This is a genomic window from Streptomyces sp. ISL-87 (assembly GCF_018614095.1).
Taxonomy (GTDB): Bacteria; Actinomycetota; Actinomycetes; order Streptomycetales; family Streptomycetaceae; genus Streptomyces.
Genome location: NZ_JAGGOY010000019.1, coordinates 1 through 43,360 on the forward strand (window position 1 = coordinate 1; position 43,360 = coordinate 43,360).

Annotated in this window: 42 protein-coding genes and 5 pseudogenes; 15 read left to right on the forward strand and 32 right to left on the reverse strand. The window is 68.1% G+C overall.

The features are described 5' to 3' along the window. Nucleotides 1-60: 60 nt before the first annotated feature. Both J7I97_RS07325 and J7I97_RS07330 read right to left on the reverse strand, forming a co-directional pair. The gene (locus tag J7I97_RS07325) at nt 61-963 is read right to left on the reverse strand and encodes a transposase (RefSeq protein ID WP_251058570.1); all 903 of its coding nucleotides are present in this window, start codon (nt 961-963) and stop codon (nt 61-63) included. A gap of 191 nt (nt 964-1,154) precedes the next feature. Next, nucleotides 1,155-1,307 (reverse strand): hypothetical protein, encoded by a 153-nt coding sequence (locus tag J7I97_RS07330; protein ID WP_214931867.1) that lies wholly within the window; start codon nt 1,305-1,307, stop codon nt 1,155-1,157. 371 nt (nt 1,308-1,678) lie between these two features. Here J7I97_RS07330 and J7I97_RS07335 point away from each other — a divergent pair, with 371 nt between their 5' ends. Next, entirely contained in the window at nt 1,679-2,806 is a 1,128-nt protein-coding gene (locus J7I97_RS07335; RefSeq protein WP_214931869.1) for a hypothetical protein, read from the forward strand. A gap of 531 nt (nt 2,807-3,337) precedes the next feature. On the opposite strand, the gene J7I97_RS07340 is transcribed toward J7I97_RS07335, so the two are convergent. Both J7I97_RS07340 and J7I97_RS07345 read right to left on the reverse strand, forming a co-directional pair. After that, entirely contained in the window at nt 3,338-3,877 is a 540-nt protein-coding gene (locus J7I97_RS07340) for a hypothetical protein (RefSeq protein ID WP_214931871.1), read from the reverse strand. 5 nt (nt 3,878-3,882) lie between these two features. Further along, nucleotides 3,883-4,386: a hypothetical protein gene (locus J7I97_RS07345; RefSeq protein ID WP_214931873.1), complete on the reverse strand. Its 504-nt coding sequence runs from the start codon at nt 4,384-4,386 to the stop codon at nt 3,883-3,885. Between the two features lie 251 nt (nt 4,387-4,637). Here J7I97_RS07345 and J7I97_RS07350 point away from each other — a divergent pair, with 251 nt between their 5' ends. The 5 genes from J7I97_RS07350 (at nt 4,638) to J7I97_RS07370 (ending at nt 9,367) form a co-directional block, all read left to right on the forward strand. Next, nucleotides 4,638-4,916 (forward strand): zinc-ribbon domain-containing protein, encoded by a 279-nt coding sequence (locus tag J7I97_RS07350; RefSeq protein ID WP_214931875.1) that lies wholly within the window; start codon nt 4,638-4,640, stop codon nt 4,914-4,916. Nucleotides 4,917-5,573: 657 nt separating this feature from the next. Then, nucleotides 5,574-6,203: a class I SAM-dependent methyltransferase gene (locus J7I97_RS07355; RefSeq protein WP_214931876.1), complete on the forward strand. Its 630-nt coding sequence runs from the start codon at nt 5,574-5,576 to the stop codon at nt 6,201-6,203. 31 nt (nt 6,204-6,234) lie between these two features. Next, nucleotides 6,235-6,663, forward strand: coding sequence for an IS5 family transposase (locus J7I97_RS07360; protein ID WP_214931878.1), 429 nt, complete (start codon nt 6,235-6,237; stop codon nt 6,661-6,663). Beyond that, on the forward strand, nt 6,660-7,487 hold the full coding sequence (locus J7I97_RS40180) for a transposase (RefSeq protein ID WP_214931880.1): 828 nt from the start codon (nt 6,660-6,662) through the stop codon (nt 7,485-7,487). Before J7I97_RS07360 ends, J7I97_RS40180 begins: the two co-directional genes overlap by 4 nt. A 101-nt stretch (nt 7,488-7,588) precedes the next feature. Then, nucleotides 7,589-9,367, forward strand: coding sequence for a reverse transcriptase/maturase family protein (locus tag J7I97_RS07370; protein WP_214931882.1), 1,779 nt, complete (start codon nt 7,589-7,591; stop codon nt 9,365-9,367). Between the two features lie 377 nt (nt 9,368-9,744). Here J7I97_RS07370 and J7I97_RS07375 read toward each other — a convergent pair whose 3' ends face one another. Continuing rightward, on the reverse strand, nt 9,745-10,374 hold the full coding sequence (locus J7I97_RS07375) for a hypothetical protein (protein ID WP_251058572.1): 630 nt from the start codon (nt 10,372-10,374) through the stop codon (nt 9,745-9,747). A gap of 821 nt (nt 10,375-11,195) precedes the next feature. On the opposite strand from J7I97_RS07375, the gene J7I97_RS07380 reads away from it, so the two are divergent. Beyond that, nucleotides 11,196-12,581, forward strand: coding sequence for a chloride channel protein (locus J7I97_RS07380; RefSeq protein WP_374195444.1), 1,386 nt, complete (start codon nt 11,196-11,198; stop codon nt 12,579-12,581). A gap of 791 nt (nt 12,582-13,372) precedes the next feature. On the opposite strand, the gene J7I97_RS07385 is transcribed toward J7I97_RS07380, so the two are convergent. The 3 genes from J7I97_RS07385 to J7I97_RS07395 form a co-directional block, all read right to left on the reverse strand. Next, complete coding sequence (locus tag J7I97_RS07385; protein ID WP_214931887.1) at nt 13,373-13,876, reverse strand: NUDIX hydrolase; 504 nt, start codon at nt 13,874-13,876, stop codon at nt 13,373-13,375. Between the two features lie 420 nt (nt 13,877-14,296). Further along, on the reverse strand, nt 14,297-15,175 hold the full coding sequence (locus tag J7I97_RS07390; protein WP_214931889.1) for a glycosyltransferase family 2 protein: 879 nt from the start codon (nt 15,173-15,175) through the stop codon (nt 14,297-14,299). Between the two features lie 40 nt (nt 15,176-15,215). Further along, nucleotides 15,216-15,371: a hypothetical protein gene (locus tag J7I97_RS07395; RefSeq protein ID WP_214931891.1), complete on the reverse strand. Its 156-nt coding sequence runs from the start codon at nt 15,369-15,371 to the stop codon at nt 15,216-15,218. 679 nt (nt 15,372-16,050) lie between these two features. Between J7I97_RS07395 and J7I97_RS07400 the strand changes: the two are divergent. Next, a pseudogene (locus J7I97_RS07400) lies at nt 16,051-16,479 on the forward strand (DUF4232 domain-containing protein); the annotation flags it as partial. 253 nt (nt 16,480-16,732) lie between these two features. Here the strand turns inward: J7I97_RS07400 and J7I97_RS07405 are convergent. Next, complete coding sequence (locus tag J7I97_RS07405; RefSeq protein ID WP_308369366.1) at nt 16,733-17,986, reverse strand: serine hydrolase domain-containing protein; 1,254 nt, start codon at nt 17,984-17,986, stop codon at nt 16,733-16,735. Between the two features lie 101 nt (nt 17,987-18,087). Further along, entirely contained in the window at nt 18,088-18,984 is an 897-nt protein-coding gene (locus J7I97_RS07410) for an alpha/beta hydrolase (RefSeq protein WP_214931893.1), read from the reverse strand. A 108-nt stretch (nt 18,985-19,092) separates the two neighbouring features. Here J7I97_RS07410 and J7I97_RS07415 point away from each other — a divergent pair, with 108 nt between their 5' ends. Further along, nucleotides 19,093-20,148: a CdaR family transcriptional regulator gene (locus J7I97_RS07415; RefSeq protein WP_214931895.1), complete on the forward strand. Its 1,056-nt coding sequence runs from the start codon at nt 19,093-19,095 to the stop codon at nt 20,146-20,148. 426 nt (nt 20,149-20,574) lie between these two features. Here the strand turns inward: J7I97_RS07415 and J7I97_RS07420 are convergent, their stop codons facing one another. From J7I97_RS07420 to J7I97_RS07440, 6 genes and pseudogenes are all read right to left on the reverse strand, one after another. Next, nucleotides 20,575-20,907: a hypothetical protein gene (locus J7I97_RS07420; protein ID WP_214931897.1), complete on the reverse strand. Its 333-nt coding sequence runs from the start codon at nt 20,905-20,907 to the stop codon at nt 20,575-20,577. A 60-nt stretch (nt 20,908-20,967) separates the two neighbouring features. Next, nucleotides 20,968-21,144, reverse strand: a complete 177-nt coding sequence (locus J7I97_RS07425; protein ID WP_214931899.1) for a hypothetical protein — start codon at nt 21,142-21,144, stop codon at nt 20,968-20,970. A 155-nt stretch (nt 21,145-21,299) separates the two neighbouring features. Beyond that, nucleotides 21,300-21,515 (reverse strand): hypothetical protein, encoded by a 216-nt coding sequence (locus tag J7I97_RS39835; RefSeq protein WP_308369365.1) that lies wholly within the window; start codon nt 21,513-21,515, stop codon nt 21,300-21,302. A gap of 131 nt (nt 21,516-21,646) precedes the next feature. Then, a pseudogene (locus J7I97_RS39840) lies at nt 21,647-22,066 on the reverse strand (type IV secretion protein Rhs); the annotation flags it as partial. Nucleotides 22,067-22,087: 21 nt separating this feature from the next. Next, nucleotides 22,088-22,225, reverse strand: a pseudogene (locus J7I97_RS07435) (IS701 family transposase); the annotation flags it as partial. 837 nt (nt 22,226-23,062) lie between these two features. Next, a complete protein-coding gene (locus tag J7I97_RS07440) occupies nt 23,063-23,365 on the reverse strand; it encodes a hypothetical protein (protein WP_214931901.1) in 303 nt (100 codons plus the stop codon). 119 nt (nt 23,366-23,484) lie between these two features. On the opposite strand from J7I97_RS07440, the gene J7I97_RS07445 reads away from it, so the two are divergent. The 3 genes from J7I97_RS07445 to J7I97_RS07455 all read left to right on the forward strand — a co-directional run bounded on the left by J7I97_RS07445 (nt 23,485) and on the right by J7I97_RS07455 (nt 26,357). Continuing rightward, nucleotides 23,485-24,024 (forward strand): hypothetical protein, encoded by a 540-nt coding sequence (locus J7I97_RS07445; protein ID WP_214931903.1) that lies wholly within the window; start codon nt 23,485-23,487, stop codon nt 24,022-24,024. Between the two features lie 96 nt (nt 24,025-24,120). Continuing rightward, complete coding sequence (locus J7I97_RS07450) at nt 24,121-25,185, forward strand: gluconolaconase (RefSeq protein ID WP_214931905.1); 1,065 nt, start codon at nt 24,121-24,123, stop codon at nt 25,183-25,185. A gap of 11 nt (nt 25,186-25,196) precedes the next feature. Beyond that, nucleotides 25,197-26,357, forward strand: coding sequence for a hypothetical protein (locus J7I97_RS07455; RefSeq protein ID WP_214931907.1), 1,161 nt, complete (start codon nt 25,197-25,199; stop codon nt 26,355-26,357). On the opposite strand, the gene J7I97_RS07460 is transcribed toward J7I97_RS07455, so the two are convergent. Beyond that, nucleotides 26,270-26,731, reverse strand: a complete 462-nt coding sequence (locus tag J7I97_RS07460; RefSeq protein ID WP_214931909.1) for a hypothetical protein — start codon at nt 26,729-26,731, stop codon at nt 26,270-26,272. The genes J7I97_RS07455 and J7I97_RS07460 overlap by 88 nt on opposite strands. A 158-nt stretch (nt 26,732-26,889) precedes the next feature. Here J7I97_RS07460 and J7I97_RS07465 point away from each other — a divergent pair, with 158 nt between their 5' ends. Beyond that, complete coding sequence (locus J7I97_RS07465) at nt 26,890-27,105, forward strand: hypothetical protein (RefSeq protein WP_214931911.1); 216 nt, start codon at nt 26,890-26,892, stop codon at nt 27,103-27,105. Between the two features lie 226 nt (nt 27,106-27,331). On the opposite strand, the gene J7I97_RS07470 is transcribed toward J7I97_RS07465, so the two are convergent. The 9 genes and pseudogenes from J7I97_RS07470 to J7I97_RS07510 form a co-directional block, all read right to left on the reverse strand. Beyond that, nucleotides 27,332-27,769 carry a hypothetical protein gene (locus tag J7I97_RS07470; protein WP_214931913.1) on the reverse strand — a complete coding sequence of 146 codons (438 nt, stop codon included), beginning with the start codon at nt 27,767-27,769 and terminating at the stop codon, nt 27,332-27,334. Beyond that, a complete protein-coding gene (locus tag J7I97_RS07475) occupies nt 27,769-27,924 on the reverse strand; it encodes a hypothetical protein (RefSeq protein ID WP_214931916.1) in 156 nt (51 codons plus the stop codon). Before J7I97_RS07475 ends, J7I97_RS07470 begins: the two co-directional genes overlap by 1 nt. Continuing rightward, nucleotides 27,909-28,820, reverse strand: coding sequence for a hypothetical protein (locus tag J7I97_RS07480; protein WP_214931917.1), 912 nt, complete (start codon nt 28,818-28,820; stop codon nt 27,909-27,911). The genes J7I97_RS07475 and J7I97_RS07480 overlap by 16 nt, the downstream gene beginning before the upstream one ends. A 3-nt stretch (nt 28,821-28,823) precedes the next feature. Next, nucleotides 28,824-29,147, reverse strand: coding sequence for a type VII secretion target (locus J7I97_RS07485; RefSeq protein WP_214931919.1), 324 nt, complete (start codon nt 29,145-29,147; stop codon nt 28,824-28,826). A gap of 274 nt (nt 29,148-29,421) precedes the next feature. Continuing rightward, nucleotides 29,422-29,553 (reverse strand): annotated as a pseudogene (locus J7I97_RS07490) (transposase); the annotation flags it as partial. A 39-nt stretch (nt 29,554-29,592) separates the two neighbouring features. Continuing rightward, the gene (locus J7I97_RS07495; protein ID WP_251058573.1) at nt 29,593-30,744 is read right to left on the reverse strand and encodes an ISAs1 family transposase; all 1,152 of its coding nucleotides are present in this window, start codon (nt 30,742-30,744) and stop codon (nt 29,593-29,595) included. A 159-nt stretch (nt 30,745-30,903) separates the two neighbouring features. Continuing rightward, nucleotides 30,904-31,339 (reverse strand): annotated as a pseudogene (locus J7I97_RS07500) (transposase); the annotation flags it as partial. Between the two features lie 44 nt (nt 31,340-31,383). Beyond that, a complete protein-coding gene (locus J7I97_RS07505; protein WP_214931920.1) occupies nt 31,384-32,550 on the reverse strand; it encodes an alpha/beta hydrolase in 1,167 nt (388 codons plus the stop codon). 75 nt (nt 32,551-32,625) lie between these two features. Continuing rightward, entirely contained in the window at nt 32,626-33,273 is a 648-nt protein-coding gene (locus tag J7I97_RS07510) for a TetR/AcrR family transcriptional regulator (protein WP_214931922.1), read from the reverse strand. Nucleotides 33,274-33,326: 53 nt separating this feature from the next. Between J7I97_RS07510 and J7I97_RS07515 the strand changes: the two genes are divergently transcribed. Continuing rightward, nucleotides 33,327-34,304: a GNAT family N-acetyltransferase gene (locus J7I97_RS07515; protein WP_214931924.1), complete on the forward strand. Its 978-nt coding sequence runs from the start codon at nt 33,327-33,329 to the stop codon at nt 34,302-34,304. Between the two features lie 1,092 nt (nt 34,305-35,396). After that, nucleotides 35,397-36,161 (forward strand): cyclopropane-fatty-acyl-phospholipid synthase family protein, encoded by a 765-nt coding sequence (locus J7I97_RS07525; RefSeq protein ID WP_214931926.1) that lies wholly within the window; start codon nt 35,397-35,399, stop codon nt 36,159-36,161. A 448-nt stretch (nt 36,162-36,609) separates the two neighbouring features. On the opposite strand, the gene J7I97_RS07530 is transcribed toward J7I97_RS07525, so the two are convergent. The 6 genes from J7I97_RS07530 to J7I97_RS07555 all read right to left on the reverse strand — a co-directional run. Continuing rightward, nucleotides 36,610-38,469, reverse strand: a complete 1,860-nt coding sequence (locus tag J7I97_RS07530) for a peroxidase family protein (protein WP_214931927.1) — start codon at nt 38,467-38,469, stop codon at nt 36,610-36,612. A 49-nt stretch (nt 38,470-38,518) separates the two neighbouring features. Then, nucleotides 38,519-38,908 (reverse strand): hypothetical protein, encoded by a 390-nt coding sequence (locus tag J7I97_RS07535; protein WP_214931929.1) that lies wholly within the window; start codon nt 38,906-38,908, stop codon nt 38,519-38,521. Nucleotides 38,909-39,009: 101 nt separating this feature from the next. Further along, nucleotides 39,010-40,173 carry a catalase family protein gene (locus tag J7I97_RS07540; RefSeq protein WP_214931931.1) on the reverse strand — a complete coding sequence of 388 codons (1,164 nt, stop codon included), beginning with the start codon at nt 40,171-40,173 and terminating at the stop codon, nt 39,010-39,012. Next, nucleotides 40,170-41,591, reverse strand: coding sequence for a peroxidase (locus J7I97_RS07545; protein WP_214931933.1), 1,422 nt, complete (start codon nt 41,589-41,591; stop codon nt 40,170-40,172). Before J7I97_RS07545 ends, J7I97_RS07540 begins: the two co-directional genes overlap by 4 nt. Before the next feature lie 16 nt (nt 41,592-41,607). Further along, nucleotides 41,608-42,876, reverse strand: coding sequence for a hypothetical protein (locus J7I97_RS07550; RefSeq protein ID WP_214931935.1), 1,269 nt, complete (start codon nt 42,874-42,876; stop codon nt 41,608-41,610). A gap of 44 nt (nt 42,877-42,920) precedes the next feature. Next, on the reverse strand, nt 42,921-43,360 hold a 440-nt coding region (locus J7I97_RS07555; RefSeq protein WP_214931938.1), incomplete at its 5' end, for a hypothetical protein.

Consider the following 43,360-nt stretch of genomic DNA (forward strand, 5'->3'; position numbering starts at 1 on the left):
ACGACCTTGGGGGCAATTGAGGTCGGGACGTGTTGGCCTGGCGGTTCGGCTGGTGGGTGATCAGCAGGTCGTCGTGCGGACGAGGACCAGTTCGGTGCTCGTCCGGCGGCGGGTTGGCCTGCGGGCGGAGCGGTCCGAGACGAGGGACGCGATCGCCCGGTGGGTCTCGTCGTAGTCCTCGCGACGCCCGGTGTATCGCTGGAGCGGATGCCACTGCTTGTACTCGGCGTTCGTGTGCTCTACGCAGATCCGCGCCGAGGACTGCCGGCGGCGAAGCTCGCGCCAGGCACGCTTGTCGCCCTCGCACGCGTCGTCGCCTGGCTTCTTCGGCGGGGCGCTGACCTGGTCAGGAAACTCTTTGGCCAGGCCCTGATATCCGGAGTCGACCTCGGCTTTCACCGTGGGGTGCAGGCGGAACTGCTCGGCGATACCTTCGGTGCGCACGGCGGTCTGGTCGTGCATCCGCCCGGGCCGCACCACACCGGAGAACAGGGTGCGGCCCTGGTGGTCGCTGAATGTGGTCGTCTTGATCGTGTTCTGTCTCTTCTTGCCGGAGATGAACGCTTTGCGTCCAGGGCGTCCCGCGTGAGGGCGTCTGACCTGGACTTCTGTGCCGTCGAGACGGATCTCGACCGCTTCGGCCTGGGCGTAGGCAAACAGATCTTCCAGGGTGCGGATACGCAGTCCGGGGCGGTCGGGGACAGCAAAGCCGCGGGCCGCGAGCAAGCGCCGGACCTCGCGAATCGCGGTGGAGACGGTCGAGCGGTCGACCTCGAACAGCTCGGCCAGGGCCGCGTGGGGCAGCCCGAGGCGCAGATGGACCAGGGTGGCCAGCAGCCGGTCAGTGAAGACCAGTCGCTGCTTACGCCCCGCACCCGCCGCCCGCTGACGATCCCCTCCGCGCCGCTCGCGCAGCGCGGACTCACGGAGAGCCGCCCATCGGGGTGCGAGTTCTTCGAGCAACTCGCCGAAATGTGCGCGAGAGACCCCGGACAGGGCAGGATGGGAGCAGGCCGTGCGGGCCCAGGTCAGCTTCACAACTCACCCAACCCGTACGGCCCTTCTCATGTCACGGCCGGACCCGCCCCGCATTGCCCCCAAGGTCGTTAGTATGCAGCGAGCGGCTGATCGGTGGGCGCTTTATCGTCTTACGCCTATTCGCCGAACGGAAACGGTTCACCGGCGCGGCGCTGGTCGCCGGACTTGGCGACCTTTGCGATCTGGCGCTGGCGCTCGGGGCCGACGGCCTCGGCGAACTGCTTGAGGCTGGCCAGACCGACCGGACACCTTCTCTGCGCTCTGCTCATCGTATTGGGCCCTCGGTCATCCCCGGCATATCGAAGCCCGCGACGAATTGGCATGCTGAGCTCCCTTTCAGAGGGTACGGAGTCCGGCCCAGTAGCGATCTCGACGAGCCGCACGCGCGTTCACCTGAGCCGAGCGGGGCACTCCCAGTGCCTGACGACGCAGCGCCAACTCCGGACGCCCGTCAGCGGAGCGAACCATGACGACACCTGCATCGCCAAGACCGGACTCGACCTCAGACCTCGAAACCCCCGCCGTTAAAGATCTCTAGCTGCGGCCATGCCTTCTCTCTCCCCCTAAGGGCCGTCGCCCGGGCTGAGCCCGCAACGCGGGCTATGACCGCCGCCCCCTGATCGCCCCCTAAGCTGCGCCAATGGATACACGACAGTACGCGGACAAGGACACCGGCGACTGGGCCGCGCCGTTCGAGGGCCTGGACGTCATCCCGCGTCTGGCCGAGGAGTGGCTGCGGGGGCTGGGCCTCAACCGGGCTGCCCCGACGGAGGTGTTGCTCGCCATCATCGCCGCCGGCCGGGCCGACTTCCTGTTCCGCAACGATCTGCCCGCAGGTGTTCTCGACGCGGCGGTCGTCCACCCGGCCAAGCGTGTGTGGGGAGCGGCTGCAGACAGTGGACGCCTCTCGCCCGCGCAGTGGGACCGGCTCTTGGCCGCCACCGCGGATCTGCCGCTCCATGGAGCCCTGACGGAGATCGCGGCGGAAGACCTCGCGCGTCGGGGGAGCATCGGACGGGGGCGGCGCAGGGGTGTTCACGAGGCGCCGCACGCCGACGCCCGGCCCCCAGCGACGCCGGATGAGATCGCCGCACTGGCCAGCACGGTCCCGGAGATCGATCCGGGTCACCGCACGATGGCCCTGTGGTGGGTGGGTGCCCTGCACGACAACCCGGACGCCATGCGGCAGCTTGCCTCGTCGCCGAACCTGTGGATCCGCCGCAGCGTGGCCCGCGCACCGCGTCTTCCGGCGGACGTCGCGGAGATCCTCGCCCGCGACGAGGACCGCGTCGTTCACCTCTTCCTTGCTGAGTCTTGCGACGATGCCCCGCCGGAGCTCCTGCTCAGCGTGTGGAGCTGGTGGCCCGGCAGCCTTTCGTTCCCCGGCCGCCCCCGCAACCACCCCCGTTTCCCGAGCGAGGGCCTGCTCCGCTTCGCGGGCGACGGCCGGCCTCGTATGCGGCTCCTCGCGCTCGACGATCCGGAATCGACGCCGGCCCTCGTGGAGCAGTTCAGCCACGACCCGGAGTTCGCCGTCCGTGCGCGTGCCGCTGAGGACCCACGCCTGTCGCCTGGGGCCGCCGCCCGGCTGGTGGGCGACGGCCACTGGAAGGTCCACCGTCCGGCCCGGCAACACCCGAACCTGCCGGTGGCCGTGCTGGTGTCCTTGCTCCGCGACGCCGACACGGCCCGGGACGCCGCACGCAACCCGGCCGTCCCTGTGGCCGTCATGCACCAGATGGTCTCGCTCGCCGCACCACATTGCTGACGGCCCCGAGCGCCGGGCCGGCGGCCCCTGCGCCCGGCGTTGCGTCGGCACCGCCGCCTCGGCCGGAGCCGTCCCGGCTGGCGCGGCAGAGGACGGCGGGCGCCGTCGGGGTGGTGGAGCGGGAGAGGGAAGCCGCCGGGGAAACGCGCGGGCTGGGCGGCAGCGGTGCGAAGGTCTCGCCGCTCGCCCGGGTCACCGACGGGCTTCGGCCGTCGAAGCTGATCCGGTTCGAAACGGGCGTTGCGAGGTTAATCGTCAAGCTGAGTGCCGAGCAGGCCGCGGCCGCCCCCGGCCTGAACGAGGACGCCGCGCGTGAGCAGATGGCGCGCTTCGGCCGCTGGAGCCGTACTACAGCTGAACGCCGTCTCGGTCCCAGAGGTCTTCGAACCCGCTGCACGCGGGGCGAGGCAGACTCGCCGTGTGGTTGCCTCGCAGGGTGAGGGTCCGGACGGTCGGCCGATCGGCCATAGGTGAGCGGCCTGACCCGCGAGAGTTCTAGATTCGGGCCCCTCATTGGAAAGCCCGAACCGGTCAGTGTCCGATCTGCCGGGCCACGGCCTGTGCCCACCGGTCGCCCTGGTTGGCCGGTGCTGCCTCGCGCAGGGACGCATTGTGCTCGCCCTGCCGGGAGTCCACGGCGTCCAGCGACGGCGTTTCCACGTGGACACTGCCCGGCAGCATCCAGCGCTCCCCGTCCTCCGTGCCACGCGCTACCGCGATCACGTAGGACCGGTCTTTGGCCATCCGCGTCCGGTCCCCGTCCCCGTACACGACGCTCACCGTCACCGAGGCCGGCGGCGACCCCTTGAACGCCTTCCGCACCTCAGCTCGGTACTCGACACGGACCGGTCCGCCGCCGAACAGCGGGGCGTGCTCGCTGCTGCCCGTGATCTGCGCCCACACCAGCTCATCGGCGTGGCCGGCGACCTCGCGGTCGTCGGTGGCCCGGTAGCCGACATCCGCCGACGACGTCGGCGGAAGGCCCGGCTCCAGTGCGACCTTCGCGGCCCCCAGCCCGACGGCGGCCAGGACGAGCGCGGCCCCGGCCAGCGCCCACGTCTTCTTCTTCACGGTCATCATCCCCACAGCAGCGTGTAATTCTTCTTGTCCTTGGCCGTCGGTGCCGACGCCATGTCGCCGGTGTGCGGTGCCATCAGCGTGGCGTACTCCGACGGGTCCTTGTGGCAGAAACCGAGGGCGTGTCCCAGCTCGTGCGCGGCCGTCTTCCGCTTGGCCTCGGTCGTCGTCAGATTCGCCAGGTTCAGCCAGATCACGTCGGTCCCCGGACCGTGCTCCCAGTAGCCGTACAGGTCGCGCCACTGCCCGTCCGTGCGGTTCGTGTCCTTGAACTCGACGTCGGCGTAGCTCGTCGCGTCGTCCTTGCGGATTTTGATCGTGCCGAGGTTCCACGACTTCACCGCATGCGACAGGGCGTCGTCGAGGTTCGTCGAGTCGTCGTAGGTGATCTCCCCGCCGTCGACGGAGGAGTTGCCGCGGGAGTCGGTAGTCTGCGCGCCCGAGTATTTCGTCCAGCACGCCGCGTACGCCGCAGCGGCGGCCGGGGCGTACTCCCAGCCCACCCCCGCCCCTGGCGGAGCTGCCTGACCCGCTGGCCCAACTCGATCCGAACGCAAACGACGGCATTGACGCCGCCCGGATCCTGACCAACGACAAGCCCAAACTCCACGGGAATTGCCCCGCGGCCACCGATGGCAGACACAGGTGCGCCATGGGGCCGTCCCCGGGCCCTCTCCGGCAGCGGCTGCCCCCGGTGCGCCCGGCGCCGGACCGTTCCCCGCCTCCAGCATGCCCACGCCGCACTCGCCTTGGAATGGCACCCGTCCCGCAACCCGGACTGGACCCCGCGAAGCTCACCGCCGGATCCCACTGCATCGTGTGGTGGCAGTCCGCAGGATGCCGCAGCGACTACCGCGCCCGGATCCACCACCGCGTGCGGGAGACGACCAGGTGCCTGGACTACTGCTCCCGGCGCGTCCAGTACGCCGACCTCGCCACCGAGAGCCCCGACCTAGCCGCGCAGTGGCATACCGGTCCCGGGCCAGGCAGCCACGGCCATCGCGGCCGTCGCCCCCGACTGCCCGCCCGGTGAACACGACCGTGCAGTCGCGAAGTTGCGTGGAACGGCCGAATTTACGGATTCCCTCCTGGCGGCGAAATCCTGTACGAACTCACGGGCGAGCCACGAGCGGGTTTTCTCGACCAGGAGCTACACGGCGGGGGCCGAGCACTCAGGGACGCCGCCGGACGCAGCGGCCACGCTCGGACCCCGGGGCGCGGCCCTGGCACCGGTCCAGCGCGAGGCGCTCGCCGGGTCGGAGGGCAGCACGGTCACGCCCGCCCTGGACACGGACACCGCTCTCGCTGAGGCCCTGTGGAGCGGCACGGGCGACGCCGGCACATGGCGATCGTGGCCAATCACTCAATGAGCTTGACCAGGTCTCAGCGACATTGAGCGCGATCAAGCGCGCCGATGGGGGAGCGGGCCCAGTAAGGCCCTGCTCCCGGGCCTGGTCACGGAGGCGCTCAGGATCCCTGCGGCGCTTGCCGGTCGGAGCGCTCCGACCGGCAAGCGGCGCGAGCCTTGACGGCAGTGCCGCTGGGCCTGGCGCCGGTGCCGGCCAGGAAGTGGGGCGTGGGCTAGTCTAGGGCCTTCCCCGTGGCATATGACGGGAAGTCAGTCCCGGGTGGGGGTCGGCACGGGGCCGGAGAACGGCTGCGAACGTGCGCGGATGTTAGCTTCTTTCCCGTGGTGGAGCACCAGGACGAGACCAGGGCGGCCTACGACGGGATTGTCGAGCTGTATGCGTCGATGTTCGCTGATCGGCTGGAGACGCAGCCGTTCGCGCGGGCCATGGTCAGCACCTTCGCCGAGCTGGTGCGCGGGACGGGGAACCCGCGGGCAGCCGACGTCGGGTGCGGGCCCGGACATCTGACGGCCATGCTGCACGACCTGGGGCTGGACGCCTTCGGACTCGACCTCTCCCCGGCCATGGTTGACCACGCCCGGCGGGCCCATCCGGCGCTGCGGTTCGACGAGGCGCGGATGGAGGCCCTGCCGGTCGAGGACTGCGCGCTCGGCGGCGTGCTGGCCCACTACTCGATGATCCATACCGCGCCTGGGGAATTGCCCGCGCTGCTCGCCGAGCAGGTGCGTGTCCTGGCACCAGGGGGCCTGCTCCTGGTCTCGTTCTTCGCGACCGACGGACCGGAGCCGGTCCGCTTCGACCACAAGGTGACGCCCGCCTATAGCTGGCCGGTGGACCGGTTCGCCGAGTTGCTGGCCGGGGCCGGGCTCGTCACGTTCGCCCGGCTGATCCACGACCCAGCCTCCCAGCGGGGCTTCCTCTACGCCCACTTGCTGGCCCGTCTCCACTAGAGCGTGCCCCGTGGTCTTTGGGGGCGGGTTGGTGTGGATCATCCTTGTGGATGAAGATCGCCTGAAGCGACATGTTCTGACCGATCGGGAGTGGGTGCTGCTGGAGCCGCTGCTGCCGGTGAACGCGGTGCAGGGCGCGCGATGGAACGACCATCGGAGGGCGATCAACGGGGTGCTCTTCCGGACGCGGACGCGGACGTCGTGTGCGTGGCGTGACCTGCCTGCGTGTTATGGGAAGTGGAAGACGGTCTACAACCGGCATCGGCGCTGGTCACTGGACGGGACCTGGGAGCGGATCCTGGACGGATTGCGCGCTGGCTGCGATGAGGCCGAGGGCGGGGACTGGACGGTCAGCGTCGATTCCACGGTGGTGCGCGCTCACCAGCACGCGGCTGGGGCGCATCACTCCCCGGCCGCCGACAGTCCTTCAAAGGGGACCGCGTTGATCACGAACGGGTGACGTGCCGTGAGGCGCTCGGCCGGTCCCGGGGCGGCCTGTCGACCAAGCTGCACCTGGTCGCCGACCGGCGGTGCCGACCGATCGCCCGGATCCTCACACCGGGCCAGTGGGGTGATTCCCTGCAGTTCGTGCCGTTGCTGGAGTTCATCCGCGTCCGCCGCCGGGGCGTCGGCCGCCCCCGCAAACGACCCGCCCGCGTCCTGGCCGACAAGGCACACTCCTCCCGCCGCAACCGCCGCAACCGCCGCTACCTGCGCCGACACGACGTCAAGGCCGTCATCCCCGTCAAGAAGGACCAGGCCGCCCACCGGCGCAACCGCGGCTCCCAAGGAGGACGCCCCCAGGTCTTCGACCGGGATGCCTACAAGGACCGCAACACCGTCGAACGCTGCGTGTGCGCCACGAGGCGCCTTGTTGTATCCCCGGCTCAGCCGGGAGGAATTGGAGGGATATTCCTGGGCCTGATGGCTCACCTGGATCCGAAAGGTGATGGGGACCAGAGCATGCCAGAGAATCAGCGACCGGGCTCAGTTGCCAGGGACGGTGCGCTGAGGGGCCCGCGTGATAAGGCGAAAGCTGGATTGCCTGAACCCCAATCTCCAGTCGATGAAAGTTCGCATCCATCGGAAAGGCTACTGAAACCGATGCCATGTCCTGTGACGGCTTTGATGCATGGCCGACATACCTTCCGAGACATGGGGCGATGTCCAGTGAGGACATTGAAGGAGATGAGTGGGGCGCCTACGTCACGCTATGACGTACAACAAGGACGAACGTGGGATCGCCTACGGGGTGCGAACCCTAAGGTGACGGAGTGCCCGTAGTAGTCGTAGGAGTAACGAACTACCAAGGAGAGCAGGAAAGCCGCTCGCAGGGCGAAGGGGCACAGGTGACTGGATGCGAAAAAGACCGGGAGGTATGCGAAATGCAGAGTGCCGACACGGTGTTAGGCATCCTTCGTGAGCGCGGCAGACGTGGTCTGCCGTGCAGTGAGCTGTATCGGCAAATGTTCAATCCGCAGTTGTACCTGGTGGCTTACGGTCGCATCTACTCCAACAAAGGGGCGATGACGTCGGGAGTCACGCAAGAAACCGTGGACGGCATGTCACTGGGCAAGATCGGTCGCATCATCGATGCGATGCGTCACGAGCGCTACCGGTTCAGCCCAGTCAAGCGAGTCAACATTCCCAAGAAGAATGGGAAGACACGGCCGCTTGGACTGCCAACCTGGTCGGACAAGCTCGTCGGCGAGGTGATGCGCCTCCTTCTGGAGGCATACTTCGAGCCGCAGTTCTCCGACCGCTCCCACGGGTTCCGGCCCAAAAGGGGCTGTCACACCGCCTTGACGGAGGTGGGCAATACCTGGACGGGTACGACCTGGTTCATCGAAGGCGATATCTCTGACTGCTTCGGTTCGATCGACCATCGAGTCGTCATCGAGACGCTGGCAGAACGGATTCACGATGGCCGGTTTCTTCGGCTCGTGCGCAACATGCTTGAGGCCGGGTACATGGAGGACTGGACCTGGGGTGCCACGCTCAGCGGGGCACCTCAAGGCGGAGTGCTCTCTCCGCTGCTGTCCAATATCTACCTGCACCGACTGGACAGATTTGTCGAGAAGGTTCTGATTCCGCACTACACCCGAGGGCGAAGCAGGGCGCGCAACCCTGCCTACCTGGAGGTGGTCAACGCGATCGCACGCGCCCGCAGGCGCGGAGACCGGGCCGAAGTCCGGTCACTTCGCAAGCAGCAGCGCAGTATCCCCAGCGTGGATCCGAACGATCCAGGATTCCGGAGACTGCGCTATGTGCGATACGCCGATGACACCCTTCTTGGGTTCATCGGGCCGAGATCTGAGGCCGAGGAGATCAAACAGCGTCTCGCGGTATTCCTTCGTGAAGACCTCAAGTTGGAATTATCACCAGAGAAGACACTGATCACCCATGCCCGTAAGGGTGCGGCATCGTTCCTCGGATACGAGATCACCGTGCAACACAACGACAGGCAGGCAACCCGAGGCCGCAGGACGGCTAACGGTTCGATTGCTTTACGTGTGCCAGCAAAGGTGATCCGAGAGAAGGCAGCCCTATACCTTAGCCGCGGAAAACCCGCGCACCGGCCCCAACTCCTGAACCACGACGACTACACAATCGTCAACGTCTACGGGGCCGAATACCGGGGCATCGTCCAGTACTACCTCCTAGCCGGCAACGTATGCCGATTGCATCGGCTGCGTTGGGCCATGGAAACCTCGTTGCTCAAGACACTGGCAGCGAAGCATCGCTCGACGGTGTCCAAGATGGCGGCCCGCTACAAGGCCAAGATCGAGACACCACATGGGCCCCGCACATGCTTCGAGGCCAGCGTCCCCCGCAGCGCAGGTAGGAAGCCACTGGTCGCACGATTCGGCGGAATCTCACTGACGCGACAGAAGGCAGCGGTCCTCACGGACCGTCAAGTGGCCAACCTCCACCCCAGAAAAGAGCTGATTACCCGGCTCTTGAAGGGGAAGTGCGAGCTATGCGGGACATCGGAAGACGTGCGGGTGCACCACATCCGTAAACTCGCTGACCTCGACATGGGTGAGCCGCCTACTGAATGGCGTCAGGCCATGGTGAAGAAACGGCGCAAGACTCTGGTTGTCTGCATCGGTTGCCATGACACGATCCACTCAGGAAAGCCAACCAGCAGCGTCACGAAATAGGTCACTGGAGAGCCCGTTACGGGGAAACTCGTACGGCGGGTTCGGAGGGGGGCCGCGCGGAAAAGGGCCTGCACATGGCAGGCACCTCGTCGCGCGGCCTACCCAACCAACCGCCTGCGCCAGCACCGCGCCGTCGCTACCCGCTATGACAAACGCCAGCTCACCTACCAGGGCACCGTTGACGTCGTCTCGATCCGCATCTGGCTCCAAGACCCCGTCACATGATCACGGGACAGTCCCTAGGAGACCCGGTCCTGAACTTCCACACGATCGCGTTCAGGACCCGTCCGTTCATCCAGGTGTGGCCACCCAAGCACTGGCGGGGGCAGCGACGCCTGGACGTGGTCCCACTCGGCATCGGACAGTCATCGCGGGTGTCACCGCACCGTGATCCACAATCCACGACCAGTTTGACGGCAGACCTTAGGAGACGAAGCCCACGATCCCGAAGCCGGGGAGCGCCTGCGTCTGGCGCAGCCAGCCTCGGGATCCAGTGCCGGGGCGTGGCCGTCCCGTTTGGCCTGCTCGAACTGCGCCAGCGCCTCCAGACACCGGTCGTGCGTCCACTCGCCGCAGCGCGGAAGGTCGTAGGACGGGACGGGGTCGGGCAGGCCGCGGTATCGGCCGAACTCCGCCACCGACACAGCGTTGATCCTCAAGGCCTCAAGCCCCTCGTCGACGAGCTCCAGCCAGTCGCCCCGGAACGGGCAGAAGCAGGAGTTGTCGAGGAACGATCCGGTGAGGGAGCACAGGCGTTTGTAGGCATAGCCGTACTGGAAGGCATGCTGCCGGTCCTCGTCGAAAGGCCCGCCGTACACCACTGCGTGCAGCGCCTCGGCGGCGGTAGGGGCGCCGTTCGCGATGGAGGAGGCGGACCAGTCGTCCTCCGACGCCATCTCGTCGCGGAAGTTCGCATGGACGGCCTCGATCAACTCGTCGTCACAGGAACCGACGAAGCCGCGGGCGACCTTGGGGTCAAGCAGGAAGACACTCAGGGAAGAACTCACAAGATCACATTAGCCACCGCCACCGCCACCGCCACCGCCACCGCCACCGCCGCCACTGCCACCGACAGATCCGTTGCGGGAACCGATGAAGCGGGAATGCGGGACGTGATCCTCCACTGGGCCGGGCCCTGGTGGCGCGCTGGGAGCGTCGGCGTGTTCAGGCGGGCGGCTTCGGGGTGTCCAGGTCGTTCAGTAGCCGTATGAACGGCCGGCGTAGGGCCACCGCAACCGGCTGGGGCACGGCGGCTGCATACGCGGTGAAGTGGTTACGGGCGACTGCGACCGCGGTTCGGGCGTCACGGCCTGCCAGAGCCTGATCCATCGCCTGCGCTGTAGAGGAGGCCATGCCGTAGGTAGGTGATGGAGCGGTCGGGGGGTGGGCCCGCGCCCAGGGAGGCGAGCAGGAGAGCTGCCGCGGCGGGCACGGTCGCCTGGCGGTATCGGCCCGCCCGGGTACGTGCCCATGGGCTGCTCACCTTCGTCTGGGTCGAGCAGACGTCGCTGAGCCCCCGAAGGCGTCCTAACCATCGTAGGAGTGCCCAACCTGCCGTTCTACCTGCACGGCCCTTGTCGGCCACCACCCGCTCAGGGCCGGGTGGGGCGGTCCCGAGCTGGGACGAGGACCCGGTTGACGACCGTTTCGGCCTGGGTGCAGTCGTGCCGTCACTCTAAGGGCCCCCATTGGCCGGCCTCGCGGACGGCTGAATCCGGCGGAACGGCCGGCGATGCTGCCATCATCGGGCCGAGGGCCGGACCCCGCGCTCGGCGGCGGTCATTCCCGGAGCCGGAAGCCATCCGAAGGACGGCATCGAGGAGCCACGTTGACGTCGCCGAACCCGCCGGAACGGAACGAGCCGCGGCAGCGCGCGGCGACCGCCACCCTGCACTCCGACCCCTTCGGTCCGCTGCGCACCAGGGGCTACCTGATGCTCCTCGTTGTCGCCGCCCTGCTGGGGGTCGTTCTGTCGGCCGGTGCGTACGGTTTCCTCCAAGCGGTCGAACAGATTCAGCAGGCCCTCTTCGACGACCTGCCGAAAGGGCTCGGATTCGACGGACCGCCTGTGTGGTGGCCACTGCCCCTCCTCGGGCTGTCCGGCCTTCTGGTCGCGCTGACCGTGCAGTACCTGCCGGGCAACGGCGGCCACCAGCCGGCCGAGGGGCTCAACACCAAGGGGGCGCCCAGCGCGGCCGAGCTACCTGGCATCCTGCTCGCGGCGTTGGCCTCCCTGGGCCTCGGCGCGGTGATCGGCCCCGAGGCGCCGCTGATCGCACTCGGCGGCGGCATCGCCCTGTATGCCTTCCGGCTGCTCAGGCCGGGCTCCGACGCCACCACCCAGGCCGTGGTCGCGGCCTCCGGCAGCTTCGCGGCGATCAGCGCGCTGCTGGGCTCGCCACTGCTCGGCGCGTTCCTGCTCATGGAGGCGTCCGGACTCGCCGGGCCCGTGCTCGGCATCACGCTGCTCCCCGGCCTGCTGGCCGCGGGCATCGGCTCGCTGGTCTTCACCGGGCTCGGCTCCTGGACGGGAGTCGGCGCCGGCCAGCTCGTCATCCCGAGCCTGCCGGCCGCCGGCCGCCCGGACGTCGCACAGTTCGGCTGGGCGCTCGTCATCGGCGTCGCGGCCGCCGCGGCGGGCATCGGAATCCAACGCCTCGCACTGTGGCTGCAGCCACACGTAAACAGCCGCCGCCTCGTGTGGACCCCTCTGTTCGGCCTCGCAGTGGCGGGCCTCGCGATCGCCTATGCCGAGGGCACCGGCAACGCCTTCTCCCAGGTGCTCTTCTCCGGCCAGAGCGCCCTCCCCGACCTCCTCCTCCACGCCGGTGACTACACCGGGGGCGCGCTCACCCTGCTGGTCGTCTGCAAGGGCATGGCCTACTGCCTCTGCCTGGCGGCGTTCCGCGGCGGGCCGATCTTCCCGGCACTGTTCATCGGCGCGGCGGGCGGCGTCGCGCTCTCGCACCTGCCCGGCCTGCCGTTCGTCGCGGCCGCAGCCATGGGCATGGGAGCGATGTCGGTCGCCCTGCTCAGGCTGCCCATGACGTCCGTACTGCTCGCCACGCTCCTGCTGGGGAAGGACGGCGTCACCGTGATGCCGCTCGTGATCGTCGCCGTCGTGGTCTCCCACGTCACGGCCTCGCGGCTCGTCCCCGCCCCGCCGGCCGAACCCGCCGCCGCAGCAGCCGCAGTCGCGTCCGTGCCGGGCTGACGACCGTACGACGCGGCCCCGGTCATCGGTGGCACCGGGCGAGAGGGCCCGGTTCAGGCCAGGCAGGCGGTAGGCGCGTCGCGCAGGATCGGGGGAGAAGTCGATGAACCCGACTTCTTCGAGGTCGACACGCAGCCCGTACGCGGGCTGCCCCCAATCACGGAAGTAGGCGTGCCCGAGCCCCGCGAAAAGGCTCAACGATGACTTGGACGGCTACGAGCTGCTGCTCGACCTGATGTCCGACTACGGCAACAGCGCCGGGACACCGAGCCCGGCGACGCCCTGGTCCGCGCCGGCATCATCCGCACGGACACGCCCATGCACCGGCCCGCTACCACGAACTTCCGGTCATCCAGCAGGTTCCGCTGTCGTTGGTGGCCGGTTGGCTGGTTGACCCCGCGTTCTTGACGGGTGTGGTCGGATGCCGTGTCATGAGGGGGAGCACGGCGGCGAGGGGCGGCACGATGGCGGCAGATGGTCAGGACGGCCCGGGGGATGACGCCAGCGGCGAGAGCGAAGGCCGCCCGTTGGCCCCGGAAGGGATCGCCTCAAGGCCGCCGCGACTGCGACCCGACCGGGGCAGTTGGGCATCGGACCATGTTCCCCTGATCCTTCTGGCACTCGTAGTCCTGGTGCTGATGATCGCGGGTGCGATGTCCAACGACAGCGTCACCTGCCCCGGGGGCGCCAGCAGCTGCGGCTCCCCCTGACATCCCGGCCGGGCGAGCAGGCGGCCAGACGCCCCGCCGACGACGGACTGGCCGTCGACAGGGACGGCCGCGATAGCGCGCTTACAGGGTCAGTTCGAGGTAGGCGGCCCGCTTCGTCTCACGTGCTGCGAGGGCCTTTCGCCAGATGGCGAGCGCGAACGGCGGAATCATGCTGGGGGAGATGTCTTCGGGCAGGCAGAACCGGATCTCCCCTATCTCCGACTTCTGAAGACTGATTGCCTGTTGCTGCTGCGGGCCGAGCTGGGGGCCGTCGAAGACATAGAAGACGTGGGATCCCTCAGCCCTGGTGACCCAGGCGGTGACCAGGAGATCGCCGATCTCAAGGTCCAGTCCGAGTTCCTCACGGAGCTCACGGCGGAGGGCTGCGGTGGGTACCTCACCCTCTTCGATGTGGCCGCCGGGCAGGTTCCACCGCTCCTTGTAGACCGGGTTGACGATGAGTACGCGGCCCTGCTCGTCCCTCACGATTGCGGAGGCGGAGGCGGAGGCGGAGGCGGAGGCGGAGGCAGTGGCAGTGGCAGTGGCAGTGGCAGTGGCCGTCGCGTGGCCGGCGGATGTGGTCATGAGTTGCTCCTGTGATGACGTACGGATTCGGATTGGTCAAGCGGAGGCGTGGGAATCCTCCAGCACTTCGGCCGCGATCGCGGGATCTGTTCGCGTGTAGGTCACGAGGACGCGCAGCAGCCACGACACCTCCTCGGAGAAGAAGTCCTCTCCGGCGGAGGGAACTCGGCCGGCACACCCGGCACACCCGGCTCACGGACCGGAGCCCACATGTTCAGACGCGCGTCCATGATCCGGTAAGCCTGGGCGGCAGCCTCGGCGTCCTGGCTGCCGTACGTACCCCCTCGATCTCGGCGAGCTCCAGCGCCAGCTGGTAGAAGTCGTCCGGGGCCCGTCGGCGCATCCCGTGGCTGACGACGCGGATCTCGGTATCCGGGCCCGGGTGCGTCGGCTCTGGTGGCTTCTCGGGCTGGGTCTGGTTCAGAAGATGGGTGGCCTGCCGGCCCGGGTGAGCCGGAGGACCGTGGGCCAGGACATGGCCTTTCGGGGGCCCTGGCCGCCCGCGAGGCCTTCGCGGAATCCGGCGAGGGTGACACGGAGGGCCTTGCGGCTGCGGATGCGCCACAGGGTGACGAGTGTCCAGGTGGCGAGGTTGAGCGGGATGAGGGGGCGTGGGAGGTTGCGGCGGGCGACCCAGACGCGGTTGCGGGCGTTGAGTCGGTAGAAGGTTTCGTGCCGGGCGGGGTCGGTGGCGGGGTGGTGGACGATGATGTCGGGCACGTACCGGCCGGTGCCGCCGAGGTCCCACAGTCTCCAGGCCAGTTCCACCCCCTCGTGGAAGAGGAAGAAGTTGCCGGGCCAGCCGCCGACGCGGTCGTAAAGGTCGCGGCGGACCATGACGACACCCTCGGCCATGACTGTGACGACACCTGCGCGGGTCGGGTCGGAGGCACGCAGTCGCGGTACCCAGCGCCGGAGGGTCGCGCCGGTGACGGGGTCGCAGATGCGAGGCTGCGCGTACGCGAGCTGGGGGTCGCGGGAGAACTCGGCGACGAGCCGGGCCAGCGTGTTTGTGGCAGGCAGGTGGGCGTCGTTGTCGAAGAAGAACAGGTAGCCCCCTTTGGCTTCGCTGGCGCCGACGTTGCGGCCTTCGGGGATGCCCACGTTCTGCGTGAGCGTGACGGTGCGTACCCCCTCCGGGACCTGTTCCGGAACGCAGCCATTGCCGACAACGATGACGTCCAGGTCGACGCCTTCCTGCGCGAGAAGCGACGCCATCGCCTGGGGGAAGTCCTCGGGCCGGTCGTTCATCGTCAGGACGACGGCGCCGACCGTAGGACGCGATGCGCCACTGCTCACAGAAGTGCCCTCCGTCTCACGTCTTCGCAAGGGCCCAACCCTAGTGCTCGGCCGTAGTGCTCTCTGACGCGGCGGAGACGCCGAGTGCGGCCACGGCGCCCGCCAGCGCCCCGTGCAGGGCGCGTTCGGCGGCGGGTACGAGCCGTCCCGCCCCGACGTTGACGGGCGGCCGTGCTGGGCGTACGTGGTGACGCACCGGGTGCGGCCTGGGGTACGGAGGCCGTTGGTGTCGTCGGCGGCCCGGCCGCACCACGCCAGAGCCTCACTGCATCCACCTCGACGGCTGGGGTGAGCACCGCCGCCCTTGTCCACGCAGCCGATGCGCCGTCAGTGGCCGCTGTCACCATGGCGGTTCAGGAATCCGGCGCGGTAGATGGTGTTGCGGTCCTGTCATAGCGAGTGGCCGGGCCCCGCCGCCATTGGTCGAGCCGGCTTGTCCCAATAGCCAGGCGAACGGAATGGCTACCTTCACGTCCTGAGTCCGTAACGGTCCCCAGGGACGGGACTTCAGCGATTTCGCAGGGGCATAAACCGGGGACGGCCGACCAATCCAGTCGAGCCATGTGAAGGCACACGGGGGCCACCATGCGCACTGTCCACAACAGTTGGAAAACCTACGCCCTTGGGGTCGCGGCAATCGCCGCGCTCCTCTCGTCCACGGCCTGTGAGTCCGGCGGCACGGACAACGGCAAGAGCCCACCACCTCCGGCACCCCGAGTGCGACCGTTACGCCCACCCCCTCCGGGACCCCGAGCACGGCCGGCACCGCCCAGCCCGGCGGCGGGGGCACGACAGGCGCCTCGCAGAGTCCGGGTAACGGCTCGGGCAACCCCGGCGGTGGCGGCAAGAGCACCACCGCGGCCTGCAACGACAATGACCTGTCGATCGCCACGTCGTTCTGGCGACAGGACTCGGGGCAGCACCTCCTCATCACGGCCATCAACGCCAGCGACAAGGCCTGCACCCTCTACCACTATCCGTACGTCGGCTTCGGCGCCGACATCGAGGGTCCGGTCAGTCCGATGGAGTCCAAGCCGCAGGCCATCGCCACGATCAGGCCGAAGGAGAGGGCGTACGCGGGCTTGTTCCTCTTCCGAGGGAGCGAGAAAACGGTCGCCGTGGAGGCGTTGTCCATCGGCTACCAGGACCGTGCCCTCAACAGCAACAGAGATGTGGCGATGCTCGACATCTCGCTGTCCGACGAGATCGACTTCCTCAACGTCGGATCCAACCCCCGGGTCACGTATTGGAACCGCGATCTCCGCGCAGTCGAGAACTTCTTGTTCAGGTCGGGCAACAGCTAGGCCGTTTCCTTCGGACCACATCGCTGACCAGACGAGGATGGCAGCGAGGTGGAGTCCGGCAGATGGATCTTCGTGGCCAGTGGCGGGCGAATCGCCCCGGGTTCGATGGGGCGGTTCACCCCCCAACCCGGGGCGCCATGCCAATACCGCGTGGCGGTGAGGCGCGTTACACGCGGAATTTCGGCGATGCCGTGGCTCTGCCGGCGGTGACCAGCAACAAACTGGTCCCCACGCACACAGCACCCCAGGGAGCCTATGGTTGGCGAGCGTGCGAGACTCCGCCTTCGTTTCCGTCGCCGCACATCGCTTGCCGGTACAGCGCCGGCAGCGCGTCGTCGATGGGGTGGTGCTGCGGCTTCCCCGAGGAGTCCACCTTGTTCCACCTCTGGAGGTTGATCGCGACGGACATCTGGCGCTTGCCGTCGGCCCGGGTCAGGGACATCGTTCCGGCCCCCCAGACCGTGCCGTCGTGGCCCCAGAAGGTGCCGCAACCCCGGATGTCGACCCTGTGCAGGCCGAGGCCGTATTGGATCGTCGTGCCGTCCAGGGCGCGGACCGGGATCGTACGCTGCATCTGAGCCAGCGATGACGGGTTGACGATCTTGCCGTCGAGCAGCTTGCCGTAGAAGCGGTTGAGGTCCTCCATGGTGGATACCAGAGCGGCCCCGGTCCCCGTCCAGGACATGTTGTAGACGCTGTAGTCGCGCGGCGGGTCGATCAAGCCGTACAGGGCCTCGTACATCTGCGAGTGCGGTCCCTTGATACGCGGCCCGGCCGGGAACTCCGTGTGGCGGAGCCCGGCACGCTCGATGACGTTCCGGGTGATGTACTTCTCGGCCGTGGTACCGGTCACCTGCTCCAGGAGCTGGCCGAGGAGCAGGTAATTGGTGTTGGAGTACACCCCCGTAGGACCTCCGGGCTCGCCGGTGGGAGGCGCCGCGAGCCCCATCTCGATCAGCTCGGCCGGGCGGAACTGCCTGAACCGGTTGTCGTCCAGGCTCTCGGACGACACGTCCGGCCGAGAAGGGAACCCCTGGAGGGACGGGAACGCATAGGGGATGTAATCGGGGATACCGCTGGTGTTGTTGAGTAGCATCCGAACCGTGATCTTCCTGCCGCGCTCTCCCGGCACCAGCCGCGGCAGATAGCCGCCGATCGGCGCATCGAGCTGGATCCGGCCCTGCTCGACCTGCTGCATGATCGCGGCGGCGGTGAAGGTCTTGGTGACGCTGCCGACACGCTGCCGCATGTCCGGACTGACGGGACGGCCGGTCGTGACATCGGCGACCCCGGAAGCGCCGCGCCATGTCCGCCCGGCATCGCGCACCTCGGCGTACACCCCCGGAATCCCCGCGCGGTGGACACCGTCCACCGCGGACTGCAGCTCCGCGGGATCGAAGCCGGTCCGCCGGGTCGACTGGCCCGTACTGCTGGCCGACAGGGACGGTTCCCCGTTGTGAGCGGGAGCTGCCGCCACCGTGCTCGCACAGACACTCAGCGCGGCCACGCTTGCGCATAGCACCATTCGGATCTTCAAGGCGTCCGTCCTTCTTTCATGATCAATGAGTGCAACGGGGGCTTTCCCCCGTGCCTTTCGACATCCACGGCTCACTCCGCCAGGGCGTGGCGCAGGGCTGTGACGAGTGCGGCGTTCTGCCGCTGTGACACCTCGGCGGACAGGATCGCCAGCGACCCGTGGAAAGTGCCGGGCCACTGGTGCAGTTCGACCGACACGCCCGCCTGCAGCAGGCGCAGGGCGTAGGTGATGTCCTCGTCGCGGTTCGGACAGAACTCCGCAGTAGCGATGTAGGCCGGCGGCAGGCCGGACAGGTCGGCGGCCCGGGCCGGGGCGGCGTACGGCGTGGCGGGCCGGGAGCCAAGGTAGTGCCGCCACGACGCGGCGATCCGGTCGCGATTGAACCAGGGTGTGTCGGTGAAGTTCCGCGCCGACCACGTCTCCTGCCGGTCGTCCAGCATGGGCTCGTTGAGCAGTTGGAAGCGGATCGCCGGCCCCTGCTCGTCACGCGCCCGCAGCGCCGCCGCGGCCGCGAGCCCCGCGCCGGCACTGTGCCCTCCGACTGCGATACGGGCCGGGTCGATGCCGAGTTCAGCCGCGTGCTCGGCCGCCCAGGTCAGTACGGCGTAGGCGTCGTCCAGGGCGGCCGGGAACCGGTGCTCGGGGGAGTGGCGGTAGCCCACCGAGATCACCACCGCGCCGGAGCCCTCGGCGAGCCGGGCGGCCCACGGGTGCTCGGTGTCCAGGTCGCCGAAGACGAATCCGCCGCCGTGCAGCCAGACGATGGCGCCCTGGGCCTGGTGCGGACGGTAGATGCGCACCGCCACGTCCGGATCGGCGGGCACCGTCCGGTCCTCGATCTCCATGCGCGAGGTGTCCGGCGCCGGCCTCGAACCGGTCAGCGCGGCAAAGTTCTTGCGCGTGGTCACCGGGTCGGTCAGGTCGTTTTCGGGGAGGAACGGGATGAATGCTTCGAGTTCGGGATCCATGACGACCATCCTCACGGCCGTCCCCCAAGGGGGTCATCCGCCAACCGTCGCGCATCCCACGCCGATCGCGCGCCGACTGGCGCACCCCTGTCCTTCTATCCTTCTGCCATGGAAGCACTGGCCGTACGGCTGTCGGGACTGGATCCGCACGTCGACGGCGCGTTCCGCATCGTCGCGTTCTACGACACGCTGATGCGCCGACGGGTGGATCTCCCCGCGCTCGCCCGCGCCTCGGCGGGCATGGCGGAATGCGTCACCGGGATACGCATCCACGGCGCGGGGCGGGCGACCCGCATCTCACCGGACGGCACGGAAGCGTCCACGCCTCAGGCACCCGCGTCCACGTCTCCGGCAACCGCGTCCACCACAGTGCCGATCATCCTCGACGAGGAGGAGATCGGCACCGTGTGGCTGGAACGCCCCGGCCCACCCAACCCGCTCGACGAGGTCCTCCTCGACCGGCTCGCCATCGCCGTCGGGGCAGCAGTGGAGCGGTACGGCCCGGCCCGCACCACCATGGCCGACCCCGCCCTCGTCGAACTCGCGATCAGCACCGACAGCGACGAGGCGGCCCGAGCACGGGCGCTACGACTCCTGGGATTCGCCGCCGACCTGCCCGTCCACGTCGTCGCCGTACGCTCGCAGCTCCCGCTCGACCGGATCGGGGGCCTGCTCTGCCCGGCCCGCCCGGTGAAGGCGGCACCGCTCGCCGACGTCGGCGTCATCCTGGCCACCGCCATCGACCCGGCCCGGTTCCCCGCAGGCGTACGCGCGGGCATCGGCACCGCAGCAAGCCCCGACCGATCCTGGCGGCAGGCCCGCGCCGCCCTCCGCTTCACCACCCCGCGCGAACCCGTCATCCGCTACACCGACCTGGGCGCGCTGGCGCTCCTGGCCGAGATACCGCAGGACACCGCACGCGACAACGCCGATGTGGCCGCCATCGCGCGAATCGCCGGCAACCCAGATGATCTGGAGACTCTGGACACCTACTGCGCCACAGGCTCCTTACGCCGGGCCGCCGACCTCCTCCACCTGCACCACAGCAGCATCGCCCGCCGACTCGAACAGATCGCAAAAACCCTGGGCATCGAACTCACCGAACCCACCGGACTGATGCGGGCCAGGCTCGCCCTCACCGCATGGCGGCTACTCAACGACTGAGGAAGATCCGCCTCGCCACTGGGACGACGAGTCACCCGCTCGACCGCCGGAACAAGATCGACGATCGGCCGCCGAGTCCCGGTTGATCTCCGATTGGCTCTCAGAGCCCGTCCTCACTCAGGGAGTAGCTGAACCGCCCCTACCGCGAGCGCCGCACCCTGCTCGAGCCCCTATTCGCCGATCACGGCCTGACGGCCCGGTGGATGCTCTGTCCGACGACGACAGACCTGGCGAAGGCGCAGGAGTGGCTGGAATCCTGGACGGACGTCTCCGGCGTCGAAGGCATCGTGGTCACCGTGCATGAACCAGCGCTACCTCGGTATCGACTGGGCGAGCCATTGACCCGAAGCCCAGCGCCCCGCCCCACACATAGCCAGCCGGGAGCAGCAGATGGCCGCCGCCAGGGCACACCGGCCGCCGCCGGCGTCACGGCACCGTGAACCAGCAGACGTCACCGGAGTCGGGCAGCCGGGAAGACGTCTTCACCTCTGCCGCGATACGCGTCAACACCTCGGCCTTTTCAGCTCGCCACGGCAGGAACGGCTCCTGGGGCGACTCCGTAAGGTCGCCCGCTCGCGCTCCGGCGTCATACAGGTCGCCGACGATCCGCAGGAGCAGCCCCAGCTGCTCCTCGAACGAGGCGCCGCGTCCGAGCAGGCTGCCCACGGATCCGCTGAGGACCGAGAAACCGAGCCAGTCGTCGTGCGCGTACTGGATGAGGTATTCCAATTCCCGGCGATATGCTTCCTGGTTCACCATGGCTCAGTTCCCGTGCTGCGGAATATGGAATCGTTTCATATCCAGGCGGTCCACGTCATTTTAGTCAATGGTCGCTCCACCGGATCTGCTGAACGGGCGGTAGGTCACGGTCGCCTTCGGGTCGTCCGAAAGCTGCCACACCTCGACATTTCCCTTCGGTGTGGGCTTGACCTCGGGATCGCCGAGCTTGGCGTGCAGGTCCAGGCGGATGCGCTCCAGCTCCACCTCGTCGACCATTCTGACGCCGGTGGCGTCTTCCTCTCCCCTCAAATTACCGTCGCTGTCGTGGGCCGTCTCACGTGCGGAGTGATGCCGGACCTGGTCGTCGGGGGCACGGCTGTCCCGGCCGTGCCGTCCGGGCGTTCCACGCGCGTCAGATGACCGAGGCCGTCTCACGTGTAGCGGGTGGCGTGGCCGAGCGGGTCGGTCACGCAGAGACGTAGCCGGTTGGCCTCGTCCCACTCGGTGAGGGTGGTGTTTCCGAGGGGGTCGGTCTCGGCGACCACCTTGTACGCCTCGTTGTAGACGTACGTGGTCCGGTTGCCGAGGGAGTCGGTGTAGACGGTGGTGCGCGCCGCGTCGTCGTAGTGGAGGCGGCCGGTCATCATGTCTCCCGAGCCGACGGTGCGGAGTACGCGTCCGTGGCGGTCGTAGACGTAGCCGAATTTCGTTCCGTTGCGGTCGGTCCATGCGGTGATGCGGTGATGCGGTGTTCGGCGTCGTAGGTGTAGCGCAGTGCTTCGCCGGTGGAGTTGACGGCCTCGGTGAGGTCACCGGCCGCGTCGTAGCCGAAGGAGGCCAGCGTCACGCCGTCCTCGCTCGTGCTGTGGACCAGGAGGGGCAGCGCGGTGACGCGCAGCTTGGCCGGGTCGGTGTCGACGGCTATGCGGTAGCCGCCGGAGTGGACGATCTGCGCCGGGTGTCCTTCGGGACTGTATTCGAAGGTGATGCGGTGGTCGTTGCGGTCGGTAATGGCGTGCAGGGCCAGTTCGCTCGCGCCGGCCACGGGCAGGGGCGCGAAGTGCAGGGTCCGGCCTCGCTCCGGCACGTGGATGGTCATGGCGCTGCCGGGCTTGCCGTCCCAGTGGAGTGGCCAGCGCGGGCCGCTGGTGGGAAGGGTGTCCGCGTCGGGGCGCGGGACGGGGTACCGCAGCAGCATGCCGTCGTCAGCGACGCAGGTCCGCTGTTCGGTGAGGAACAGGTGGGCTGGGGTGACGAGGGTGACGTGTCGGTGCCAGCCGGTGAACGAGCGGCCTTCGAAGTGGTCCAGGCCCAGTGCCGTTTTCAACTCGCGGTAGTCGTGCTCGATCCGCCAGCGTGACTACGCCATGCTGCTCGCGCTGCCAGTACCGGAGCGTGGCCTCGTACCCCCTCCTCCAGCCCTGGCGCTCGGTGTTGAAGACCTGGTAGCTGATCACTTCGCGATCAGCGCTGGATCGCGAGGATTGTCCACCCTGCCCTACGCAACCGACTCCAGATTCACCCAAGAGATGGTGGCGGATGATTCCGTGCTCAACCGGAAGTCGTAGTCATCCACTTCGGGGGCCGAGACCATGAGCCTGAACCCCACAATGAATGCGACGAATTCGCCTTGAGTGATGGCGTTCGAGGGTGCATACCTGAAGGTGAATGGGTTGGGGAACGCCAGGAGCGTCCTGTCCCACCGATTCATGTTGAGCCCGGTGTCCTCCGAGTGGTTGCCGACCAATCTCCGCATGCTTGCCTCGTTCTGCCGGCCAAGATCGATGTTCCAGAAATCAAGGACTGGTCTTTGTGGATTCGCGTCAGATCTCGGACTTCAGGATGCAGCACCCGGGCGAACGGATACAGCCCGGCATAGACTTCATGCGACGACCAACCCCACTCGTTGTGCCGACTGCCGAACGCTCGCAGACTCAGCGTCCCGAATCGAACTCTCAACATCAGGGGGCTGGGTCCTGGGGACTTCACTAGGAAAGCCCAGGATGACTCCACGCCGCCATACGCGTGGTCATCATCGCCGGGGTCATTCACTGTGATCGCGCATGTCAGGTACGTCGAACCACCAGAGGACAGGCCGAAGGCTTCTTGCTCCGTCGTCGAGTTCGACGAGTTTCCCGGAACCGCCACGGGGCCGTCGCTGACGCGAAGAAGCTGGGGTCCCGATATGGTCATTTCACTCATGGTGCCGCCGCTCCATCCTCTCGATGACCGAACGAGCCGAAAGCCCGATGCGTGCACGGCGTTCAACGAGTTCCGGATCGGGTGACGGAGGCTTGGCGAAGAACTCGCTTATCGGGTGGACGTTACGCAAACCAAAAATGGATTTCGGGCGCTTCTGGTGAAGCTCGGCCAGCTCGAATTCCCCCGCCTTGACAAGAGCAGCATCGGCCGTCCGTATGTCGGCAATTCGTTTGGCCAGGATCTCCGCCAGCTTCGGATCCTGTTCCGCCACCATCGCAATAAAGTCGGACATCACCGCGTCACTCCTTCCGCAGAGGTGGCCCGGAGGTCACTGGTGCTGACTCAATTCCATCCTGGCAGGGCGGGCGCCTTCCCGCCTGACAGCCCACCCCGCCGCCCAATTAGCTGTGGTGCATGGTCGCGCCGAGTGGCCTCGCCAACCTCTACCTCTACGCGGAGATCCGCGGCACCGCCACCCTCGCCGAGGGCACTGGCTGGGCGGTCGCCGTCCGCATCGCCGAGGAGTACCTGGGCCCGGGCGCCGACAAGGAGTACGAGGAAACCTCCGACGGGGCAGTACGCGTATTCGTACGCATCACCCCGTCCATGGTGCTCGGCAACGCCGCCCGCACCGGCGCAGGGCCCATATGGCGTGTTGCAGCAGTCGCGGGCGGCCCGCCGTTCGGTGAGGCCGCCCGCCGGGATGCCGCCGCGCTGCGGTGTCGAACATTCGGCTGGAGCCAAATCGAGCCGGAAGCGGTGACCCGACTACGGCGAGGCAGCCCCGGGGCCGTAGATCCGGACACGTCGCGCACCCGGCCGGGTCGGCAGCCGCCGCGCTGCTTCCGGGATCTTGGCCTCAGTGGATCAAGCAAAAGTGCACCTGGGGCGGCGGACAGGCCGGGGCGCGCGCGCCGCCCGATCGTGATCAAGTGCGTGGTCAGCGGCATATGACCGGTTCTCACCAGGTGGCGAGTTCGGCTCGGTGCCTCACCCGCGTCCGAATGCGTACCGTCACCAGTCCGCGACGCAGGGGAGGGACTGAGGATCATGGGACAAGGCAGCGCGAGGAACGATGTAGGCACCGCCTACATCAATGACGTATTCATGCGGCACCCGCTAACAACGCGGAACCAAGAGGAACTCGGCATCGCCGCCAGGGCCGCCGGCATCTTGGAGCGGAATCTGAACAGGGGTGTATTCAGGCGAAACCGTCAGGGCGGGGGTGAGCAGGTCAATCCCATCGGGTTCTCCCTGAACATGGTGAGCTACCCCGGATTCCCCGACGACGAGCAGACCGCGCACGCGCGCGGCTGGCGCGCCTGGATGAATGTCGGCGTACCGGTCATCGAAGAGCGGAGCGACATCCAGCAGCCCCCTCCCGACATGATCTCCAAGCAGACGTACATCAACGGCACCGACCCGATCAAGATCACCGTGACAGACACGGTCGAGTTCTCCATTTCGAACACGATCAGCTGGTCCCTGCAAGGGGAGGTGAAGCTCACCTTCGGGGCGAAATCCACCGCAGCGCTCCAGCAACAGCTGCAGAAGAGCATGGATATGAAGCAGTACCAGAAGACCACCCTGCTCAACAGCAAGGACAACCAGGGCGTCAACACGGAATCCCAGACGGAGGCCACGAGCAACACCACCGCCACGAGCTCCGTCACCGGCACCGGGGAGCTGTGGGGTGAGCTGGCGCTCGGGATCACCGGCTCCGTCAGTGGTTCGCTGACCACCGAATGGAAACACGTGTCATCGGTGAGTCTGGAAGTCAGCAGCCGGGTGGACGTCCTGGCCACCACCCGTCGCCAGATCCGCCAGTTCGACTACGAATTCCCCGTCACCTTCGGCGGCTGGGTCGCCTTGTACTATCCCGATCCGGTCGAGGTCAAGGAAACTGCCAAGCAGGGCGCCGAGCCGAGGTATTCCAAGGTCATCGCGTGGAAACTCGGCGAAGCCGCCCTCGATTCCAGCCACTTCGACGTGGCCGACGAAGGAAAGCGGTTCATGCAGAAGGGGACGGCCGAAACCGTCGCCGTCCGCGCCGGGGAACACCGGGTGTTCCAGCCGGAAGTACTCGATTACCAGACGCAGAAGCAGCCGCTCTAGGGGAGAAGCCCATGTCCTTCAAGAACATCTTCGACAACAGCGGAAACGAGGCCGGTTCCGCCGACAAGTCCGCTCAGAAACTCAACAAGGACACACCCGGAGCCGGGGACGTCTCGGAGGCCGTGCGCAAGCTGGAGAGCGGGCGCGACCCGTGGCTCGTGCGCCAGACCGCGCACGGCGCGTTCGACGTCATGGGTTTCCTGGGCCCGCTCTTCCAGAACGCCCAGGGTGCGGCCGCCGCTCAGCGTCAGGTCTCCGAAGACCCGGGCTCGACGTCCAAGATGGCCTCGTCGTCCACGAAGGCGTTCGGACCGCCGAAGGTGAGCATCAGCGACGAAGACATGCCGAAGCTCGAAGACCTGTCGAAGCTCATCGCCAACAAGCGGAGCTACGCCCTGATCGCGACGGGTCTGGGCACGTCCGAAGGCCTGGCGGTCGACCCGTCGCGGAACACGGCGTACGTCGCCGACCGGGGCGGCCAGAAGCTGTCCGCGGTGAAGGTCGACACCGGCGCCCAGCGCGTGGCCGCGAGCGCCCTGGGCGACCTCGGCGATGTGGAGGTCGACCGGCAGGCCACGGCTTACACCACGGACTGGGCCGGTGGGCGCCTGCTCGCGGTGAACCTGTCCGACGGCACCTCCCGCAAGATCGCCGACGTCCCGGGCGCGTTCGGCGTCGCGCTGGACGCGGCGGCGAGCAAGGCCTATGTCGCCAACTGGACCGACGGACAGCTGATCGCGGTCGACCTGCCGGGCGGGCGGAAGACCACGATCGCCACCGGTCTGGGGCAGGGCATCGCGGGAGTGGCTCTGGACGGCAGGGGCAAGGCGTACGTCGGTCAGAAGGACAACGGCGGCAAGCTGTACGAGATCAACCTGGCCGACGGCACCAATCGCGTCGTGGCCACCCTTGCCGGGGCCAGCACCATCCGCGTGGCGCTCGACGGCGCCGGCCGGGCGTACACCATCGACCGCGTGAACGGGCGTCTCTACGAGATCACCCTCGCGGACGGCGCGCAGCGCGTGGTGGCCTCCGGCCTCGGGACGTGTGCGGGGCTCGCGCTGGACACCGTGGGCGGCTGGATCTACGTCAGCAACGGCCAGGGCCAGCTGTGGCAGATCGACCAGCGTGCCGCCCAGGCCCTGGGAGGCGTCGGCAAGGTCGTCCCGTAGGGCTTCCGCTGGGGGGTGTCCGCCGGACACCCCCCAGCGGCCCCCTCGGCACAGCCGTAGCACAGGGGCAGGGAGCCGCACAGCAGGGTGCTGCCGATGTGGCCCTGGTAGCGGCCGAGCAGGCCCTGGCCGCGCGTTGGCAGGGCCGGGTCGGCCCAGTCGGGCAGGGCGGCGCTGCGGGTGAAGTACTCCTGCAGTTTCGGCGGGAGCCCGGCCGGAACGGCCTCGCTGTTCCCGTCCAGCAGGAGCAGGGCCTCGCGGACCTGATCCTGCTGGACGGGCTCGTAAAGCTCCTCGATCGCTGCGTCAGCCAGCGGATGGCCAGCCTTTCGCAGCGGGTCCAGCAGCTCATCGGTCCACTTCGTCGTGGGCATACTGATCTCCATGGGACGGGAGTGCAAGGGCGCCGTGCTTCGGCATCCGCCGTCCGCCATCGGCCCTGGGCACGGCCACTGTTCTACCCGCCTGCGTTCAGCCGGTGCAGCCTCGCTCACCTGCACAGTGCAAGCCGAATCGATCCGCCCTCGCCCGGATGCGACATGTGCCGGTACCCAGCACATGGGCGGCCCGGCCCGGCCCGGCCCGACCAAGGCAGGAGCGCAGCGCCGGACGGCTCAAGGACAGCCACACGGCCGTCAAGCAGGTCCAGCGCGCCGGGCTGGAGCTCACCCAGCGCGGGTGCGGGGCGTGGACGCGGCTCTTCTGCAGGCCCGAGGGAGGCAAGCGGCGCTGCGTGCAGCTGTCGTGAACATGGCGTTCGCCGCCGCCGCGAACAGTCTCGTGGTCCGGCTGAACGGGCCCACCCACCTGACGCAGCCATCAGTACCAATCCGGTCGGGGTCGGACAATGCCTCGTGGGCCACGGCGTCGCGGCAGCGGTCGTGCAGGCGGCCGCGAGCAGTAGGAGGATGCTCGACCGCGGCACCCGGGCGCCCCGCCGGTGCCCGGGTGCCGCGGTCGGTTCGCCGTGGTGCTTACCCGCAGTCGCCCAGGATTGGCCCCGACCCGTCGGGGGTGTAGGTGGCCCAGAGCATGAATAGCTCCAGGAGCATCGCCGGCACGTTGAGCGACACGCTGACGAAGGCCACGAGCCCCGGCCACGTGTCCCAGAGCCGGAGACGGTAGTGCCGGCGGATCTGCTTGGCGAGCAGTACGCAGACGACCACTGCTGATATGCCGAGGATCGGCCCCGCCCACGCGGCGACGTGTTCCATCTTCGGGAACGGCATGTGCTGGCATGCTGCCTGTTGCCGTTCGACCCAGTCGCGGTCGATGTCTTGGACCTGCAAGGAAGTGACCACGCCGAGAGCGGCCACAACCGGGATAAGTAGGGCCGCGATCACCGTGCCGGGCGTGACCGGGCGCTTCTGGGTGGTGTCGTGGAACGCGTCGGGGGAGGGGGGAGTGTTCATCAGTACCAATTCGGATGCGGTCGGACGATGTGGATGCGCTGCTCGCCGTGGTTCTTGGTGGCGATGTGTTCCCGGCTGTCCAGGCTCACGTTCTGGAACGAGCTGGTGTGCTGGCTCAGTTTGATGTCGCCGTCAGGGGTCACCGAGGTGACCACGGCGGCGTGGTAGATCTCGCCCTGGGGCTCGTCCGGGTCGGGAGCCACCTGCTCGTAGAAGATGACGTCGCCCGGGAGTCCTTGGTGTCCCAGTGGTCCAGTGCGTACCGCACCATCTCGACCCGGTCGATCTTCCCGTCGGGTCCCCGGAGTTCACGCCCGACCTCGGGTGGCAGGCCCTTGAGGTCGGCGATGGTCACTGGGTCGGCCCGCATGAGGTCCTTCTGCTGCTGTGGTGTCAGGCCGTCCCACCAGGCGCGAACGAGGTGCGGGTCTTTCCCGACCGGAATGTCGGACCTGAGTATCTCGAATTCGACGTGGGAGGCCTCAACCAGGATCTCGTTGTGTGCCTGTGAGGGGTTGGCGACGTTGATGGTCGTCGCTGGCTTGTCCAGTTCGACGGAGGCCTTCGAATCCGCCTGTGAGGCCTCGCGCAGCGCCTCCTCTATCAGTCCGTTGACCTCGGATATGCTGCCCAATTCCTTGGTATAGGCGTCGCGCACGCTCTGCGGGACGTTCGGTCCCGTGGGTGCGGCGCTCGTGTACGCGCCCACGGCGCGGCCGTCCTGGATCTGAAGCCCGCGCTCGCCCGCCAGTTCGACCGCGTGGAACAGGGTGCGCTGGGCGTACCCCATGGAGTGGGCGAGTGCGTCGAGCACCATGGCGACGCCCTTCATGATGTCGCCGCCCGCTTCCAGGCGGTCGGCGAGGTCCTCCAGGCGCTTGCCGGCCGTTTTGCCGGTGGCGTCGGCCCAGTGGTCGTCGAGCGGTTTCTTGCCCTGCGCGCGAATGTCCTCGGAGGCGGAAGAGGAGCGCCGGGCAAGGTCGACCCAGTCGTCCGCGGCCTTCTGCCACTGGTCCACGCGGCAGCCGTGCAGGTCGTGATAGGAGACCACGGGTCAGTTTCTCCCGAAGTCGGCGAGGCCGTGCTGGAGCCTGTTGAAGGCGTCCTTCGCCTGGGCATTCGTGGTGTCGTAGGCGTTGGCTGTGGTGTGGAGGTTGTCGGCCATGGTGTTCATCTGCTTCCCCAGATCGACCATGTGGTCCTCCCAGGCGGTCGCGCACCGCTTCAGCGCCGCGGCGGAGGCCCAGCCGTGGTGGCCGCCGGCTGCCGTGTCACTCGAATCGAGGGACCGGCGAAGGTTCTCCAGTGCGGCTTCGGCGGCCGAGCGGGCTCCTCCCGCGCCTTGCCGTACATAGTGCGTCTTGATGTCTATGTCCACGTAATCCCCCATAAATAGCTGAGAACAGCCTAGCGTTGATCTTGAGTGAAAATCTGACAGCGAGCACGGCCGCCAGCGCGGCGGCGGCCGGTTGTCGTCGCTGTCTCGCCCATAACGGGGCCTTCGGGGAACCGAACGGCTGCCAACGCGCCCGAGGCCGAAGCGCTGGACATCCGCCGCGCCCTGGCCGCCCGCGCCGCCCCCAGCCAGGCCCAGTCCGGGACTGTAAATCCTTCGGCTCTGTTTCGTAGTCGGTGGTGACGGTGAGTGCTCGTCACTGGAGCAGGATGCGGTGGCGGAGGAGTTCGAAGCTCGCGCGGCCGTGCATCTGCCGCCTGATCTTCTTGGTGCGGGTGTTGACACCTTCGGTACGGCCGTTGTGGTAGGGGAGGGTCAGGCCGGCCAGGGCTGATTCAAAGTCCTGGTGATCATGTGGTGGTGCAGGTCAGGCCACGTCCAGGAGGTCGAGTGGGTGGGTGAAGGGGTGGTAGGAGACCTCGCGGAGGCCGGCGGCGATGTTGCGGTGTCCGGCCGTGCGGAGGGTGTTGACGGCCAGGTTTCGTAGTGTTGCCATGTTCTCCGGGCCGTGCCCGGTGTGGATCTTCGAGGCGTCCTCGGCGAAGGTGGTGTCGCGTACGAAGTGCAGCCGGTTCTCGATCACCCACTGTGACCGGGCCAGCCTGCCGATCCGAAGCGGTGACGCCTCACGCGCGGTGAGGTCGGTGAGCGCGTAGACGGTTTGCCTGGTCACTTTCCCGGTCTTCCGGTCGGTGCGGTGCCGCAGGATGCGGGCGGCCTGCACGGCGTGCGGGAAGTCCAGCCCCAGGCCGGTGACGGTCAGACACCTGGTGGCCCGGGTCTCCTTGCGGCCGTGGCCGGCCTCTCGGTCATAGCGCCGGGCGGTCACTTCCTTCCACGGCAGTGCCCGCAGTTGCGCGAACAGCGTCGGCTGGTTGGCCTTGACCACCAGCAGATAGTGCGCCTCCTTCTGCTCGACCAGGAAGCGGGCATGCCCGCGCTGGGTGTGCAGGGCATCGGCGGTGACCACGACGCCGGTCAGATCGAAGGGCGCCAGCAATCGCGTGAACGCGGTGATTTCGTTCGTCTTGTCCGGTACTCGCAGCTGGCTGACGGTCTGCCCGCCGCCGGAGACAGCGGCGAGCAGGTGCGCGGCCGGGCCGGTACCGGTGCGTGAGCCGCGGGCGGTCTTGCCGTCCACGGCCAGGCTTTCGGCGGTGGACGGGTCCGCACCGAGCAGGTCGGCGAGTCCCCCAGGACACACGGCGAGCAGGACGCGCCGGATGGTCGAGGTGCTGGGCGCACGGCGGACAGCGAGCGGGCCGGCTCCGCGGACACCGAGCCTGGCCAGGGTGTCCTGGGGTGCGTTGCGGGCCCACTGGCCGATCGCCAAGTAGGAGCGGGCTCCGGCCAGGACAGCGCAGGCGGCCGTCAACAGCACCGACACCAGCGGGTGACGGCGTCCACGGCGCTTGCGCGGGTCGGGCAGTGTCCGCAGCCGGCCGTCCAGCTGCGGGACCTCACGGTGTTGACGCGTGGGCGACTTGATCAGGCAGACGGTGGCAGACTGACGGCACATCGAAGCTCCGGGTGTTCAGGGCGACTTGAGAGGTCACCCCGTCAACCGGAGCTTCGTTGCGTTCGTAGCGATGCCTCGATGGATCGTCACCCCGTTGTGACCAGCACTTCCACATGATCACGAAGACTTTGAATCAGCCCTGTCAGGCCGGCGTTGACGGCGGCTGTCATGGGTATTCGCGGCGGAGATCCCGATGGAGATGGGCAGGCCGGTCCGCTCAGTGATCAAGTGGATCTTTGATCCCTTCTTACCGCGATCTACGGGATTCGGACCCGTCAGGTCCCCCCTTTCAGGGCTCGCATGTTCACCGAGTCGATCGCGCACCGCGGCCAGTCCAACTCGCCGCGGGCGCCGAACTCGTCAAGGACCAGGCGATGCGGCTTGGCCCACACCCGCGCCCGGCTCCACCCTGCGAAGCGCCGGTGCGCGGTGGGTCCGACGGGCCGAAGCACGGCGGAAGTTGACGCCACGTGCCCCCGGAGGTCGCGACGAACACGATCGCCGCCAACACCTACCGATCCCCATAACGGCGTCGGCCACCGCCCTGCGGCCGCGTCGGCGCGTCCGGCACCACCCGCTGGAACAGCACCCACAACCGTCCGGGACCAAACGCGCAACCGCCAAGAGGAACGTCGCATGCTAGGGCTGGGGCTTCCTCTCTCGTGATCTCACCCAGGCGGCGAAAGCCTCGATCGCGTCGATGACCGCCTCGAAGCGGAGCGAGTGGTACAGGTCGAAGGCGTGGTTCCCGCCGCGCAACTCGGCGTAGACGACCGCGTCGGAGGAGGTGCGGCGCAGCCGGTCGGCGACCTGCCGGACGTCGGCCACCGGCGCCAGTGGGTCCAGGTCGCCGTGGGCCAGGAAGAACGGCGGGGCGTCGGGCGCGATGTGGGCCAACGGCGAGGACTCAGGATCGTCGCTGATGGGGCCGTAGTAGCCGTTCAGGCAGATAGCGGCGGTCACCGAGGTGTCCGCGCTCTCGAAGCCCGGCTGGAAGGCGGGGTCGCCCTGGGTGAGCGCGGCCAGTGCCGCCATGTGCCCGCCCGCCGAACTGCCCGCGACGAACAGTGTCGCCGGATCGGCCCCATACTCGTGGGCGTGCTCGCGCACCCAGGTGATCACCTTCTTCAGGTCGATCAGGTGGTCGGGGTGATGGGCCTGGGGAGCCAGACGGTAGTTCGCGCTGACGCACACCCAGCCTCGGCTCGCCAGCCGGTAGAGCAGCGGAAGTGACTGGGTGTTCTTGCGGCCCTGGGTGTAGCCGCCGCCGTGCAGGTGGATCAGTACGGGCGCGCCTTCGGGCCGTGAACGGAGGTGGTAGACGTCGAGCAGGTTCCTGCGGCCCGCGTCGCCGTAGGCCATGTTGGCCACGCGCCGGACTCCCCGCCGGCGCCGGAAGTTGGGCCGCAGCATGATGCGGGCCCACGGGGGGCGGCGCCGCAGCCCTTCCGAGAAGTCGGCGTCGATGGCGGTGCGCCATCCGGCGCCAAGCCCTTCGGCCATGGCGTGCTCGATCCTGTCCCTGTCTCCCAGCGCACGATGGGCGACGACCGCGAGCCCGACCGCGGTCGCGGCGGCCAGCCCGACGGTCGCCCAACCGCCCGCCGAGTCGATGTCGCCCTGGGCGAACGCCACCGACGTCGGACAGATCAGCATCCAGAACAAGGCCACGAACGGCAGTTCGTTGACGATCAGGCCGAGGTAGTAGCTCAAGCTGGCGAGTGGGCGCGATCGCCGTGCCGGCCGCAGCGCGAACACCGTGCCGAGCGCAACCGCCACCACGGTGATCACATAGCCGACGGGCACGAAACCTCCAGGGACGAACCGCAAAGGATGAACCAGCGCCACCGCTGCCCCCGCCAGCGGCTTATTTTGAGACGATCAGTAAGACCGTTCGCCGACATCAGGGGCCAGTCGGCTGCGGCGGCCGTTGGAACGGGGCAGCGCGGTCGAGGCGAGGAAGTCGTCGAGCATGGTGATTTGTACGTCATTGGGGAATCGGCGGGGGTCGAAGAGGGCCTGGACGACAAGTCCGTGGGTGAAGGCGACTGCGGTGGCGGCGAGTTGTTCCGGGTCGGCGTTTGCTGGGAGCTGGCCAAGGCCGTGTGCGGCTTCGAGGTGTAGGCGGATCGTCGAGCGCAGCCGGGTGTAGCGGTCGGCCTGTTCCGTGGTCAGCCCGTCGTCGGCGAGGGAGAGGTCCCATGAGCTGACCCAGATGCGGTTGCGGGCGGTGTCGCCCGGGGTCAGCGGCAGGATGTCCAGGAGCATGGCGCGCACGGTGGCGAGGCCCGCGGCGGGACGCGCGCGGCGGGGCCTCTCTGCGGTGCGCTTCTCCAGCAGGTCCAAGGCGTGTGTGATCAGGGCCCGTTTCGTCGGGAAGTAGTGCATGAGCATCCCGGTCGAGACGCCCATCGCAGCGGCGACGGCACGCAGGGTCAGCCCACCGAACCCCTTGTTGGCGAGCACGTGCCACACCGCCTCGGATACGTCCTTGCGGCGGGCTTCACGGTCTCCAGGTGCGGGCGGCATGCTGCTAGCTTACGTACCGAACGCTTGTTATGCATCCAGAGAGTGAGACTCCCATGTTCACCCTGACGCTCGGCGACCATGCCCAACTCCGTCCCTTGGAGCCCTGGCAGGCGCAGGAGTTCCTCGCCCATATCGACCGCGCCCGGGTCTCCGTGGACCCGTGGATACCCTGGGCGACGTTCAGCACTGACCTCGACTCGGCCACGGCTTCTCTCCAACGCTACGCCGACCGTCTGGCCCAGGACACCGGCCGGATCTACGGGATCTGGCTGGACGGCACGCTGGTCGGCGGCGTCATGTTCACCCGCTTTGACAGCGACTCCGGGGTATGCGAGATCGGCTGTTGGGTGGAGCAGGCCGGGGAGGGACGGGGCCTGGTGACCCGGGCCTGCCGGGTGCTGATCGACTGGGCGTTCCAGAAACGCGGGATGAGCCGCGTCGAATGGTGGGTCGCTGCGGGCAACACCCGCAGCATCGACGTCGCGCGCCGGCTGGGTATGACCCGCGACGGCGTGCTGCGGCAGCGTTCTTCGTATCGAGGTGTGCGGCACGACAGCGAGGTCTGGTCGGTCCTTTCCGAAGAATGGCCGTCTCCCGGGGAAGTGTCCGGGTCCGGCGTTCAGGCCGAGCTCGACCGGCTGATGAGCGTGTTCGTCGGCGCCTTCACCAACACCGGCGACCGCCGACCGGACCTCGGAGTCATCCGCGACGTCTTCATTCCGCAGGGGAGGATCATCGCGAACGTCGGGGACGAGCCCGTGATCTACGATCTCGACGCGTTCATCGAGCCCCGGCAGAAGATGCTCACAGACGGGACGCTGACGGAGTTCTCCGAATGGGAGGTCGCCGAGCGGACCGAGATCTTCGGATCGATCGCGCACCGGTTCAGCGAATACCGCAAGTCCGGCTTCCACCAAGGTGAGTGGTTCGAGGGCTGCGGCCAGAAAACCACCCAGTTCGTCCGGACCCCGTCAGGGTGGAAGATGTCCTCGCTGGCCTGGGACGACGCGCCCGCCACCGTCACCGAATGACCGCGCGGAGGCCAAGGCTGTTCGGACGCCATGCAAACACAGGGCCACCGCGCACCCGCACTTGGCAGGACAGCTCGCCACCGCGGTGTTCACCGAGGCTTCCACCACGCAGCTCGATACCGTGCACGTCCACGACCTGGCCCCGGACGCTCGACCATCACGTGCCATGACCATGGGCTTCGCCGGGGCTGTATGACCCACCACGTCCCGACCTGGGCCCGGTCCCTGCTGGTGGCTGCCTCCGTGATCCGTTGGGCAGTACGGGCCTAACATCCCCGACCGCCTTCGCCGAGAGCTGCTATGGCCGGTCATTGATGTAGTGCCTGGGCAGGGCATTCGACCTGGGTGTGTTCAGGTTGGTTGGTCATAACGGGGCGAGGGGTGTTCGATCGGGGCTTTTGCGGCTGGTGGAGTGGGGTGTACAGGCTCCACTCCCGGGGCTGTGACCTGGGATTTTCTCCAATTGGGTGAGTTTTCCAGGTGGGCTTGTTTGTCCTGATTTTTTGTGCAGGTGTAATGGCGGGTCTATAGGGGACCTGGGGCGTGGTTACGTGGAGGTTGTCCGGGACCGGCGCCTGGCCGGGCTCGGCGCCGGGCGCGGACACGTCGCCTGATGGGCCGACACTCCTGCCGTCGCGCCAGGATCGCCTTCACCGACAGCGCCATCGACCAGATTCAACAAACTCGGCCGCCACGAGATCCATGCCCTCGACCGCGCACTGGTCGCCCTCTCCGTCGACCCCACTATGGGCGAGCCCGTTCCTGCCCCTACCCCGAAACTCCGCCGGTACGAGGACGATCTGGAAGAGGTCGCCGTCATCTACTACGTGACTGCCCTGCGCACCGTTCTCTAGGGGTTCAACGGGGGGTGGTGTGACGTTGCATAGCCCCTCTCGTAGGGTCCTATCGCAACAGGTCGCAGGGGGTGCGGCTCTGCGGCAGATCGTTGCATTGAGCCGTGGAGGCAGAGTGGGCTCCGCTCGTGACCGCAGCGACGAACTGATTGTTGCCGCATCGTGCCCCGCCGCCGGGGAGCCGAGGTGAGCGAAAACGGGTTGTGCCTGAGCAGATGATCAGCTTGGGTTCGTGCTCGTGACTGACTTGAACGATCTCATACGTCCGGACCGCTATCCGCGCTCCTCTCGCTATGACCCCGCCTGGTTGCTCAACCTCGACATGGGACCGAACCCGCTGTGGCTGCTGGAAGACCTCGCCCGGGACCTTGATCTGCGCCCGGGGATGCGGATTCTCGACCTCGGCTCCGGCAAGGGCGCCACGTCGGTGTTCCTGGCCCGCGAGTACGGCGCCCAGGTCGTTGCGGCCGACTTGTGGATCGCCCCCGAGGACGCGGCAACCGTCTTCGCCGAGGCGGGTGTCGGGGACCAGGTGAAGGCCGTGCGAGCTGAGGCGCACGCCCTGCCGTTCGAGGAGGAGAGCTTCGACGCCATCGTGAGCGTGGACGCGTTCGAGTACTTCGGAACGGCGGACAGCTACCTGCCCTACCTGACGCGGTTCCTCCGCCCTGGCGGACATCTGGCGATGGCGACTCCCGCCATGACACGGGAGGTCCGTGAGCTCGGAGCCATCCCACCCCACATCAAGAAGGTGGTCGGCTGGGAAGCGATCGCCTGGCACACGGCGGAGTGGTGGCGCTTTCAGTGGGCGATCACCGAGCTCGTGGAGGTCACCTCCGCGCGGTTGCCGCAAGACGCCTGGCGGGACTGGCTGCTGTGGGCCCGGGCAGCAGCCGAGCACACGCCGGACGGCCGGAGCGCGAACCAGCCCGTCATCGACATGCTCACCACAGACGGCGGAGAATTCCTCTCCTTCGCTCTGGTAACTGCACGTAAGAACTGAGCAGACTTCACGCCGTCGGCAATTCTGTCTCTCCGATCGTGATCGGTAGAGACAGAACCTAGTGACCTGAGTCGTAGATTCGTCGTGGGTTTGGTGTGACTCGTCCTGGACCGAAGCTCCCGCCGTTGTCGGTGACCGATGCCCAACGGGCCGTGCTTGAAGGGTGGGTGCGTCGACGCTCGACGTCTCAGGCATTGGCGCTGAGGTCGCGCATCGTCCTGACATGCGCGGAAGGCCATTCGATCTCGGAGGTGTCGCGTCGTCTCGGGTGCGGCAGGCATCGGAGGGCTCGCCGTCGGCTTCCTCGTCGCCCGTTTCGTGGAGCGGTTCCCCTGGGGCCCGCTGCTGGGCCTGTCCGTCCTGGGCATCGCGTCACACCCGTGGCGACGGCCAGCACGACCCCCAGCCACGCCGGCACAACGGCGGGCGTCGTGGGCGGCCGGGGTCGTCACCTCGGAGGTCCGGCCGTCTTCCACGGGGCGAAGGCGTTCGTCACCGACCGCATGGACGAGCGCAGCTCCGGGAAGTGCCGCAGCAGCACGCTGACCATCGTGTTGTTCTCGATCCAGTCGAGACCGGCCTGTGTGTACACCTGCGGCGTGTAGTCCTTGGTGAGGAACCGGTCGCTGTTGAGCCTGCGGGACGCCATGAGGACGAAGATCCGGAAGGCTGTGTCGCTGAAGGCGAAGCCCTTCGGCCGGGGCTCGGCGAACATGCCGACCATGAGGTCGACGCGCTCGATGTCGTTCTCGTACACCCGGCGCAGCTCCCCGGCCCAGACCGGATCGTCCGTGAGCGAGGTGAAGTCCTTCGCCGGAGGCAGGTGCAGCTGACGCCTGAATTCGTTGTAGCGCGGTACGCCGAGTTCCCGGGTACGCAGGATGTCGACGGCTCCGAGGTCCATGAGCTTGCCGTCCGGGCGCTGGAACTGCTGGAGGAACCGCGGATAGTTGTGCAGGGTCACCAGGCCCGGGTGCGAGGTGCCGAAGGAGTAGAACAGGTCGGGCAGGGTGTGCTTGCCGAGGATCTCGTAGGCGTGCCGGCCGGTCAGGTCCCGGAAGGTCGCCTCCTGCAACAGGGAGTCGTCCTTGGCGGAGCGGAAGCTCCAGTCGTCGGGAACCAGGGGGTGCATCCGGTAGACGGCCACGAACTCCTCGGTGAGGGCGTACGGGACGCCGAAGTGGTCGGTGCGCCCGCCCACGATGCCACTCAGCACCTCACTGGAGCTGAGCCGGCCGAGCAGTCTGTGCACTCGCTCGCCGAGCACACCGAACCAGTTGGCGCGCATTCCGGTGACCAAGGTCGGATGGCTGACGACGGCGGGGGTCCACTCGATGGTGTGGATCTTGGCGATGAGTGCCGCGGTGATCAGACGCGCCCGCTGGAAGATCTCCTCGTCCGACCAGCCGGGGTACTCGCCGCGCAGCCTGTCGCAGATGGCGTTGTGTTCGAGGATGAACAGGGTGTGCATCATGGCGAGGCCCGCCCAGAATCCGGGGACGCTCGCCGGATCCCGTTCGGGGTCGTCCGAGAACAGCGAGCCGTTCCGGGGCACCTTGAGCTTGCCGCCCTCGCCGGTGCGCAGCCGCCGCTGTGCCGCCAGGTCGTCGCCGTAGAGCTGGGACGCGTCCCACCAGTGCGACTTCTCGTTGATGTACGTCGGTGGAAGGCCGTCGCCACCGTCCGGACGGGTCGGGTCGGGGATGGTCCGCGGCACGAGCATCGGGCGGTCGGACCATGGGTCGTCGTCGAGCAGCTGGATGTGCCAGGGGTGGTCCACGGTCCCCTGGCCATGGCTGACCCAGTCCCGGATCATGAACTGCAGCCACGCGGCGACGAGCGCGTTGACGGACTCGGCGGGGATGAACTCGTGCCTGGTCAGGACGGCGCGACTCACCTCACGCGGGCTCGGGGACATGATCTCGGGTTCGGGCTCGGGGAAGGTCCGCTCCGGTGGGACGTTGCGGCCGAAGCGCGAACCGGCCATGCCCATACGCGGGTTCGCCAGGTCGTTGTACGTACCGTCCGCTGTGCGCTCGGTGAGATGCCGCGCGCTCGAAGGCTCGACGGGCGGTGGATTCCGCGTCGGATAGGTGGCGGTGTCGAAGAGATTCCACCGGCGCAGGTTGTTGCGGAGGCCGATGAGGGTCAGCATGCCGAGCGGCGTCGGCAGATTCTGCCAGCCGATCTTGTGATCGACGGCCAACGCCAGCTTGTTGTGCGCCCGCACGAACCAGGAGGCGCTGCCGGTGTCACCGGCGCCCTGAGGTGTCTTACGGCCCGTGGAGCCTTCGGGAACTTTACGCATCGTGGAATTCCTTCCGGCCGTCCGGTTCGGTTGTTGCGCGAGGGCGCCGTCAGTGGGCGGCTGAAGGACAGCAGTTCCGCCGCTGGGCCAGAAAGGCGAGGGCCACATTGACCGTCGAGATCGCCGTGGCGGCCACCGCCGCCCGCCGTGGCAGGGAGCCCTCCTGGCCGGCCCAGGCGGCCGACAGCGCGTCGCTCGTATGGATGAGTGTGCCGACGCGCAGCGCCCGGTCGAGCTCGTGGGCGTCCTTGAGGAGCAACAGCTCGGCGCCGAGGACCACGGTGCGCACACCGAACATCCGCAGCACGTAGATCACCGCGGGCTGGTTCGGATCCGCCCCCAGCCGACGGGCCACCACCTGTGGGGCCAGCAGCGACGCGACGCCGTTCACCAGCCGGATCCCGGCCAGGCCGTATCGCGCGAGAGTATGTCCGTCCATGGTCATCGCCCCTTCCCAAGGGGGTATCGCACATTGCGTACGAAGCTATGCCATGTGCTGCCGGTCCGCGCGCCGAGTCCGCCGCGAAGCGGCCGACCGAGTCACATGCCCGCACCGGGTTCCTCGTGCGGCGTGCTGTTCATGGTCTGCCTGAGCCGGGAGAGCCGCAGATAGACGGCGCGCCGGGCGCGGTTCTGGTTGCCCAGCGGCCGGTGCTCGGGCAGGGCGTGCCAGGGGTTGAAGGACAGCCGGTCGGCAAGGGCGAACTGTTCCGTCTCGTCGAATTCCTGTCTGGGCAGGCGCAGGGTGGCCATCGGGATGAACGGCGACAGCCGTTCGGGCCAGACCACCGAGGCGTTCTCGATCGGCATCCGATGCGGGTCGGTCTGCGGCTGGACGAGGAAGTCGAAGAAGACGTCGCGCTCGCGCAACGTCGTGGCCAGGGCATCCCGCAAGTAGTCGTCCGGCGGGTTCCACGGTGCCCGGCCGCGGGCCTTGTCCCGGGGAACCACGGAGTACTGCATGGCCTGGCCCGCACCGAGCAGAAACGGCGTACAGCTCCAGTACCGGGCCTCCAGCGGGCTGGAGTGGGTCTTGGCGTACAAGCCCTGCATGACCATGTCGCACAGGTGCGGGTGGCGGAGATTCAGGAAGTACAGGACCGGTGTGCCGTCGAAGACGTGCCGCTGCAGGTCGAGGTTCGCGACGACATCGGGAGTGGTGAAGGTCGGAGCGCTGATGCCGGTGAAGTCCTGCGTGGCCCGCTCGTCGTCGAGCAACTTCTCGCCTTCGACTCCCAGGAGCTTGACGCCGATGCTGAGGACGCCGTTGTCCTTGATGTCGGGTGGCGAGAGCGGGCCCGGCCCGGCGAAGCGGACGTGGGCGGGGAAGGTGGCGGGGCGGCTGAAGACGCCGTGGCGCAGCCGCTCGGGCAAGCCGTCCGGCACGGTGAACTCCCCGCGCACGACTCCGTAGGTCTTGGTGTTCCCGGCCCGCTGGGCGCTTCCCGGCGCGTACTCGCGCTCGATGAAACGGGCCATCTGCCGTGCGACGGCCTCGGCGATCTCCGCCTCCTCGGGCAGAACCGTCTCTTCGGCGAGGCGCAGATGCTCGTCACGGCGGCGGACATTGATCAACCACTGCACCAGAGCCTGCACGGGCCCAAGGAACAGCCGGTCGAACAGAGGCCGGATGTAGGGGTCCAAACGCCGTTCGAGGTGGACGCACACCAGGATCGCGTCGTTGAGCCGCCGCGCACCGGTCACCGCTGCTCGCCCCCGCGGGTGGCCGCACAGAGATAGCGCAGCGCCTTGAGCCCGGGGAGAAAGAAGTAGGCGCCACCTTGTACGGATACGAACTGTGGCAGATCGGCATGGCGGGTGCGTACGGGCCGAGCCTGTTCGGTGAACGTCGCGCGGCTCAGGCGTGGCGCCACGAGCGGGTCGGGGGAGTCGTAGAGCCCGTTGAAGTTCGGATTGTTCAGCCAGGTGTGCTGGATGAATTCGAACTGACGCGAGATGTTCGCGTTGAGGCAGAGGAAATGCAGCCCGGATCCGCTCCCCGCCCCCGGCCCACCGGGCCCGTAGGCGCGGCCGCGACGGAGGATCCGGTGGCGTCTGCCGATCGCGAGCGACTCGGCGGACCCCGGCTCGGGGTCCAGCGAGTCGCGCGGGTTGGCCCGGCGGATATGGGCTCCGAGCGGGCAGCTCAAGCCGTTCGGGTCCGTGGCGAAATAGCCGAAGTCGTTGTCCGTGGCGAGGCCAGGGTCGTCCTGCCGGGGTGCATGGACCAGCGGAGCGCCGCTCGGCCAGCGTCCCACCATGCGTGCCGCGAGCGCGTCGCGCGCGGCGGGATCGTCGGTGCCGTCAGGGCGTCGCGTCGCGTCGTCGAGGTAACCCCGGAACCCGTCGACGTCCTGATGGAGCTGCCGGAACACCAGATAGCTGCCGTTGCGCCCGAGGTCCGCGCCGGTGCCACCGGGCCCGCGGGGGAGCAGGCCCGCGGAGTCGTACGGGGGCGGCAGCAACGGCCGGTCTGTCAGCAGACCGTACTCGTTGGGGTAGCCGAGCACGAACTCGCCGGCCTTGACCACATCACGGGCGTCCGCGCCGTTCGTACGGGCGGCCTCGGCCTTGGGCAGCCCCTCGATGAGCGGCTGGGAGATGCCGTCCCGGAAGCCGAAGGGTTCGCGCTCGGCCAGCGCGGCCGTGCCCAGCCGGGCGGCCTCGACGAGAGCGCCCGTTGCGAGGACGTCCCGGCGTACCTCCGCTTCGAGCCGGTCGAGCGTCTGCTCGTCACGGGCGTACAACAGGGCGAGGACATGCACGGGCGGGGTGGCCGGGCCGCCCCATCGCCAGTGCCGGGGCGCGTTCTCCCCCACATCGCCGAGGAAGCGGCTGCGGTGGGGATCGGTCATTCCCGAGACGAATTCCTCGGAGAAGCCGTCGAGACCCGGTGATTCCAGCCCCAGCAGCCTCATGCCGTCCGAGGTGACGGCGACGTTCACCGCGGTGTCCGAGGGCTCCGGGCGGCCGCTCGTCACCCGGAGCGCCAGCTGTCCGAGAGCGGGGCGGGCGCTCGCCGGGTCGGCGATCGTGAGCATCAGGAAGCAGGCCGCCTTCAAGGCGCTGTAGCCACGGGGAACGAGGCCCTGGATGTCGTCGAGTTCCAAAGTCGCCACCATCACGTCACCCCCTCCTTCAGAGCAGGGCGAGCCAGGCCTCGGTCTCGGCCGGGCTGAGGTTCGCGAACAGGCCCGCGCGGATGCGGGCGTTGGTGTCCAGGTTGTGCGTGGTCAGGGTGTCGTACGCGGAGTACCAGACCTGAGTCGGCAACTGGTGGGAGCGCAGATAGTGCTTGAAGGCCAGTTCGTCCTTGGCGCCGCCGAACACGAGCCACCGCGTGCGCGGATAGCCCGAACCGTTGCCGAAGACGGCGTTGAGGCCCCAGGCGAGCTTGTCGATGAAGTCGTCCATATAGCTTTCCAGGCTGCCGTCGTAGTTGCTCGCGAAGATCACCCGCCGTTTGTCGTCGATGAACAGCCAACGGGCGAAGTGGATGGTCTTGACCCCGGCGAGATTTCCCCGCTTGAAGAAGTGGCGCACCCCGTAGTCCACGACGAACAGAATCGCGGTGAGCGTGGCCTGCCGGAACCGGCCCCGCTTGACCTGGCCCACGGCGGTGAAGGGGTTCTGTGCGACGAAGTCCTCGTAGGCGGCGAGCTCGCGCATATGGTCGCGGTCCGGACGCGCCCGGCTGGGCACATCACGCAGTTCTTGCAGCCTCAGCAGCACCGCCCAGACAGGCAGGGCGAACGCGAAGAGCGGCAGCAGCACCAGCGCGACCACCGGGACGCAGATGAGATGGGCTGTTTGCCGGACCCGCCACCACAGAGCGGGCGGCGCGGGCCGCGAACGCGCCCAGGCCAGGTCCTCGCGGTCGGTGACGAACTTCTGGATGGCGGCACGCACCCGCGGGGGACTCATACCCGACAGGGCCGTACCGCGCTGGTCGAGGAACTCCTCGATCGCCTCCCGCAGCCGGGCCTCCCGCAGGATCTGCTGCCGTCCCCTGCCGACGGTGTTGACGTAGAAGGCCGCGCAGGAAACACAATGGGACCGCAGCCAAGCGACGCGCGCGCCGTCCGGGACATTGCCCACCGGATAGCCCTCGCAGTGTCCGAACACCCTCTCAAGCCCGTCGGCTCTCCGGGCGAGGTCGGCGAGGTGTGTGTGCAGCGGTGCGTCCACCTCGCTCATATAGACGACGCAGGCCGGCATCGATGTGCCCGCACTGTCGGGCCCCTGGGGAACCAGGACCAGCCGCGCGAAATGGATCCCCTCCACCTCGGTGAACCGGAAGACCTCGTCGGCTCCCTCCCGGTTGGCCTCGTTCAGCGCCTTCCGCACGTCGGCGACCCGGGCAGTGGGCACAGTGGCCCGGATGGTGACGGCCAGCTGATGCGGCATACCCAGCACCTCCAACCTTGCCTCGCGGCTGACGGACCGTCGCCTCAGGCGTGCGGGGCGGTGAAGCTCAGAGAGAAATTGAGGACCCGCCGCCGCCCCCAATAGACGATGCCGAGGTAGAAACCAGGGCCGATCTCGCGGATCTCATCCCGGATCCGGTGCGCGAGAAGCGAGGTGCGGGAGTAGTCCAGGACGATGCATTCACCGCCGTCGAGCCGGCTCTCGTCGCGATAGACCTTCGCCCGTATCGCGCGCACACCGAACGGTGTGACCCTGTTGCGCAGCCCACCACCATCGCGGTCGAAGACCTTGCCCTGCCACGCGAGCCGCCGCGCGAGCCCGGCCGCCACCTTCGACACCTTCGCGCCACGCGCCAGGAGAACCGTGCCCACCCCCGTACCTTGCGGTATGTCCCCAGCGGAACTGGCCCGGAACAGCCGGTCGAGCTCTGGCCGCGACATGGTCAGCAGCTCATCGACATCCG

Bases quoted from the DNA above. Each gene is read 5' to 3' on its own strand.
- J7I97_RS07535 (WP_214931929.1), bottom strand. From the start codon at position 38,908: ATGGACGGACATACTCTCGCGCGATACGGCCTGGCCGGGATCCGGCTG.
- J7I97_RS07460 (WP_214931909.1), bottom strand. From the start codon at position 26,731: ATGCCCACGACGAAGTGGACCGATGAGCTGCTGGACCCGCTGCGAAAG.
- J7I97_RS07530 (WP_214931927.1), bottom strand. From the start codon at position 38,469: ATGCGTAAAGTTCCCGAAGGCTCCACGGGCCGTAAGACACCTCAGGGC.
- J7I97_RS07330 (WP_214931867.1), bottom strand. From the start codon at position 1,307: ATGAGCAGAGCGCAGAGAAGGTGTCCGGTCGGTCTGGCCAGCCTCAAG.
- J7I97_RS07385 (WP_214931887.1), bottom strand. From the start codon at position 13,876: ATGACCACATCCGCCGGCCACGCGACGGCCACTGCCACTGCCACTGCC.
- J7I97_RS07550 (WP_214931935.1), bottom strand. From the start codon at position 42,876: ATGCCGCATCAGCTGGCCGTCACCATCCGGGCCACTGTGCCCACTGCC.
- J7I97_RS07450 (WP_214931905.1), top strand. From the start codon at position 24,121: ATGGGACAAGGCAGCGCGAGGAACGATGTAGGCACCGCCTACATCAAT.
- J7I97_RS07445 (WP_214931903.1), top strand. From the start codon at position 23,485: ATGGTCGCGCCGAGTGGCCTCGCCAACCTCTACCTCTACGCGGAGATC.
- J7I97_RS07545 (WP_214931933.1), bottom strand. From the start codon at position 41,591: ATGGTGGCGACTTTGGAACTCGACGACATCCAGGGCCTCGTTCCCCGT.
- J7I97_RS07335 (WP_214931869.1), top strand. From the start codon at position 1,679: ATGGATACACGACAGTACGCGGACAAGGACACCGGCGACTGGGCCGCG.
- J7I97_RS07515 (WP_214931924.1), top strand. From the start codon at position 33,327: ATGTTCACCCTGACGCTCGGCGACCATGCCCAACTCCGTCCCTTGGAG.
- J7I97_RS07370 (WP_214931882.1), top strand. From the start codon at position 7,589: ATGCAGAGTGCCGACACGGTGTTAGGCATCCTTCGTGAGCGCGGCAGA.
- J7I97_RS07420 (WP_214931897.1), bottom strand. From the start codon at position 20,907: ATGGTGAACCAGGAAGCATATCGCCGGGAATTGGAATACCTCATCCAG.
- J7I97_RS07465 (WP_214931911.1), top strand. From the start codon at position 26,890: ATGCGACATGTGCCGGTACCCAGCACATGGGCGGCCCGGCCCGGCCCG.
- J7I97_RS07425 (WP_214931899.1), bottom strand. From the start codon at position 21,144: ATGGTCGACGAGGTGGAGCTGGAGCGCATCCGCCTGGACCTGCACGCC.
- J7I97_RS07455 (WP_214931907.1), top strand. From the start codon at position 25,197: ATGTCCTTCAAGAACATCTTCGACAACAGCGGAAACGAGGCCGGTTCC.
- J7I97_RS07415 (WP_214931895.1), top strand. From the start codon at position 19,093: ATGGAAGCACTGGCCGTACGGCTGTCGGGACTGGATCCGCACGTCGAC.
- J7I97_RS07510 (WP_214931922.1), bottom strand. From the start codon at position 33,273: ATGCCGCCCGCACCTGGAGACCGTGAAGCCCGCCGCAAGGACGTATCC.
- J7I97_RS07470 (WP_214931913.1), bottom strand. From the start codon at position 27,769: ATGAACACTCCCCCCTCCCCCGACGCGTTCCACGACACCACCCAGAAG.
- J7I97_RS07350 (WP_214931875.1), top strand. From the start codon at position 4,638: ATGGCACCCGTCCCGCAACCCGGACTGGACCCCGCGAAGCTCACCGCC.
- J7I97_RS07410 (WP_214931893.1), bottom strand. From the start codon at position 18,984: ATGGATCCCGAACTCGAAGCATTCATCCCGTTCCTCCCCGAAAACGAC.
- J7I97_RS39835 (WP_308369365.1), bottom strand. From the start codon at position 21,515: ATGATGACCGGCCGCCTCCACTACGACGACGCGGCGCGCACCACCGTC.
- J7I97_RS07495 (WP_251058573.1), bottom strand. From the start codon at position 30,744: ATGTGCCGTCAGTCTGCCACCGTCTGCCTGATCAAGTCGCCCACGCGT.